The sequence below is a fragment of the Anaerotignum neopropionicum genome (assembly GCF_001571775.1).
Classification (GTDB): Bacteria; Bacillota; Clostridia; order Lachnospirales; family Anaerotignaceae; genus Chakrabartyella; species Chakrabartyella neopropionicum.
Genome location: NZ_LRVM01000009.1, coordinates 57,672 through 100,169, shown reverse-complemented (window position 1 = coordinate 100,169; position 42,498 = coordinate 57,672). Strand labels below are relative to the sequence as shown.

The window sequence follows — 42,498 nt, the reverse complement described above, 5'->3', positions numbered from 1 at the left end:
CATTTATCAAGGAGGGAGCCTGAAATATCATATTCACGTATGATATCGCATTTTCTCTTACCGCTTCGGGAGAGATCAACAATTTGTTGTTTGAATTCGGACGTAAATGTACGACGATTTTTGAGTTGATTGTTTTGAGACATAGGGCATCATCCTTTCTTCATTAAGAATATCATATATGCCCTTAAAAATTCTGTCTAGTTAATTATAGCCGATCCATACATTTGTTACAAACATACCCGGTATACTCTTCTCATAAGAGGTTTGCCGCATTTACACGTTATCCCTACATTCCCCATTATATTATCTTCTTCACAGAAACCAACAGCTACATTACCATGTAAAAAAGCAACTTGAGGAGTATTATTTGTGTATCTCATTGCTCTTCCAATTGCCTGCACTAAAAATGGATCCCAGTTAAAGGTTACAATCAAATCTTTTGAAGTTAAGCTCATGACTAGAAAATCATATACTGCTGGATTGTCCGGAAGCTGGTAATTGCTCATATATTCCCAGATTATTCTTTCTAACTCTTCTTTCACTTCCTTGCAATCCTGTTCATCTTTGCTACGCTCATCAAGTTCCATATAAATATCTTCAAGGTTATCTGATGAAGTATTAATCTTAACCCTCGATATTATATTTGACAAACCAAGTTTATCAATAAACCCACTCATTGCCGAAATCTTTTTTCCGTATTTATCACCATTTGGAATAGCCGCACAACTTGCTCCAGCACCAAGGACAACAACGTGCGGTCTATTCTTCATATATAATTCATATGCTTTATAATCATTATCCATTTTTACCGCTCCGATCGATGTTTCTATTAATGTGCCTTTCATAACGCATATTCCAATAATTCTTTATCTAAATGAGCCACATCAAACTACTTTAGGGTGAATTCAATATGTCATCTATATTTTTGCCCTTTTTTCGGGGTCAAAAAACGTCATTTTTTCGCTGTTTTTCGGCTCCAAAAGCGCCTCTAAACCACTACATGTTGTGTTCGAACTCTACTTTTTCGTATCCGAACCACTACGCGTCATCAGAATTATCTCTTCTACGTGGGGTCAGAGTAACCACCAGCTATAATTTTACCCTAGATATTTTCTTCCATTTAGCCTACTAATAATACTTTTATAAATCAATTGACTTCTAAGTCATAAGCTATCAACGCACCAGATTTTCAGCTATAGCACATATATCTTCATACCATTTTTTAAAAGTCTCATGGCTCGCTATCCTTTGAGGATGATAAAACGAAACTACTGGTGTTTTATTTTCTTTACCATGAAACTGAGTATAAAAAAAGTTAAATCCATTGATTGGTGACTGCCACTGCGACAAAGTATCTTTCCCCAGTATTTCATCATACAATAAATCAGCATTTTTTCCAGTCCCACGACCACAGCAAATTATAATATCCGGGCGATATATTGTAAGTTGCTCTAAAAGGTATTTAGAGTCATTTATTGCATATTTACGTATTTCGCTATCATTAGCTCTACTATTTCCACCGACCTTTTTCAGATTTATAAAGCTAATTCTGCTGAGCCAATCAGTTTTGTCTTTTTTAGAAACATGAACAGGATACTCTCCACCTTCTAAAATTCCTTTCGTCCATCTTGAGATATTGTTCCATGTTTTCCAATATGTAGGACTTGATTCGGATAAAATCCACTCTTTCATATCAATGCTTTCATTCATCCAATTTGCTTCCTTTAGTACAAATGTAATCTTAATCTTTTGCTTTTCCCATATCTGTGGATTAACCACTCCATCTTTTACAAAATATTCATAATTTCGTTCCTCTTTCCATCTGCGAAATAAGTGATTTTCCAAATACAGTATATTATTATTGTTTAATTTTTCCATAATTTTTCTTCCCCCATATTTAAAAAGCTTTGACAACAACTTCTATCATTTCGTATCATTGCTTCGCACTATATAGACCTGAATTATTTCTCCATCACCACTTACTCCACACCCAATTTTCATCTGTACTTCTGCTTTCACATGTTGCTTTATTTGATATGTGATTTTATTAATAACCTGTATCAATTACCATTTCCACAAGATCATATAAACTAATCATAACTAAAGTATAAATGTCTGCGCCCTTATAAATATAATCAGTCTAAATAAAAATGGTTGACTGTATGTTATACAAAATTTTTGTATTAAAATTACTTCCCCCCTCCCCAAAAAGGATTTTCACCATCATATATTTTTTATATAATCACTTCAACATCTATGCATTTGCAAAATTTAACCATATTCTAAATTTGAGTACCTTTATTTGTACTGTTTCATCAGGTTCTCAAGGTGAATCCTATTTTCATTTACTACCGAATCAGGTGCAATTAATTTCACCCCTACTCCAAGACCTGTTAACCAACCATAGAACTGATTGCTTACCACAACTTTAACCTTTGCAACAAAATGCTCCTCATCTTGTTTTTTAATCGTCACATCCTTACCAAACCGATCTATTACCACGCCAACAAACCTATTTTCAAATAAAATATCTACAGCAGTTGTATGCCCACCAAACATTCCAAAAGTTTTTTGAGTATAGCTAGCTGTATCAAAATTTTCAAAAAACTCTTTCCCAGTCCGTAGATCATTCAACAAATCAATATTAAGCATCTTATCAACTCTATAATGCTTGATGATTGCATCTTCTTCATCAAATCCAATCAAATAATAATTCTCATCATCCCAAGTTAATGCCCACGGACTAATCCTATATTTATCACCGTTTTTTTTGATATGTATCTCCTTAGTAATTGACCACTCATAATACTGAAAACTAATTTTTACATTTGCCGATATCGCATTATGTATTTTGTCAACATTGTAATAAATACTTTCATTCATTGTTTTAACTCGATTTGTAACGAAAACCTGCCTTTGCAACTGCTGTGCTTCTGACTTGCTTGTAAGGCTTTCAATCTTTTTGATTAATTCTCTTGATTTTTTATATGTTATAAATTTAGAAGCCTGCACAGCATCCACAAGAAGCTTTAATTCCGGCAGTTCAAATTGTCTGCTTGCAATATAATATCCTGCTGGATACCCTTTTCGGTTAATGATATCTAAACCAAAAAGACGTAATGCTTCCATATCATCATAGATACTTTTTCTTTCCGCCTTAATGCCTATATTTTCTAATTCCAGTATTATTTTTGGCATTGTGATTACATGGTTTTCATCCGTTTTTTCTAACAGGATTTTCATTATGTAAAGGATTTTCATTTTCTGATTGTATGACTTTGACATTTTCCCTCACCTCATTGGCAAAATTTACTATTTAAATTCTACCACTGTACAACTTAAAGGACAACATTAATCCCAAAATTCTTTATCCTCATTTGATTGCTTCATCTGAACCTGAAGTTCCTTTTCAAACAGTTCCGGCTCATATTTTTCCAGCCTACAAATTATTTTACTGGCAGTAGTGAACATAACTCTTACATAGAATTTTTTTCTGACGTGATCATAAATACGTCCTGCACTCAGTGTGCCCCCTGCAACTGTATAAGGACTATTGGCAACATAACCAACCGTTCCAATATAAGGCAAAACAGTCTTAATCGCTTCCGTGTCATATTGATTTGACTCATCCTTAATACATTTAATGATATTACCTATGGAAAACGGCTGCTTTCCATAATAATGATTAAATCCTGTGATAGTAATATATTTATCCTTCATTTTTCCCCTCTCCTCTATCAGATACTCTGCAAATTATGTCCTTACTAGCTGACAAACACCTTCAATAAAAAACTCGCTCCATGCACCCGTCATTCTTCCACATTTCATATATCAATGGCTACATTCTTTTCAATTCTTTCCTGCTCCAACATATCAAATAATAAGTCAATCCTATTTTGATTATATTTCTTTTTCGTAAAGAAGTTTTCATCATGTTTATGTATATAATTGATTGCATCATATAAATTTCTACATTTTATATTTTGAACGTGGTAACCATCATTAAACTTTATTTTTTTTCTGACTTTCTCACTTTTCCTATAATTTTCATGAAAAATATTAATTATTTTTTCCTCATCATGATAAATCCTCCAATTTGAAATATTTGTACGTATAAAAATCACCTTATTAGAAAAATTACATTCCATTTCAAACTTCTCACAAAGCTTAGCTATTTTCTCTTCTGAAAATTTATAGGATTCATATATTTTTTGAACGTCAAATTTCTTTGGCATTACAATATGCTTTCTAGTATTCACACAATGTTTACATAATTTATATCCACAAAATATATCTTCGTACCCAGATGCCTGTATACTATTTTTTCCTACTATGTAATGACATTTTAAACTATGGATAATATCTGAATTTTTTAACCCAACTGGTTTGTTTTTCCAATCTCCCTGACATTGATGTTTGTATAGAAATTTCATAGTGCAGAATAACTCCTTAAGGTAATATGCATCATATTTGGAACAATGCAGTACCTTTGGATTATATTTAACATTGTACCTTTTCATGGCCTTTTCAAATCCCATAAAATAGTCAATAATAGTAAGAAGTTCCTGCAAAACAATAACTTTATGCTGGGGCAAAATTATCCCATTTTGCCCTATTGCATTTATAAATAAGTCATATGTATGTCTATTCCAAACAACCAGTATATTAAATTCCGGAAATGTCTTATTGAATTTATTTAATACTTCATAAATTGGCAATGCACAAGCTAAAACATTTTCCCCAAGTTTTAGGAAAGTAAGTATTCTTTTATTCACATCTTTAATATGCTCTGGCTTCACAATTTTATAAAAAGTTTTTTCATTTTTAAAATCTTCGCCTGCACATATGGCTGATATTTCCAGAATTTCATCTTCTGATGCATTGAACTGATTATTTAGCTGATTCCATTCCATATCCAGAAATAAATATTTCATTTAATCACATTCCATTCTCTTAAAACATCCCTATAGTTATTTTTTTTCTTTGTTTAGGTAATTGTATTTATTTTCAGATTATCCTTATTAATATTATTTTTACCAGTAATAATAAAATTTTTGACATCCATTTTTACCTATGAAAACACTTTACGAGGTTAAACATTCTTGATTTTTGCTAACCACCTATATTCTTCTCAATTTAATCCAGATTTTCATAAAGATCATCACCTCTAGTGGGCAATTTCATAGTTACATTTGATTCTCCCATAATTCCCCAATTCCATTAATAATACTTGTCTGGTGTTTTTTACCTTGAATTTATTTTTATATTTTAATAATATTACATTTGATGTCCGATAATTGGTACTTTGCCTTCATCTGGAAAAAAATAAGGCTATAGCGAGAATCCCCACTAGCTACAGCCTTAGCCTGTAACCTATACTACGCCATGATTGCGGAGGGAAAAGTGTATGGGACAAGGACGAAAAAAACGGCTATACCTTCCATAATTGCACCTTTGTAGGTTATAACGAAACAGGAAAGCCTCGGTACTGTGCACTCAGAGCACCCAGCGCTGACAGTAAGTTTCGTCAGGATGTAGAAAACTCTGATAAGACCTATGGTTTTATGGTTTCTGCATGGAGGGGCGTTCCAACCGTGTATATGAATTTGAAGCCCCCATTGATGCTATGAGCCATGCCACTCGCTGCAAGCTGCATGGATTGGTTGGCGGGAAGATCACAGAGTTGCCGAGGGCTGTATGTCAGACAAGGATCTTTACCGCTATTTGCAGCACCACCTAGAGATAGACGAGATTGTGTTTTGCTACGATAATGATGTAAACGGCAAAGATGCCAAGGGTCAGCCCCATAAAGTGACGGCACTTTCAAAACGTAGAATAGCGGCTTCGGATACATGGAAAACCTCCTATCCCGAAGCCACTGTATTACCATTAGGATCAAAGCTGTTGTATTACACCCTCTACAAGTTGTCTTTTAGTAATTCAACAGCGGCTTCGACTATTATATAACCGCCTTCAGGTTTTGCAGGCTATATTGTCGCAAAAAGTTTCTTTCCATAATCGCGGTCTTATGCTCTCGTTATATATGGAGGAATAGCTTTGCTTTGACCATTTATCGTGAGATTTGAACGCTCCAACTTCATATACCAAACTTGAATTTTACTAATCTCAAATACAGTAACTTTCATCATATGCTGAAAATAATTGAAAAATATTATATTTCATCAGGATTAAATGTCATGCGTTCTTTCAGCGGGGTATTCATGATTTTTTTCTTGGATGAAATCCACAAAATTACGCCAACGATACAGGCGACTATTTCAGAGGCTGTCATAGACCATATTACCCCGTTTAATTGAAACAGATTGTTTCCAATAATAATAATCGGGATTAGGGCAACCCCTCTAGCGGCGGACATAATATTAGACTGAACGCCTTTTCCAAATGCCTGATACATACTGGTAAAAAAACCTGATATGCCTGCAAACAAGGTGGAGAACAATAAAGCTGCAAGAATTGTAGCGCCAACAGTTATAACGTCTTCATCAGTGCTGAACATTTCAAGAACCTGAGTGCGAAATACAAATAAGACAGCTGCAATGACCAAAATAATACTGATTAGATATAGCACCGTTGTTTTCAAGACTTTGTTCAATCGTTCCGTATTGTTGGAAGCGTAAGAAAACGCAATCAGCGGAATAACTCCCATATATATACCCATACCAATAAAATCTGATATTTGACATACACGGTTTGCCACTCCAAAAGCCGCAACAACATAGTCGCCATATAGAACTGCATAATTGTTGAACATCAGGCTTGACACAATTAAAAAGCTAGACAGCAGGAAAGCGGACATACCAATCTTAAAAATGCTAAAAATTATTTCTATAGTAGGTTTAAAATCTATAACGCTAACACTCTGAACAGGGCTTTTCATTTTGAGATAGTAAATATAATATGCAACGGCACAGGCATTGCCGATAACAGTTGCTACGGCGGCCCCCATCACATCCATATGAAAAAGGAATATAAATATAGGATCAAGAATTATGTTGACAATTACACTGATAATCATTCCGATCATGGATTCTGTTGAAGCGCCTTCACTCCTGACCGTTTGCGCCAATGTAAAATTGACGGTTACAAATGGACTTCCGATTGCGAAAGCAAGAATATAGTCTTTTGTGTGGAACAACGTTTCTCCCGTAGCTCCTAACACATTCAATACAGGAGATAAGACTGGCAGACAAATTAACATAAATACTATTCCTGAAAGTAGAGAAAGATAAAAGTTTACTGAGGAAGCTTTTTTAATACCCTCAATGTTTTTCTCGCCTAACAATCTGGAAATATATGTGCTCCCACCCGTTCCAAAAATTTCTCCAATCGCCATGAGAATGGTCGTAAACGGCAAAGCAAGGGTAACGGATGCTAGCATGGATGTACTCTCCAGCCTTCCAATAAAGTAAGCGTCTGTAATGTTATAAATCATATTAACAACCATGCCTAAAATCATGGGTATTGCCATGTGGGCGATTGCTTTCGGCACAGGTGCCTTTTCAAGATAATATATTGAGTCTTTTTTTGTGTTTTCCATTCTAAATATCCTCCTTGAATTATAGGTTTAATTCTACCTATCCTCCGATTTTTGTTTCAATATTTGGATAATGCGTCGGTATAATTTAGGTAGAATTCTACTTATTTTATCAAAAAATAAATACTTTTTATATATGTGATTCTATTCCTAAATTATCATAAGTTCGTTTTAGAAATATTAGGTAGATAACTTTCTCCTCCTCTGAAAATCCGGCCAGTAGCTCATCCGTTATTGCATTGAGAATACCGGACATTTCATTAAAAAGCACCTTCGCCTTTTCGGTAAGCTCTATCAGTATAGTCCTACCATCCTCATTACCCGAACGGCGTATAATAAATCCATTCTTTTCAAGACTGTTAAGCAAGCTTGTTACAGATGGGCCGGAAATCTGCATGGCTCTACTCAAGTATCTGCGGCTAATCTCCTGCCCAGATCTTTGTGCTCCATCAATGTGCCCCAAAAGACGTGCTTGTGGCTCAGTAATATCATATGCCGCTAGCTTTTGATCGTTTTTATAACGTAACACATGAGCTATATTTTTAATGTAAAAGTCGTGGGGAATCATATCATCACGCTTCATTGCATTCACTCCTTTCAAAATAAGTTGACTCCTATCTTTATTATATAAGTAGAACTCTACCTTGTCAATGCTGAATGTTTAATATTATTCTTCAATTTAAAATTAGAGTAAATACCGGATACGCTAAACGGTAACCTGGCAAGTAGGGCAAGGTGGTATACACCTTGCAATTTTGCTCAAAATTCCCTTACGGGGTTTTTGGCAAATCTGCTTGTTGGGGAGTTTCCCAAATCCCCATTGAACACACAATAAATTGTGTGGCTATCCTTCTACCGTACAAGTGCTATCCTTGAGGCAACTATCCACATCTTCAACCCTCTGACTATCGAGAAACTCTTGGATGCGTACATCCTCCTGAGGTGGTGCTTTGGGGTTTATTTTTCTTTACATGGATTTTCTTCCTTATCTGCGTTTAATTTGGGACATAAAAATAGCCTCCACATTTGTGACGGCGATAACGCTTATTGGTAAATTTAAGCAAAATTTCAATATTTTTTAAATTTCGCTTGACAAAGCTAAAACACAGTACTACAATTTATACATACTGTTAGTATGTATAAGAGAAGGAGGTGTATTATGGCACGGAACAAATATCCTGAGGAGACCATCCGGTTGATACTGGACGTAGCGCAGCGGCTGTTTCTGAAAAAGGGCTATGAGGACACTTCCATTCAGGACATTATTGATGGTCTTGGCGGTCTTTCCAAAGGTGCCGTCTACCACCACTTCAAATCCAAGGAAGAGATATTCAACGCAGTGGGCGACCGGTATAATGAACAAATCATCAGAGGATTAAAGGCTGTTCGGGATGATCCTGTACTCACAGGTCATGCAAAACTGAAAAAAATGTTTAGTTTGTCTCTTTCCAGCTCCGACCGCGACATTGTTTTTACGATGGCTCCAAATATGCTGGAAAATCCAAAACTGCTGGCCATGCAAATGCGCGAGATCTTTTCGGATGTTGTGCCGCATTATATGCAACCAGTCATCGAGCAGGGCGTAGCGGACGGTTCCATTCATACCGAGTATCCCAAGGAACTTTCCGAGGCCATCACTATGCTGACGAACCTATGGCTCAATCCGTTGGTGATTGAAACGGACGTGGACAGCATGGAAAAGCGAGTGCGCTTTTTCAATTTGATGCTAAAGAACATGGGCATCGAGTTATTGGACGAGCAGATGCTGGAATCCTACCGGCGGTACTGCACTCTCGCAAATCAAAAAAACGTATAAAATAATTGCCCAGCAAAGGGCTCTTATTTTTATGCATATACATACCAACGGTTGGTATCTAACTAGGAGGAAATTATATGAAAACAAAACTGTTTCAAAGAGATTTTTTAATGGTTGTAATCGGGCAGATCATCTCTCTGTTCGGCAACAACGTTCTACGCTTCTCGCTACCACTCTACCTACTCAACAAGACTCATTCGGCGATGTTATACGGCACGGTGATGGCACTGTCGTTTCTTCCGATGCTGCTGCTCTCGCCGGTGGGCGGTATCGTGGCCGACCGGGTAAACAAGCGGAACGTGATGGTGTGCCTGGATTTCTTTACCGCTGTATTGATGCTCTTTTACGCACTAAGCTTTGAGACCCTCCCGCTGGTGCCCCTGCTCATCGCTGTGCTGATGATGCTCTACGGCATTCAGGGAGCTTATCAGCCCACAGTGCAATCGTCGCTGCCGGTGCTGACGCCACCTGACAAGCTGATGGTAGGGAACGCCGTTATTAACATGGTAAACTCTCTGGCCGGAGTGATAGGTCCAGTGTTAGGCGGACTAATCTTCGGATTTTATGGAATAAAGCCGATTTTGTATCTCAGCATTGTCTGCTTTTTCCTCTCAGCCGTCATGGAGATTTTTATTCACATTCCCTTTGAAAAACGGAATTTTGAAGGGAGTGTGCTCTCTCTCGCCGCTTCCGACCTGCGTGAAAGCTGGCAGTTTATTCGGCACGACCACCCAGAGATTGGACGGGTAGGGCTACTGCTCACCGCGGTCAATTTGGTCTTTTCTGCACTGGTTATTGTGGGCTTGCCCATCGTTGTCACCAGCCATCTGGGGTTTGACCAAGCCATAGGCAACCGACTTTACGGGTATGCGGAGGGTGCGCTGGCGGCTGGCGGGCTATTAGGCGGGCTGCTCTCAGGTGTTATCGGCAATAAGCTAAAAGTTAGCCGTGGAGCAAGGTTGATTTTCTGGTGTACGGCGACTCTGCTCCCAATGGGACTTGCACTGAGGTTACCAATAGGATCCATGACGGCATATTTGCTTATTGTCGGCTTCTGCGTAGTAATGATGACTATTTCAACGCTTTTAAGCGTGGAAATGATCACCTATGTTCAGAAGATTACCCCTGTCACCCTCACCGCCAAGGTCATGGCTTTGCTCTTGTGCCTTGTCATGTGCGGTAATCCTATCGGGCAGGCAATCTACGGTGTGCTGTTCGAATGGCTATCGGCCAGCGTTGATTGGATTTATTTTGGCGCATTCACGATCTGTCTCGGTTTGTGTATGGTTTCCCATGTAGTGTTCCGTCAACTGAGCGACAATGTGATTGCATCTTGAAAAATCATGAACTGAGTTACATAATCGATTAGACTGCAGTAGAATAGACGCAAAGAGCACACTGGGAAGCGAATGCACTATGATTGCTTCTCAGTGTTATTCCCTCGTCTATAACTTAGGTAAGTAGTTTTTTTTCCTCCTGCTTTAATTGTCTTCTGTTCCTCAAATTCTCTTAAAAAGTCTTCATTTTCATCGCTGGTATACTCCACTTTCCACCTAAGTGCATTCTTCGTCTTATACTTGTTGATATGTAATACTTATTGTATTAAACTTTTGTAAAATTGTTATAAATTTACACATACGTAATAAAAAAAATAGTAACAGAATCTATTTTCAGATTTCTGTTACTATTTTCTTTCATTCATTGGTATATAATTATAGTAAATGTAGATTTTCACCTTTGATTTCATTGGGTTGCCAGCTAATTACTGCAAAATTTCCGTTTGAATGCTCATCAACCTTATTGATCCATTCAATTTCATTACTCGCTTTCGCTGCCAGCAATTTATTCGTAGTTCCCGTACTGTAAAGTGAAGAATTTATTACCCACCACTTTGTTGCTATATCCGCTCTTTTTAAATCTTCCTCAAGACGTAATGCTTCATAAACCGGAGTGGCTTCAGCCAATGTTACAATAATAACCTCTGTTTCTTCTTTATTTCGCAGTCTTGGCAACAGCTTTTTTGCGGATTCAGGAATATCTCCCCCCGAACGTTTGATTTCCTGATTATAACTCTGTGTAGAATCCAACAACAACAACGTATGCCCTGTAGGTGCAGTGTCAATTACAACAATTTGGTCTTCTGCCTTTTCAACAATATCTGCAAATGCCCTGAATACAGCAATTTCCTGGGTACAGGGAGATCTTAAATCCTCTTCTACATATGCAATATCTTCTTCCGACATGGTTTCCCTTGCTTTTGAAAGCACCTCTTGTTGATACTTCTTTAATTCTTCCTTTTCATCAATATGGCTCATGGTAATACCTTCTGTCTCATTGATGACAAATTTAAGATGAGCTGCAGGGTCGGTTGTAGTTATGTGTACCTTCTCCCCTTTTGATGCCAATCCTAGAGCAATAGAAGCTGCTATTGTTGTTTTACCAACACCGCCTTTACCCATAGTAAAGATGACTTTTTTGTTTGTATGATATAAATCATCAATCACATCTTTAAGACTTGGAATCACTTCTGCCTTTATTTTTTCTTCCCTAATGGTATAATTATCCTTTTCCAGTAACGCCCTTACATTTTCTATGCCAGTTATATTATAAGCTCTAAGTGGTATGGAATGAATTTTTAATTTCTTTAATTCTTCCGGCATGCCAGTAAGTGCCGTTTGTTGCTTTTTATATAAGCTTTCCGAAATAGTATCATCATAAGATATTAGTATTCCATTTAATATAACAATTTGATTTTTTACACCAATATCTGCAAGTTCATTAGAAGCTCTTGCTGCTTCTTTTAAAGGGGTTACCTCTGGCCTTGAAACTAATAGTAACGTTGTACGAGTTCCATCAGCTAGTGTTTCTACAGCTTTTTTATAAATTGCTCTTTTGCTTTCCAGCCCAGACAATTGACCCAAACAGGAAGCTCCATGGGTGTTTTCGCTGATAAAATTACTCCATGCAGATGGAAGTTGAAGCATCCTTAAGGTATGCCCAGTTGGGGCTGTATCGAATATAATGTAATCGTACTCATTTTGAACTTTTTCATCCGTTATAAATTTAGAAAATTCATTAAAGGACGCAATCTCAACAGTGCAGGAACCAGAAAGCTGTTCTTCCATATTTTTTAACACTACGTCAGGCAACTGTCCACGAAATGGGTTGATTACGCTTTCACGATATTCTGCAGCTGCTTCTATGGGGTCTAGGTTTACCACCACAAGATTAGGAACTTCACGAATAGGAACTCCTTTATTGTTTAATTCTGTCTGAAATACATCCTGCAAATTTGATGCCGGATCGGTGCTGATCAGCATGACTTTTTTCCCTGAATCAGCAAGGGATACCGCTGTGGCACAGGCCGTTGATGTTTTTCCCACGCCCCCTTTTCCTGTAAAAAAAAGATATTGGGTGAGTTCTATTTTTTTTAAGTTAAAGTTTTCCATTATAAATTCGTTTCACTCCTTTCAAAACATTTTTTCTCTTAACACGAAACTATTATAATTAAAACATTCTACGTCTATTTATTCTATTTCCGTTATCACCTTCATAAGTGATTGCTTTTTCAGAACATAAGTTGCCGCAGCCATGACACCCTTGTATACAGCCTTGGGGATATATAACGATAGGTTTTGGCATTTTCGATTTATCATAAACACCCTGTCTACATTTATTGACACACTTACCACATTCACAACATTTATTGTAATCAATAATGGGATACCAGCTTTTTGACATATTTTAATCTCCTTTATAATTATAAAATTTGCTAGTGAACTGTTGACTAATTTTATCTTAAAAAAATCAATTCATCTTTCGTAGCAAAAAAAGGAGCATCAGGGACATTTTATGAAAATATCTGTCCTATGGTAATATATATTTAACAACAACCCTTTCCGCCAGAGCATCCACAACCATTTGTTTTTTTATCCGTGTCTTTCACTGTACTAGGTTTCTCACCAATATAGCTTTTTGGAACATGAATCAATTGAACAAATTCATCATTGGATGGGTATCTTCCAGTAATTACGATTTCATCATCTAAGATTGTTACCGGTAGCTCGTCAACGCCCTTTTCTTTAATAAAATCATTAATCACCTTGTTGGTAATAAACTCCTGGGGGGAGGATGATAGATTAAATCTATCTACCTTAACCCCATTTTTTTCTAACGAATTTAAAACTGTAGAAATTCTTAAAAGCTCGGGGTCTACCCCAACGCCACAAAGTCCTGTGGAGCAACACATGGCAGTTTCAAAAATTTGCATATTTTTCATAATTACTCTCTCCATTCAATTTTTATTGGAACTTTTCAAACATAGGTATTAATCATTAAAAATCACTCTATTTGATAATTCAAAAACTATTTCTTAACAACAGGCTTTGGAAACCAACTTGTAGTTTGATTTGCGATTTTAACTAATATCAGCATAATGGGTACCTCAGTTAATACGCCTACTACAGTAGCCAGAGCCGCCGGTGATTCCATACCGAACAATGCAATTGCGACTGCCACCGCCAGTTCAAAGAAATTGGAAGCTCCTATCATACCAGCCGGAGCTGCTATATTATGGGGTAACTTTAATACTCTTGCTGCAATGTAGGCGATGAAGAAAATCAAAAATGTCTGTATGGTTAAAGGAACTGCAATTAATAAAATGTGGAGCGGATTATTTAATATTACTTCCCCTTGGAAGGAAAATAAAAGAATAAGCATCAGTAACAGCCCTGCTATTGTTGCATGATCAAACTTAGGCAAAAATTGATTTTCAAAATATTCAGTTCCTTTTCTTTTACTAACATACATTCTTGTTAAAACCCCCGCTGTTAATGGGATTACTACAAAGAGGACCACAGAAATAATCAAAGTATCCCATGGAACAGAGACATTGCTTATGCCAAGTAAAAATTTTACAATAGGTACAAATGCCACCAGAATAATTAAATCATTTGTTGCTACCTGCACAACTGTATACGCCGGATTTCCTTTCGTCAACTGGCTCCATACAAAAACCATGGCAGTACAAGGGGCAGCACCTAATAAAACGGCTCCTGCTAAGTATTCTTTTCCTAATTCAGCAGGTATGAATCCTTTAAATACTACAAAGAAAAAGAAGGAAGCAATGCCAAACATAGTAAACGGTTTTATCAGCCAATTGGTAATCCATGTAACATATAGTCCTTTTGGATTCTTACCTACATTTTTAACACTTTGAAAATTCACCTTCATCATCATGGGATAAATCATTACCCAGATGAGAATAGCCGTGGGAATAGATACATTTGCATACTCAAACTTACTAAAAAACGCGGGGACAGCTGGAAGAAGCTTTCCAATGAAAACGCCGGCAATCATGCATAGCGCTACCCAAATTGTTAAATATCTTTGAAAAAAACTTATTTCTGTTGCTTTTTCTTTATCCATAGGTTTCTCTCCTTTAATGAGGTTTATTTGTATTTTGACAAACATTTATCGTCTTGTACTTTTCACATTGTTTATGGTCTGCTTGATAGGTTGGTAATTCAACGATCTGATGTTGCAAATACTGCCACAGGTCTTTGTGTTCTACGATAAAGCTTTCGCTTATTCTGTAATATGCCCATTGAGCCTTCTTATAACAATTTAAAATCCCACAGTTTTTAAGTACAGTCAAATGTCTGGAGGCGTTTGACTGCGTCATATCCAAACAAACTTCAATCTCACATACACACATTTCCCTTTCCATCAGTAAAGTCAGAATTCTTAACCTACTTTCTTCTGATAGCGCTTTAAAAATATCAACCACCATTTTTCCCTCCCTGTATAAATACTTATATGAGCATATATGCATGTTCTATGTATGAAGAAATCATATGTTAAAATGATTTCTTGTTTTTACTATAATTTTTATGACCGCCAGATAAGTTATAGACTTCTTTAAACCCATGGTTTAACAAAATATTTTGTGCTGCATTCCCAGTAACGCCTTTGTTGCAATAGGTTATGGTCATCGTCTCTTTATTTAAATCATCTAGCGCGTCTCTTAATTTTGCATGAGGTATACTCATGGCTGTTTCCACATGATTTTCTTCATATTGTGAAGCCTCTCTTGCATCAATTAATTGATAATTCTTACTAGAGCTTATTAACGTTTCCAGGTCATCAGCAGATATCAGTTTTCTGTCGGAGTGAATGGCATTATCTAAAATCATGCCTGTATACAAAACTGGATCTTTTGTTGTGGAAAATGGTGGTGCATATGCCAAATCCAGATGAAACAGGTCTTCCACTTTTGCTTTATAACTAATGGCTGTAGCAAATACATCAACCCTTTTATCAACGCCTTCAAACCCTACAATTTGTACACCTAATAATCTTCCAGTATCTTTATCCGCAATACCTTTGATAACCATTTCCTTGCCACCCATATATTCAGGCTTATTGGGCTTAGTATTATGGCAGAACACAACATTGTAGCCTTCTTTCGTGGCTTCTCTCTCTGATAACCCTGTAAGCGCTACTGTCATATCAAACACCTTAAAAATACCAGTACCAAGAATACCTCTAAAAGATAAATCTCCTCCGGTGGCAACATCCCCAGCGATTCTTCCTGTTTTATTGGCAGTAGAGCCCATGGGGCGATATACTGGTTTCCCAGTAACCACATGAAACTGCTCCGAGCAATCACCGCATGAATAGATGTCTTTAACATTTGTCATCATTCTATTATCGACTTTAATTGCTCTTGTTGCCCCAAGCTCAATACCAGCTTTTACAGCAAGGTCTGTATTCGGCCTTACTCCCGTGGAAAGAAGTACAAAATCAGCCGCTACTTCTCTTCCGTTATCCAAAATCACCTTATCTTTTTTTATTTCTACTACCGATGCTCCCGTAAAAAGTTTCACTTGGTTTTTCTGTAAATGTTCTTCCACATATACCGCCATGTCCTCATCCAGACCTGGAGTTACCTGTGGAAGTCTCTCTATGAGTGTAACATCCATACCAATTTCTCTTAAACTTTCACATACCTCCAAGCCTATAAATCCAGTACCCACAATCACTGCTGATTTGGGGGAGAATTCATTGATATAACCTTTGATTTGATTCATATCTCCAATATTTCTTAATGTAAAAACATTTTTAAGTTCTGCCCCTTTTACTGGCGGTATCACAGCGGATGCTCCAGTTGCTATAATAAGCTTATCATAATGGTCGGTAAAGATATTTCCAGTTAACAGATTCTTTATCTCCAACGTTTTATTTATATGATTGATGGACAGCACTTCGTGACTTATAAAAATATCTACATTATATTTACTTTTAAAGAATGCTGAATCACGAGGGGTTAGTTTTTGCGCATCCTCTACCTCACCACCAATATAGTAAGGCATTCCGCATCCCGAATAAGAAATAAAGCTATCTTTGTCATAAATTAATATTTCAGCATTTTCGTCGTTTCTTCTCGCTTTTGCCGCTGCCGAAGTACCTGCGGCTACTGCACCAATTATAATTAATCGCATCTATTTTCCCCCTTAACATTTTTGCAGATACAGTTTTCCTGTTCTGTTGTAATATTATTCCAGTAATTTTTTATATTTTCTATTAACTCATTATTATTGCTATACCGAATCCATGATCCTTCTTTCTGACTTCTAACAAGACCGCATTCTATTAATATCTTCATGTGATATGATAATGTGGGCTGTGTAATATCAAAAGATTCTAAAATATCGCATGCACATAGTTTGCCACAGGATAGCATTTCTATAATTTTTAATCTTGTAGAATCTCCTAATGCTTTAAATACAAGTGCATAATCTATATTTAAATCCATCTTCTATTATCCTCCGTTCCCGTTTCTTTTATTATTTCACCAAGATATAGATAAATATCTATATTATTTATTATAATCATCATATAGATAAATGTCAATGTGCTTAAGGTAATCTTTCTGTAATATCTATGTAAACGCTGATTTTAATGTACTCAAATGCTTTTCCCTAACCAGACTATTTGCAAGCATAGATTTCAGTAGGTTTAACGAAATATGTAAAATGAGATTCGCACCCTGAACAGGCAAAATATAGCCCACAATGAACCTTCGTTTCAACGTATGTCAAAGTAGAAATGCTTGAATTCGTAAACTTTTGCTCTTACTAAAATAAACTACGATTTTCCTATTAGAAATTTTTTTGAAATTTGATGAGGAGTCCGAAAATTTTCTTAAGTTGACGACATTATACGTTAGACACGTGGTTTTCTTTACTGAAAGAGCCTGCCCTTATTTAGAAAGGACAGGCTCTTTGTCGTATAATTGTGGCCAGACTATTCTAGCACACATTTATTCTTTAGACATTCAGCTTTGTGTACTCATTTTAATGAGTTTAGCTTAACTTTTTTGAAATCTTCAAACCATTTATTTCGCCACATTTTGGCAAAAACGCATGAGTATCGCTGCAACCTGTGCACGCTCAGCAGTACCACTTGGCAAGAGCTTGTTGGAATCTCCCTTCAGAAGTTGGGAATTGCAAGCCCATTGAACAGCGGAAATTGCGTACTTGCTTACTTCGGCTGCGTCGCTATAGTTAAGCGTATTATCGCCAACAGTAACATTATAGCCCTTATATTCGCTATAACGATACAGGATCGCCGCCAGCTGTTCTCGGGTAATAATGCCTTTCGGATTGGAACCATCGGAAATTTTGTTTTCCACTGCCCATGTGCGAGCCCCATCCATATTTCCAGGAGCCTTATCATCCATTCGCGCAAGCACCATCCAAATCATCTCACGGGTCATGGCAGTATCAGGTCCGAAGGTAGTCTTAGAAGTACCTGAAAATAGACCGTTCGTGTAGGCGTAAGCTACACTGCCGTAATACCATGAATTCTCGTTTACATCCGCAAATGGGAAATTCACAATTAGATACTGAGATAGATGGTCTGTTGTAAATACTACCTTTCCGTCTTTATATGTTCCATTTTTCGGCTCAATTGTTCCGTCATCCTTAACAAACCAAACAGTGATGCTGTCAGCATTTTCTCCAGCTTTTAACGTATAAGGTACGCAAACCTCAATTTTTCCATCACCGAAGGTGCTGGTTTTGATACCATTTACATAGACATTCACATCTACAACGGTGGCACTGTTCGCCTGTTTACCAAGCACCGCCTTTTGTGCATCGGAAAGGGCAGAATTAGCAACCGTTTCCACAGAAATCTTAATATCACCCTTGTTTACAATGGCTGATACTGCCGTTTTATCAAGTGCCACCGTTCCGCTGGAAAGTACTGCCTCAAGACCCACGGAGCCTGAAGTGCTGTTCATTGCAGCAATCACCTTAGACGGCACAACAACCGTATCTACCTTCAACCCAGAAACATCAATTTTAACTGGGTCACCAGTTTCCTTGTCAGATACAATTTCCTTAATCTGCGCATCCGTAGCGGAAACCGTCGCTGTGTTTCCCGTAACGGATGCAGAAGCGCTAATGCTATCTGTACCGCTGGAAATCTGTGCTGTGTTCGTGTTACTTGTTGGTGCAACACCAGTTGAACCACCTGTGGAACCGCCTGTGGTGCCTCCTGCGGAATCATCTGAGGAAGGCTTTTTCACTGTCAGCGTACCATTCACGGTAGTACCTACAATATAATTTTTTTCCATTTCAGATTTTAAAACAGGTGCAGTTACTGTAATTGGATAACTACCTGTTGTCTTTCCATCTGCCGTAGTGCTTGCGGTTGCAGGTGTTTCAAAGATACTTTCTGGTGTATCACCACTTGCAATACCCGTATAGCTTACGGTAAATTGTGGAAGCGCACTGCCCTTTTTCATACTCTTATTATCAACATTTGCAATTACAGTTGCCTTGCCAATGGTAAACGTAATATCGGCATAGCCCACATAAGTAGTGTCGTCATCTGGAATAGAAATGCGTAGAGTGTAGGTACCTGCATCCTTGGGTGCTTCACTCAAGGGAGAACCACTTACGCTATTGCCGTTGTAATAGGTATAAATTGGTGTTCCATTCCACAACGGCGCATAGGTGGGAATTCCAAAATCCATGCTTGCAACTGCCATACCGTTATAAACGCGGTCGGTAGGTGCAGAAAGTCCGGAAATTATCACGCCGATTTTATCTGTCAAATTAACCTTAACCGTAATCGTTGTGTCATCATAGTTCTCCATGGTTACCTTGATTGTAATCGTATCAGTAAGGACACTGGGAGCCACTTTCGTATCGTAAGACAGTATCCCATCCGTAGAAACCGATACATTTTCAAGACCAGTATAGCTGCTGCTCGTCACCTCATAGGCTGGTACGCCACCATTTTGGGGAAGCAACGCCGCCAATAAAACTGTATCCTTAGTTGCAATGGTGCATATGTGGTTTTTACTCTGCTCCGCAACATTAGGTGCACTTGCTTTTATAATGCTCCAAGTAACGGTCAGCGGGTTTGTTCCTACAATTTCATAGTTATCAGCGCTGTAACCCTCTGCTAATACAAAATCAGCCTGTGCATCATAATCACCTACATTCGTCCCAGTATCTTGGGATTTGGAAACGATAACACCAGTTGGCAACGTTCCCTCTAGGGTTATGCCCTGTTCACTACCATTAAAAGTATAGTCGTCAGCTTGCACATTCCAACTCATGCCTGAAACATTCAGCTGTTTTTTTGCAACTGAAATGCCGCTGACTGTGCAGCTTTTGGTTACACCGTCCTCTGTATAATTCAGTGTTGCAGTGGTGTTGCCCACTGCCAATGCATTTGCTGTAACCGAAGGCGTAACATCCTTCTGTGCACCACTAAGATAGGTTGCTGTAACAGTCAATCCATCGGTGTCAAAGGTATCACCGTATTGATAAGCGGTTTTGCTTGGCTTAGTAGAGCCAATGGAAATTTCATTCAGCGTATCCGCCGTTACGGTAAGGCTAACTGTGCCAGTAACCGTATCGTAATTATCGGTATCCGTGGGTGTAAATTTCCATGGATAATCATTCGTTCCAGCGGTGAGGGCTGTCACACCATCCAGGGCAAAGTTACCCTCACAGGAGTCGTCATCTCGAGTCAGCACTACCGCCGAGGGAGCTGCGCTGGTATAAAGCGTACCACTTCCCCCGTAGAAAACCTTACCCAAATGGGGTGTTGCTTTGTTAATCGTCACCTTTAAGGTAGTGCTTCCAGCAGCTACATTGTCGCTTTCCTCAAATTCCACCTTTAAGGTATACTCCCCTGCATTAGCAGGTGCCACATTGGGGGTAAGCTGTGTCAAATTCGAAACGCTACCGTCGGTATTTTGCCCCGCATACCAAGTATACACTAAATTCGATTGTGCGTTGGTTTCAAAATTGCTGTCGTTTGGAGCAATAGCAGTATTTGGGTAGGTTTGGGTGGTAGGGTAGGCGGAGTCTTCAGTTTCCTTATTTGTAATATACCCCGTCGCCCTATTTACCGTCACTGTAGCAGACTTACTGTTTACCGTGCAGCCATCACAGGTAACAGCGCAGTAATAGGTATAACTACCCGCTGCATAAGTGGTAGGAAAGGATAAGCTTGCACTCGTACCTTGGAGCTTTTCGTCCAAGAACCACTGGTATGTAATATCCCCTTCAGGAACAAGCCTTTGCGTTATCACGCTTAACGTAGGCGAGGTGGTATGGCCATAGGTGACTGTTACATCCTGGGGCTGTGCGGTGATTTTTACAGGTGCCGCCTGTACGGAAACATCAGTTAAACTACCCACACGTGCATCAAACCAAGCATTGCCTTCCAGGGTACTTCGGTAAGCATAGCCATCTGCTAGAAAACCATCAAGGTTCCCTATGACATTACTCACATTCTCATTCACCCATACTTTCAATGAGTCAAACGAACCACCACTTAGTTCCACATATTTACTATCAATAATCCAACTTTCTCCTTCAAAGCTACCACCTGTAATGGTTACTTTTTTCCCTTCACTAACTACATCTAAAATTTCCAGTATACGACCCGCACCGTTAGTGGTATTATAGATGCCGCCTTCTATTGTGGCAGAAACACCAGCGATACGCACAGTTGAGCAGCCATTGGCAGGATAGCTTGTAAACGTACCCCCAGAAGCACTATCCTTTAAAGTAATATTCGAAGTGCCTGTCAGTACCAATGCATACTCATTTTCTGCATTATCTCCCACAATACTTTCCCATGTTTTTCCGTTTAAGTCTATTTGGAACGTGCCAGAAGCAACCTCTATCGTTTTTTCTGTCGTCACATTAGTTATCAGCTTCACAGTGCTGCCGCTTAAACCTTTTGCCGCTGTAATTGCTTCCTCAAGGGTTGCATAAGGTTCCACTGTGCCGCTCGAAGGGGTCACGACAGCTTCTGCAGTTTGGGTAATCCCTGTATGCAAATCTGTGCGTATGTAACCGCCATCCGTCTGCGGTTCCCACGAGGTAAAGGTATGGGTTTCCTGCTGGGCATAATTAGCCGTCAACGAGGGGATGGCATCTGTCGTCCATGCAACATAGCAAACTTCACCTTCATTCTCCACGGCTATATCCACTTGCCGATTCACCCAATATTTCATGGCATTGGATAGCGTCGCTCCATACCCAAGGGTTATTTCGGTTATTGGGGTCAAATTACCGCTTGTGTCATAGGTACCCACAGAAGTAAATCTTGGAGAAGCTTCATCGCTGTCCGCAATTTTCGTTCCCACTGGGGTATAGCAGTTTTCCATAGAACCATCAGCATCGCCAAGCTTGCCAATCAATTTGCCAGAGGTATCTTCTTGTAAGATGCAATTTTTAATGTATCCACTATTCCATCCCGTAAGACCGCCAGTATAGACAGCTTGACTTCCAGTAGCCATCACTGTTACACCTGAAACACAGTTGTAAATAGATCCATACTCACTAACAAAGCCCGCAATGCCCCCTGCATAAATATCACTATCACTGCTGACATGCACACTGCCGCCGATATACAAGTTTCGTACCTTGCCAGCCAATGATGCAAAAAAACCGCTCTGGTCATAAGCACCCTCTACCGTCATACCCGTAATGCTATGCCCTGCGCCATCAAAGGTACCACCAAACCCTTTCATTGGAGTCCAATTTTCTCCCGAGAGGTCTATATTTGTATCCAGCTTCACGGTAGCCCCATAGAAATAGCCACGGTCAAAGTCTTTATCTGGCATTTGGGGGTCGGTCTGAAAGGTGTCTGCCGTTATAGTGCCGCTTGCCACAGCTGAAACCCAATCCAAGCCATCGGCAGAAAGCACCGTATAGGTGCCATCATTATAGGCAATTGCACTGTCCCAATCACATTCACCAACGGTAACGGTTTCGGATATATTAGTTGTATCGCCGTCCACCACAGCTCCTGTGGTATCATTGCCCTGATAATAGCAATAGCCGTTGGGAAGCAAAGCGTTTGCTTTCAAGCCCCCTTGTGTTTCTATTGTGGCAAATGTGCCACCCTTTAGTGTCACACCCGCTCCGCTTACCAATAGACCACTGTTGCAAAAGCTGCCCCCATCAATCATCAGGTTACCGCCTGAAAAGGTAACATCCTTGCCTGTACCGATAAAGGTACCCCCATGAATAACCACATTGGAGCCCTCAACGCATGTAAGAGCATCACTTCCCGTAGCCGTTGTTTGAATTGTACCGCTTTTGACGGTCAATCCACCCAAAGCGGTCAACGTAACCCCATCACTTGTAATCACACCGCCCCCGACGCTATCCTGCACCGTCAAGTTGCCTGTACTATCAATAGTAAGGCATTTTCCATTTTCAAACGCCAGCTGATGGCCATTCAACTCCAGTGTCATAGTGTTTGAAAGATAAACATTACTATCGTAGCTCACATCCTTCAGCAACGTCAACGTACTGGCATTGCCACTCTGCGCCGCCGTCAGTGCATCGCTAATGCCACCATAGTAGCTAGTCGTACTATCTGTAGCCACGCTCACAACGGCAGGGCTAAGCGTACCCGTTACTCCAGATGTTACACTGCCGCAGTAGTGCGTGTCGTTGCCTGTTGCATCAGTGACGGTTGCATCAGTAACGGTTACATCACTGGGCAGCCAGAGGTATAACTCGCCGTTTTCCAGTGTTCTTGTGGTGGAGCCATAATCATATGTACTGTTACCTATATCCTTGATGGTTAAGTTGCTGACCTCTACACCTGCATCCGTTATATCCTCCAGCGTGACCACGGTGGGCGTGCGAAGAAGGCCAATACCGGGCAAACCTTTTAGTGTACCATTAGTGTCATCGCTTCCACATCCAATCGCTACCGCATCACCACCTCCAACGGCGTTTACATTACCGCCGCCAATGTTGATGATACCGCAGTCATACGAAGCATTTCCGCCGATGCCTGCGCCGCCACTGCCACCCACGGCAGTTAAGGTACCAGTGCTGTCATCAGTGATGTTCAGCGTGCAGCGTTTCGGCACCAGCAGACCAGGCAAACCGCTGCCAGATTTCAAAACATTGTCACCAATCAGCGTCAGGTTCACCGTCATAGTGGCATTATCAAATGCATTAATCTCAAACGCAGCAAAACCATTATTATTAGCGATGGCATTAGAGCTAGCGTCAAGGTTGACATTATTTAAGATAATATTAACTTCACTATCTGACTGGATATTAACGCAAATGATATCCTCGGTGCTACTTCCAGAAATCGTATAGGTATCATTTCCAGTGATATCCAAGCTTTTGTAGGAATCATCATAAGTATAATCCATACCAGACGTGCCACCACTAATGGATAAGCCACTAGGCGTGGTATATTTTTCTTCCGCCCATGCCATGGTTGGCAGCAGCCCCAGTACCATGCACAAGCATAGTAAAATACTAAAAAATCGTTTTTTCATTTCTTTCCTCCTTGAAACTCTCTAAGAATTGTTTAGGGTAATACCGCATTATTTTATGTGTCCAGATGTGCAGGCAAACGTGAATTGTGCGGTGTTGCCTTAGAATAAGGGGAATCATCCATTCCAAAGCTGGCGGGCCTGTGCCGTAAAAATTTACACCAAGACGCCTTGCTTTTGGCATAAAATCTCTGCGCTTGCACAGCCACGAAATGGGCAGTGTGATGTTTTCGTTTGGCAGATAATGGCAAGGGGTAAGCCCCTCAGCAACAGAATAGCCCACAACGGCAAAGTTCACTGATGGATCGTTCCCCAAATAATACGCCAGCTTTTCATGGCTCCATCGTTTCCGCTTATCAAAAAAGTGAAAAATATAATTTCCGCCATATTGTTCCAGCTTGGGGATTGTTTTTTTGCAAACCCTACATAATGCAATTTTTTTCATTTTCCACTCCCTCCTTTCCCATTGGTAAGCAGCTTGTGATTGCTTCTCGCAGCTCCATATCGGATACTGGTCTGCGTAAAAAACGATTCACATGATATTGATAGCCAAATAGACTGTAATCCTCATCAGAAATCCAAAGAATCGGCACATCCGGCGCTTTTTGGCGAAGCTGGCGCACCGCCTCCAGTCCTGCCACACCGTTTAATACAATAACCAGAAGAGAGAATGGCTTCAATTCCAGCATAGACAGAAGTCCTCGTGGGCTGTTACACTCCGTAATTTCAAACTTTTGTGGAAAAGTAGCCGCCAGCAGACGGCTTTCCCATATATCTTCTTCCAGAAACGCAGCGCATAATGCAATATTCACACGACCTCCTCCTCTCAAAAATTGGTAGGTTTCGTCATGATTAACATAGCACCTTCTCAATTAATTTTCTAGGTGTTATGCACAAGCGGTCTAAAATCTGCACAAGCGGTCTTTTTTTCCAAATTTCCGGAGTAAAATGAAATAAAATTTTATGTTGAGGAAGGAATTTTAAGTAATTGGGCAATTGTTAAACAATATGGCTACTGCGTATGAGCTACTCCACAGCCTTTTGAGGCAATATAAAATCAACCAATCCATCAAACCCAAGACCTGGGATATGCTGCACATCGGAAGATTTCAAAATAACAGTATTACCTTTTATCGTTGGCGCTTCATCCTTACTAGATTGGTACTGATAATATATCTCCTGCTTGGCTCCTACACATGAAAGGAGCCAACCATGAAAAAACAGCAACATCATAAGGAATATGAAGAACGCCATATTGGCGACCACAACAAAAATATCACTTACACCTGCTGGCACTGGAACGAGGAAGCCAAAAAGACCCTCCCTAAGGCTGATGAACTCGTTAATGCTGAGAAATATGAACGCTCAGGTAAATATAAGGGATATCGCTCCGGTCATTTACAACCGAAACTTTCAAACCACATCCGGCGAGGTAACCTTAAAAATGACGAAGTTACACAGAACCACTGCTTTTAGAAGTCCAAAGACTTATCGCTCGTACCCTTTGATGTTATCTTTTTTACAAGGTGAAACGCCTTGCAGTGGGTCTTGACGGTCTTACTTCAGTGCTCACACAAGTAAAGCAAAAACTTCTATACCGATATTCAATTTTCAAGCTACAACGAGAGAACAAACCTTAGTAAATTTACCCCTCTACTATATAGGACAGAAGTAGACCAAAAACGTAGGCAATTTTTTTATTTTTTCTAATTTTTAAAACTTTATTTATCGAAAGACGAACAGCACCCTCGGAACAACGCTCTTTTCTTGCAATTTCAGTAAAGGAATAGCCTAAAATACGATTGAGATAAAATCTTCTTTGCTGAACAGGTGTGCAGCTTTTAATTACATCAACAGCGGATTTCAATTCTTGCCTTTGCATAGCTCTTTCTTCCAAGGATGTTGTGCGAAGGCTATGTAAATATCCAGCAATATCACTTTCCACATCTTCATCAGATGAATGTCTTTCTTTCTCTTTGCGTAAACGCGCAATCTCTTTTCGTTCTTCTTGAAAAAGTTCAAATATTTCAACAGAAACCTCAACCCTGATTTCTTTCCCCTAGGAGTTTGTTATCGTTACATAAAATAACATATCTTTTCCTCCATTATTTTGAATTTATACTTCAGCAAAAATTAAAAACAGGAGGGGAACGACAGCACAAGAATGGCTCTACCAACCAAATAAAAAAAGACGCTAAAACTTTTCATAGAAAGTCATGGCGTCTTGTATAAACATATCAAGTTGTGTTTTAATATAATTTATGTGTAACATAAGAATACCTCCTGAAAGGAGCTATTCCTGCCGATGGCGGTCATCCTAAGATGGCTGTCATAATTCTTCATATCATCCATAAATCGCAATAAAAAAGCAGTGCCAACAACTTGAATTATTTCAAGTACCGGAACTGCATTTTCATATAAGAAATATAAGGAATTATAATTTACACTATGAAAAGCTAAGATAAATATATGTATATACAAAAAAGTAAAAAAAGTAATCTCCACCTTGTTATTTTCGAAATATCAATGCGCTGTATTAAATTGCCGTAAATGCTTCATAATTGCATCGATCCAAAATTCCATTCATATTTTTTCACTTCTTCCTCTTGTATTGTAATGCCCGCCTTCACCTTGGCAATCAAAGAATCAGCATCTACGGTCTCAAGTTGCATGCTTTTTAACTCTTGTAAATTGGGTATCAGTATGTCCACCATATCTCCATCCCTTCCAATATAAGGTTATTTTATCTTATTTAGACAAGTTCTGTTATATGACTCAAAACGCAAAGGCACAAGGATGTAGTAGCACAAAAAACCACTACATAGTTTCTGCCTTTGAAGTAACATCTTTTCTCTTAAAATATTTTTTAAATTTTGCATGAAGCGTCTTATTTTTTTTGTCCCCGACAAGGGACTTATCTCAAACCACTGTAGGCACAGTGTCATAGTGCCAAAACACCGATTTTAACAAGTGCTCCAGCATCTCCACCCCGTTCTGAGGCGGCTGTCCAATGCGGTGATGCGTTCAAGGCAGAAGTATCATTATTTCGTTTATGGGTAATGGCAATCAAACCGTGCCAATCGGTTTGTTTAAACACAATGCAAATCGCTCACACAAAAATTTAAGAGGACACAGCGGCATCTGTTAAGTTGCTTTCCCTTTCGAGCCATAAACGGAAAGTATTTGAGATAAGGATATTTAGTTGCCAAAGACCAAATTTAGGGATAGAAAAACCCCCTCACTACTTAGTCGAAAAAGTAAGGGGGGTGGGCAATTTATTTTATCAATTTAATAGGTTTTGGATCGGCTACACTAAACTGGACAGAAATAATAAGGTCATGTAAAATAAAAGGAATAAGAAAAAGAGGTAAAATCACATGACTGAAAAACGAACAAAGAGAGAATTCACCGATGAATTCAAGCACCAAATGGTACAATTGTACAACAATGGTAAAGGTCGTATGGAAATAGCAAGGGAATACGATTTGACGCCATCAGCTTTAAATAATTGTATTAAAAGATTTGACGCTACAGGTTCACCAAGAGAAAGTGATAACCGAACCTCAGAAGAAAATGAGCTCATTAGAGTACGTAAAGAAAATCAGCAATTAAGAATGGAAAATGATATTTTAAAGCAAGCGGCGCTGATACTGGGACGAAAGTAATTGTGATACGTCAAAACGCCCACAAATACTCGGTATCAGCGATGTGCAAATGCCTAGAAATAGCGAGAAGCACTTACTATTACCAGGCAGAGACCAAATCAGATGAATCAGAAATAGATAAGTTAATCTCAGAGATATTCCATAATAATCGTGATGCATATGGTAGTCGTAAAATAAAGAAAGAGCTTAAGAAGCTTAATAAAACAGTATCCCGCCGTAAAATATGTAAAATCATGAAAAGGTTGGGTTTGGTATCAAAGTATACAGTAGCCCAATTCAAGCCTCATAAAGACAAATGTAATGAAGCTCCAATTAAAAATGAGTTGAACAGACAATTTAACAATCAACCAGCCTATAACGTTGTTGTCAGTGATTTGACCTATGTCAGAGTAAACTACAAGTGGAATTATATCTGTATCTCAATTATTTTTTCCTCAACACAAAAGCAATAAAGTTCAAATATTTTCCGCCACCTGCACCCATTGTCTTGCGGTCGTTAACGGCAACCTCATTTTCCTGATCCAACCAATCTGCCCAAAGCTCATCGTTGTTTCCCTTCATCTCAAAAATTGAAATAACCTCCGCATCCCTACTATGATTTAATATTTCTTCCCAATAATTAATATCACGCAGATAGGCAAGCTGCTCCGGTGTCCATGAAAGTAGCAATTCTTTTGGAAGATTGTCATGGCAATCCTTTTTCATACCGGGAACACAGACGTAAAGATATCCGCCGCTTTTTACAAAGGGCAATAGCTTTGCATCTAAATATTCTGGGTCACGCCCCCAATAGTTATAGGAATCCGTGCTAACCACTGCATCGAAAAATTCTTTCTCGAAAGGCAAGTTGGCAGCATCCGTTTTAACTGGAGTAATTTGTTCAGGTGTTAGCCCCATTTCATAAAAGAACCTGCAATTTGCATGGGGTTCACTCCATAAATCGGCGGCGTAAACCTTGAAGCCATAATCTTTTGCCAGCATAACGCTTGTTAGCCCTTGCCCACTTCCAAGGTCGCAAACAATACTGCCAGCAGGAATTTTATGATTTTGAAGCATTTCTTCCTGCAATTTAAAGGGGTTAGGTCCCATTATTTTGGCCATTAATTCTGGGGTGTTGTACTTTTGACTTTTTGGATATTCCATTGTAATTCTCCTTTCGCTATTTGCTTTAAACATTTATACAGTCATTATACTCCAAAACTTTTATGAAAGCTTCCTACAAAACAGTACAGAAATAAAAAAGCGACATGGCGGTTTTAATCCATGTCACTTTCTATGATTCACTTATTATTTTTCATACTAGACAATATCTTATATACAGTTTTTGGAGATAAAAAATATTTGTTGGACAGTTCCATCACAGTCATACCACAATGATATTCTTCAAAAATAACAGCATTTCGCTGGGCATATATTTGTTTGCTGTTTTTAAGCTCCCCCCATGCCTTTTTATTCTCGTTTTTCCGTGGAATATAAAGATATTCTCCATCTATATGTTGCTGTATCGCCGTAATTAAACTGTCTGGCAATACGCAAACTGCATTCTTATAGTCCATTGTGCACCTCCTAAATATTCAAAAAATAGGATTATGCAAGGACTATCTTCATATTTTAATTATGCGATAGCCCTTGCTACGCACAATACCGACTCCAATGAACCTTTTTTGATAAGACAATGCCCCTTTCCTATTAAGCTATGGTTTTCCTTTGATATGCCGCAATAGGCTTTTTATATCTTTCACTTTTAGTATATCCATAGCATGATACACTGTCAAGGTGACATCTCTGTTTTTCTGTCTGCCCATATGGACAAAACCCTTGTGCAGTGGGCTACGAGAAATTTTTCATGCAATATTCACTCTGATGATCAATAAAAACTCACTTCTTGTTACCCAAATTTTCCTTATTATCTGCCACCAGCCTTCCCAAACAAATTTTCTTTGTATATCGGGGCATGTACCATAAGGTTATATCTCTCGTTACCGCATTTATACAAACATATACCACGCTGAGGGAATTTAATAAGATTGTATTCGCTTTCTTCAAGCTGTAAGGTATCCATATAAAACTTCGCATCAACCGCACCTGCATTGAATAAAAATTGATGGGTAGGGATGGAGAACAACGGCTTTGTCATCTCCTGAATGCCCTCAATAGGCAACGGATTTAAAACACTCATAACATATAGATCCTCCTAATGGTTTCTTTTGGAAACCTTATTACAATATTGTTCCTACTTTACAGTTTAACCCTATGGCTACAATATAAACTTAAAGGCTGAAATTTGCAAGCCTAGTATATTTATTTATTAAAGGAGGATAACAAAATGCAAGAAGTAGTTAAATTTTTGTCTGAAAACCCAGTACAATTTTTGCAACCGTTGAGTGCTACGGCAAGGCGAAATGTCACCCATTTATGTTTTGTTTTGAAAAAGAAGGAAAGCTGTGGTTTGGGACAAATAATAAAAAAGAAGTCTATGCAGAAATGCAACATAATCCTTATGTTGAGATCTATATTTTAAGCCCAAGTTATGCATGACTAAGACTAGGTGGTAAAGCTATTTTTAAGAATAACATGTCTGTCAAAGAAGCAGAAGCTAACTTCTTTGCCAAGTACAGTATCGCGCCACCCCCATTAATAAATTATCTTCCGGCTTTTCATAATGCACCGGACAATACACAAGGTAGTTGCTGGTGGTGTCATCCACTGCAAGGAGCTTTTTTGCAGCAAAATTATTTGTGCCGGTCAGGGCCAGAACGGACGCAGTGTCCAGTTCCAGCTCGTCCAGCTTATCCTCAAACTCCCGGTCTTCATCATACCAGAAGATAATGCGTCGCTTATAAAACTCCAGCAGAGGCGCAGCAAACCGGCGATTCAAGTCTTGTGTAATTGTCTGTAAATCCATGCTGGCCATTCTGCCACCTCCTTATTTAATCTTTGCCAGAACGTCTTGGAACTTGGCAAAGTTCACTTTCACGCCATCATCCAGGTCAATCGAAATATACTGGTCAGCCAAGTGATGAATCTTCTTTTCGTACTCGTGAATTTCCGCCGACTGGTCTTGCAACTTCTTCAACTGCTTGTTCAGCTTCACACGTTCACTGCTACCATGACTCGATTTTGCCTGCCGTCGTGAATTGCGACGGCAGCCTTATCTTCCTTTTCCACATGTTTAGAAAGGCAGTCTCTGGTATTGGAATATCCTAATATTTTGCCGCATCCTTTCCCACAAACCAAGGTTCTCCCTCAATTAATAAGGTTCTTATTTTACCGAATTCCTCTTTTTCAAAAATCATATTTTCATGCATTTCTCTACTCCTTCCCAAACAAAAAGACCGACAGATTGATATTTTCCACTCATACTGTCGGCTGTTTTATATTTTTCTTTTTCAATTCTTGATGGTCTCTTATGAAGTTCCTTCTTTTTCTGTCTTATTCATACTATGAATCCGCTCATCAAATGGATTTTGGGTTAAGATGTTGAATTTTGCATAAATATAGTTTTTATAAGTTATAACTTATAAAAACGCCATATATGACTTGAATTCAGTCCGTATCTGTGGTAATATGTCTCAAATATGACAAAGGAGGTCTTTCATTTATGATTAGTCGAGAGTTATATATGAGCCGCATCCGTCCTTTTATCGGAAATGAGCTTATTAAAGTTTTAACTGGCATACGCCGCAGCGGAAAGTCCGTCATGCTGGATTTGATTCAGCGAGAGCTGGTAGCCTCCGGCGTGAATGAGGAGCAGTTTATTTCTATTAACTTTGAAAATATGAGCAACGCACACCTTTGTTTTGCCGTGGCTCTGCACGAGGAGGTCACTCGGAGGGTAAATTGCATTCATGGGAAGGCATATCTTTTTTTTGATGAAATTCAGGAAGTCGTTGGCTGGGAAAAGTGCATCAATTCCCTTCGAGTTGAATTTAATTGTGATATCTATATCACCGGCTCAAACGCCAAACTACTTTCAGGAGAGCTGGCCACATACCTTGCAGGGAGATATGTTGAATTTGTTGTTTATCCCTTTTCCTTTGAAGAGTTCTCGGAGCTGTATCATACCGTTTTTCCCAACTCTGATTCGAGAGAGATGTTTACCCAATACCTTACCAATGGTGGGATGCCATACCTGAGCAACCTCCGCTATGCTGAACAGCCGAGCCATCAGTATCTGCAAGACCTATATAACTCTGTTGTCTTAAAAGACATCGTAAAACGCAACAGCATTCGTGATGTTGACTTGTTGGAGCGTATCATCGCATACATTACGGCAAACGTCGGGACGACTTTCTCTGCTACGGCGATTTCAAAATATCTAAAAAGCGAGGGACGTGCTGTTGCGCCGGAAACCATCTTAAACTACATTAAGGCTTGCGAAGATGCCTTTCTGTTTTACCGTGTCCGCAGGCAAGACTTGCAGGGTAAGAAGATTCTCACAGTCAACGAAAAATACTATATTGCCGATCACGGAATCAGAGAAGCTGTTTTCGGCGGTAATATGAAGGATATCAACCTGATTTTTGAGAACATCGTATTTATGGAACTCCTGCGTCGAGGCTACAAGGTCACTGTTGGAAAAGCAGGAGAAAAAGAGATTGATTTTATTGCTGAAAAACAAACACATAAGCTCTACGTTCAGGTAGCTTATCTGCTGGCATCAGAGGAAACCATCCGGCATGAATTCGGAGCATATGATACCATCAGGGACAACTTTCCAAAATATGTTGTGTCCTATGATGAATTCGATATGAGCAGGGACGGATTGAAGCATATGAATATCCGTGAGTTCCTGCTGTCTGAGCAATGGAATTGAATCTCTTCTATTTCCCTTTGAATAAAAAAATGCCCGTCATGGTTTGCATGCCAAAACGGGCATTTCTTCAATTTTACTTCCTTATATTATTTTATACTCCGTATACAGATTGAAGTTCACATCATTAGCTTGAGCTTCTCCAGTTCTGCGGATGGAGGCTGATGTAGGACAGCAGATCGATGGGGCCTCAAATGCAAACAAGGTATGGAGATATGAATTTTTTGAAATGTAATGAAAACTATATGCTGGATCACCGCCCTCCACATTACCCCGAAATCCATCTCCAACCGTTAAAGTATTTTTCTTATAAGCATGACGGGGAATGCCATTTTCATCTACACCGACAAATACCGCATTATGATAATCCTTATCCTGTACTGCCGTGGCAAACGGACGGCCTTCTGCAGTGTACTCTGGGCATTCTTCAAAATCCGGAAAGACCGGATAACTTTCATCCAGCTGACTGTCATATTCCCGATACACAGGAAAGCTATGGTCTTCCACCTGATAGACCTTATGCAAATGCTTTTCTTTCTCCTTCATCCCAGTGTACTCCTTTCAGGATGGGCATAAAAAAGCCCTTACGATAGTTTTTCATTACTATCATAAGGGCAAATCTGTATATTAGGTAGTGACTTTTCACACTTAAAAAGTCACGTTTTTTGTTGCTAAAATGTATTTCGCAAGCTTATCCCGTCCGGATATATGCAACTTTTCGTATATCTCTAACATAATGTTCTTGAGTCTTCCGACGGAAATACAATGCTGCTTTGCAATTTCTGCATAAGGGACCCGTCGTGCCACGAGCAAAGCCAGATGGCATTCTCGCAGGGAGAGTATAAGCGTGATATTATCCTTGGTAAATTGGTTGTGAAAGGAAATCCAGTTTTTTGCAGTGTTCTTCCATTGCAGTATGACCGCATCACAATAATCAGGAAACTCTTGCTCCAGACACTCTTCCACCAACCCGCCAAGCTCTGAAATAAGCTCCGCAAACGGTGTGATAAAGCCGTGAGGCAGAGCGAGGTGCATGGCCGAAAGCAGCCAGCGCTTAGCCTCCTCCTTCCGCTCTAACGCATAGCATGCAATGGCACAGGTTAAGCGCAGATAGAGGTCAGTCATAGTGATTCCCAACTCGGGGGAACTCAGCGTCAGCGCAGTCTGCGCCAAAGCCAGCGCAATGTCGAACTCACCGATACAATAGAAATACTTTGCACGTAGATATAGGGCATTGGGCCTTGCCTGGGGCAGTATGGCGCTTAGATCCCCCGCTTTCAGCCAGTCGGGAACCATGTTCGGGGCAAGCACGCTTACATCGGTTGTGGCGAGGGAAAACTCTGCAGTAACTCTTAGTTGGCTGTCCGTATCAGCCTTTATATATCGTTTCAGATAGATATCAATCTGGGTGTAGGCGTGGTAATTCCCCGTACTGATGGCCGCCGCAATGGCGATTGGACAGGTACGCAGCCGCGCCGCATCGTCTCCCAAGGTCTTATCAAAGTAGGTCATGACCCGCCCAAAATCCCCCCGCAGGTAAGCGAGCTCCGCTTCATAGATCAGCCGTATCCTATCCTCGTCCACAATATCCAGAATCGCATCCGGATTATGCATCGGCATGGGTTTGGTGCTGGTTGATGAGACATAGGAGAGGTCAGCCAGTAAATCTGAGTCTGTTTCCGACAGCGTCTGATCTGCCCGCCTTTTATCAGCCGGACGCTCCGCATCCACAGGGATTAGCCATAGCTTTCCTTTTTTGACTGCTCCGGGGATGCGTCCGACCTTCAAATGATAAGCTATCGCCCTTCTGCTAACACCCCATTTTTGAGCAGCCTCTTTGGCTGTTATGTAATCCATAGCACTCCCTCCTGTCTCCATTCATCAGAAATATTATACTTCCCACGTTGGAAGAATGCAAATAAAAAATTTTATAAAATTTGGGAGGAAAGCATCGCCATAGACGCTAATAAATGTGTGAACGAAGTTTACGATATTGCAGAGGAACACCTGAAGATATGCTTTGTTTAAACTGGCTCTAATGTCAAGGACAATTCTCTGACAATGTAATCTATAAAAATTGTACTTATTTTACTGAAAAAAGGCATAAACACAGCAATGCCGCCGCATATGCCCAGACCATGCTGTATTTATAGTTAGGGGGGGAGTCCACTATCTCAATAAATTTGCTGCGAGAAATCAACCCTCAAGGATCAGGGTTCAACATACTCCTCAAATGAATGTCAATGAAATAGCCATTATCCTTTTGTGCGTGAGCTTTTCTTCATCAAAAAAGCTCTCGCATATCATAAATATATCCTGTGAGTTGCCTCTCCCTGAAACAGACTGAATAACGGTAAGATTGTATATTTTAAACAGGATTACAAATAATAATAAAAGCTTTTCTGCTGCACTATGATGGAGCATGAAAAACAGTGCAAATGAACTTATAAGCTTAAGGGATGTGAAATATGGAATATTTAAAAATTTTCGTTAGAATAATTACAATTCTACCTTTGTTTCTGTTTATTACACTACTGACCGGAAGGCGGAAAATCGGAGAATTGCCGGTATTTGATTTCTTAACAGTCCTGATACTAGGATCTGTAGTAGGTGCGGACATAGCCGATCCAAAGATTGAACATTTGCCGACTGCATTTGCGGTTATGGTAATCATGTTTTTGCACTACATTTACAGTATTGTTATTATAAAGAACAGAAAATTGGGTAAATGGCTTACTTTCGAGCCCGTTGTAGTTATTGAGAACGGTCAGTTTGTGAAAGGGAATATGAGAAGACTTAAGTATAGTATCGATAATATTCTGACCTTATTGAGAGAAAAAGATGTTTTCGATATCAGTGAGGTAGAGTTTGCTGTCATTGAATCTACCGGTCAGCTAAGTGTTCAGAAAAAATCCCAGTTCCACCCAGTAACACCGAATGATGTAAACCTTGATACGGAATACAAAGGTTTATCTCTTCCTTTGATTGTGGAAGGAGAAGTATATAAAAACAATCTGCATAAGCTCGGGCTGAACGAAGACTGGTTGAGGAAGCAATTGAGTGAAAATGATATAAATTCAGTTAAAGAGATTTTTTTTGCATCGATCAATTCTCAAGGTAAGCTTTATATTTCCAAAGGTTTGGAAAAGCCTCTAAAAATAGCGGTTTTGCGTCATTAAGGTATTTGTAGAATATCTCACCCAAGAGTATTTTCCAGAGATAGTTTCAGACTTTCGAAAATACCTAAAATAAAATTATTAGGATGGTTGAAATGAAATATTTAGAGATACTTTTCAGAGTTGTTACAATCTTGCCCATGTTTCTTGCTATTACCTTACTTACCGGCAGGAGAAAGATTGGAGAACTTCCTGTTTTTGATTTTCTTTCACTGATAGCTGTTGGTGCTGTCGTTGGCGCAGACATAGCAGATCCGGATATCGAGCATTTACCGACCGCTTATGCAGTTGTATTAATTATGCTGCTGCATTATATTTACTCCATTGTATTAATAAAAAGCAGAAAGGTAGCCAAGCTTCTCACATTCGGGCCTGTTGTTCTAATAGAAAACGGACAATTTGTGAAAGGAAATATGAAAAATTCAAAGTATAGCATAGACAATATATTAACGCTTTTAAGAGAAAAGGATGTTTTTGACTTGAATGAGGTTGAGTTTGCAATCTTAGAGTCGACTGGACAACTTAGCGTACTGAAAAAGTCTCAATACAAGCCTATAACCCCGCGTGAAATCAAAATAAATACGGATTACGTGGGTTTGTCGATTCCTCTTATAGTGGAAGGTAAAATTTATAAGGAAAATTTGGAAAGGCTTAACCATGATGAGAAATGGCTGTCCAGCCAGCTTAAAAATAGCAATATCGCTTCAGAAAAAGAAGTTTTCTATGCGGCAGTCAACACAAAGGGAGAGCTTTATATTTCCGTAGGTAAGGAAAAATCAAGTAGCCTTCATGAACTAAGGCACTGATAAAGCAGTTCTGCATCAGGTACATGCGAAGCATGGTTTCTACGATTTTCGGCGGGTGGCTACGTTTACCGCATGGATAATAAGGGCTGATAACATCCACCCAATGCTGCCACGGAATCATTTGGTCCATGGCAACAAGAAATTCTTCTCGTTTGATTTTCTTCCTGCGATTAGAATACTCAATGTCACTTATAAATGGAGATTTTTAGGTAGTAGAAATGCCTATTAAATCAGCGCTTCCTTAGGTCTATTGTTTGCCATTAATAACAAACGAAGTAGTGTTATTTTCCATAGTTTTACCTTCTTCCTGCAATTTCATAACTTGATAAGTATCGCCTTTTTGCACCAAAAAAGTATCTTCAGTATCCGTTGATATAATACTGTCCCATTCATTTTTCAATAATATATTTCCTGATATATCTAGCAATCCCACCTTTTTATTCTTTGTCGTTAGTACAAATGCCTGCTTTTCGTTGCGCATTGTTTGCAACCAATCATATTCAGAATCTACAACATTATTATCCGCATCTATCAGTAACCACTTATAGTTCTTTTCTGCAAATATAAGTCCATCTCCAGCACTCATCATGGAATCCCAAGTAGGCTCTATCACCATATTTCCATATAAATCAATAATTCCCTTTTGTAAATTGTTTTTTTCGATTATTGCAAGTGTATCATTATATTTCCATACATCTTTAAAGTCAAAACCTGTAATAAAATCACCATTAGCATGAACCAGTGCCAATTGATTGCTATATCGCAGTACAAAACAGTCTGCACTAAGCCCATTCACAATTTCTCCAGGTAGGCTTTTTATAACTTTACCATTATCATTCATAATCTTAGAAATTCCATTTTCAACAATTATATTGTTAATACCGTAGTCAAAAAATGCAGTGTTCCCAATACTTGAATAATAAATAATAGTCCCATTCACATCACCATATCCCTGTCCCCCTCCAGATGTTTTAAACGAAAATATTCCTTGTTCAAAATTATTTAATTTCGAAATTTCCAATTTTTCTTTAATGCCATAATAATTGGTATATTCTGGATTCACCTCCAAGGCTAACGCTCCCTTCTTATCAATAAATCCATACAAATTATTCTTTGTGTTGATGACATGTGCTAAGCCATTTTGAAAATATCCTACCTTATCCCATTCACCTTTAAATATAATTTTTCCTGATTCATCAATACAATAAGATGTGCTCCCTTTTTTAACAAAAGCCAATCCTTCATAAAAAACAAAAGTATTATCCCATTGTAAATCAATAATAACTTTTCCTTTAATATCAATGCAGCCGTATTTTCCATTCTTAGACACCAAAAGTACCTGATTGTTCATCCATCGCATACTATTATATATAGTATCTACAATAATATCGCCATCTAAATTAAGAAGCCCATATTTTCTGTCCTTGCAAATAATCGCTACGCCTTCCCGAAAGTCATCCGCTTCATCCCACTGCACAGCACTAATAATAGTCCCGTCTATTTTCATAAATCCATAACGGTCTCCATCCGTAGTTTTGAGCATATTATCTGAAAAATCAACAATTTGAAACTTAGATTGAAAAGTTTCAATGGTTAACCAACTGGCGTCCACCCGAACTATGTTTGTAAAAAAACAAGAAACAACTACTAAGACCGCAACAAATTTTTTTATATTGAATTGTTTTATCTTCATATGGCACCTCCACAATAATTTAAAAACTTAAGTAATATTCTATTGTTGAATTTGAAATAATGATAACACTTCTTTAGTGCTTGGGCAAATAATTTCTAGTATTTGGCCCAACTTAGCATCAAATATATATATTACATACAATATTCGCATAGCCTCCTAGGCTTATAGGGGGCTATATCAAAAGCTTATGTTTATGATGATTAGAACTATTTAGTTCTTGCCAATTATTATAACAAGATAATTAAAGCTTTTCTAAGAAATTCTGAAATTCATCATAAGTATATACTTCTCCGAATTTCATTTCGTCAGAATAGTCTGTATTTTCAACAGCTACGAATAATACATCCTGATTTTCTAATATAACTACCCCAAATGTTAGACCAACAAATTTAACAGGTATATTTATAAAAGAAATATTCCTTATATCCTCCAGCTCCTTCATCGCCGCACAAATACTGTCAACGCCGTCTTTGCAGATGGCGGCAAGCCCCTTTGTTGTATAATCCCAGCTTTCCGGTAGGGATAGCATGAGGGACAGCAAACCTTTTGCTTTTAGAGATAATGCTGTATTTCGCAAATGATGATTTGCCATAACGGTATAATCCCTCGTTTTCTCTATCCGAAAAACTGCCTTGCAGATCACTTCCTTTCCAGCGTGGGTACAGTGCTTTTTAGAGCATAAAAAAAGCCGCAGTACAAAACCACGGCTGCATTAGCGTATTTCCTGTTTAAGTTTGTCATAAAAGAGGTATTCGTTTAACACCTTTGCGTGTCGTTTGACTTTGATTTCATCTCGTTTTTTGCTTTCCAAAACTTTTTGGTAGCCGTTGTCGGCGAGGAACAGCCGCATACGCTCGCCCTTGAAGTCAACAGGCGATGAAGCCTCAACAATCATGTGACGGGTATCCTCTCCAAAGCGTTCCAATGCCATAATATCGTGTCCCTCCAACTTCGGCTCACCCGATTTTATGCGTGCTTCCAAGTGTATCATTGACTTCGCAGCCAACGACGCATCACCATTTTTTTCGCAAAAGCATTCTCTGCTTTTGACTCTATAATAAATGTTGAAATGGTCTATTCACCCCAAAATTATTATTGGGCCAACAAAATAAGGGTTCCAAAGCGTGTCCCTACGGTGTAAGGAGCTTTAAAAGCTCTAGAACCAGAATTCCCCATAGATAAGCTGTCGGCAACTAAATTTGAAAAGGTACAAATTTAAAAGGTTAATTTCTCCACAACCATTAACATAGTGTCTATTTATGAAGGAATGGTCTCCATCGGCATGTGTTATATCTCAGGAGACCATTGATATCACTAAGGCAATCCTATACGATTATACAGGAACTATCGCAAAGCATCTTGCCGGATAACCCGTACCGTCTTTGAGCTTCGGGAAGGCACATACGATCACTGCCCCGGTTGCCGGTACCTGATCAAGGTTTGCAAGCAGCTCAAACTGAATTCTATCTTGATCCAGAATGTATTTCTCCCCAGGATATGGGTAAATATTCTCGCTGCTAGTGATAAATCCGGGGTCAGTGTCTGCTGTTTCATGCCCAATGGTTCCGACGTTTCTTTCTTCTACCAGCCATTTGATTGCATCTAAATCCCAGCCCGGATAATGAGGGATTCCCTTGTCATCATAATTGTCAAAATTTTCAGCCGGACGCTTATACCAGTCTGATCGGAAAGCCACAAAGCTCCCTTGGGGGATTCTGCCGTTTTCGGCTTCCCAAGCCTTTAAATCATCCACAGTCAGAACATAATCTTTGTTTTTCTCAACTTCCTTTGATTTGTCAATAACAACCAGCGGATACACCATTTCATCCGGACGGATTTCAGCTTGTGCTCTGCCATTTGGATTGAAGTGAAGCGGAACATCTACGTGGGTTCCGTACTGGCCGGGATTTGAATACTGATATACTCTCATCGGTGCTTCCGGATAATCATACAGCTTTTCAATTCCCAGAGGCTTAAATCCGAACCAGTGAGGCGTTTCAGGACTCAATTCATGAGTCAGATCCACCCATTTGTAGCTTGCCGTTTTTAATTCTTTTACTGCATCCCATAGTTTTGTGTTTGCCATAGTAATTCCTCCTTAGAAAAATCGAAATAAGTTAGCATTGTCAGCATTTTCACTATCATTTCATGCTACCGAACTGAATAAAAGAATTTTTTAAGAGTTAAGCTGGCATTTATCCCATACCAAGCATCGGTGTTGGTCTCTTGAAGCCTTTCGTAACAACACCCAACCAGATAACGCCGATTATCATCCATGTGATACCGACAACCCAAGTTAATGAGCTATTGTGAGCAAAGATATAAAGACATTTCCGCCGGTTTTATGTTCCGCTTTGTTTCATTTTTTGAATACCGCGGATAAATCCCATCCCGGCTCATTGAAAACATCTTCTAGACCAACACATTTTATACGACTTTTACAAAGGTTGCAGAGGATTGACCTCCCCCTCAGGAGGTACGATACATAAAAATGTAAAATCCTTATCTTCAGAATGATTTACAAAATAATGGGGCACATCCGGCGGTATGTACGCCCATACACCTTGCTCAACGTCAACAACATCATCACCAACAACAAATTGCCCTTGGCCGTAAAGACATATCATCAAATGCGACCACTTATGAGAATGCACTACCGATTTTACCATCGGATGCAGCGTAAAGGAACGCATTACATTATTATCCCAGAATCGTCCGTTTGGCCCGAATACGATACGTTTCTCTGAATTTTCAATAAAGTTATTCTCGGTGTCCAATGGCAAATCCAAAATTTTCCCCGCATATTTGTACATTGTCTCCTCCTTTTGCTTGTCGCCTTAGATACGCAGTTCTTGCCAGCTTAGGCGTTAAATACACTTGCCTTGGTGTATCCGTCCAGCATTGCGTTATAAATCCTTCCGCCTTTTACTGCATTTCCTATTACGCTGACTTCGCAGCCTAAATTATTTTCAAATTTTTCAACAAATTGTTTATCCGGCACTACGCCCAAGGCGAGAACAACATAATCAACCGCAACGGTAACTTTAGAATTATCTTTCATATTCTCCAGCTCTATTCCATCTTCCGTTACCTTGATTAATTTGTGGCTCGTCAACAATTTAGGTGAAAATTTATTGATTCTGTTCATAATTTCTTTTAAGATTACTGCAAATATTCCAGGACCAGCATTGTCCAGCATTTCCACCATCGTCAGTTCGCAGCCCATCTCGCCCAGCATCTCGGCAGTTTCCAGTCCGGTCAACCCTGTTCCGATAACGGCAACCTTCCCCTTGGGCTTCACTTCTTTGTTGATCACTTCTTCATCAAGACAGACATTGGCACCACCTATACCTTCCATTTTTGGAACAATAGGCTTGGCACCGCTGGCAATAAATACGCCCACCGGCTTCAGGGATTTCACTAATTCCACCGTTGCCTCTGTATTCAGCATCACCTTCACTCCGGCCACTTCCATCTGTCTCTTCATAGATACGACAAAATCATGAATCAGTTCCTTGTGGGGCGGCTTGCTTGCCAAATTCAGGGTACCCCCAACTTTGTCATTTTTTTCAATTAAGGTCACCTGAAAGCCACGCTTTGCCAGCACCACAGAAGCTTCCATTCCGCCCGGCCCTGCGCCAATCACCACAACAGGCCTTCCCTGTCCGTTCTCCTTCAGATCACCGAGAATATATTCTCTGCCCATCCGTGGATTGACGGCACAGGCTACTGAATTACGGTGGAGCAACAGTCTTTCACGGCAAAACATGCAGCCAATACAGTTTCTTATTTCATCCTCTTTGCCTTCCCTTGCTTTCTTCATAAACTGTGGATCCGCCATCTGAGAGCGTCCCAGCCCTACAAAGTCACATACGCCTTCTTCCAGCAGCTCTTCGGCAAATGCAGGTGATTTAATTGTATTCGTGGCAATAATCGGTATGCTCAGCCTTTCCTTGAAAGCTTTGGCAACATGTTTTTTCCAGCCGGGAGTATAGGAATATGAATCACAGTTGGCATTGCCGTTTAAGGCACTGCCGTTGCTGACATTCAAAACGTCTATCCCTTTTGCTTCCAGATGCATACCAATTTGCAAACCATCTTCTAGGTTCATCGTTTCCGGCAC

The 42,498-nt window shown here is 39.4% G+C and carries 37 protein-coding genes and 4 pseudogenes (1 of these 41 cut by a window edge); 8 read left to right on the top strand and 33 right to left on the bottom strand.

Annotation, left to right across the window (positions count from 1 at the left end):
• Positions 1-227: 227 nt before the first annotated feature.
• The 5 genes from CLNEO_RS12390 to CLNEO_RS12370 form a co-directional block, all read right to left on the bottom strand.
• Positions 228-845: a hypothetical protein gene (locus CLNEO_RS12390; protein WP_066089555.1), complete on the bottom strand. Its 618-nt coding sequence runs from the start codon at positions 843-845 to the stop codon at positions 228-230.
• A 328-nt stretch (positions 846-1,173) separates the two neighbouring features.
• Complete coding sequence (locus CLNEO_RS12385) at positions 1,174-1,878, bottom strand: uracil-DNA glycosylase family protein (protein ID WP_066089552.1); 705 nt, start codon at positions 1,876-1,878, stop codon at positions 1,174-1,176.
• A gap of 420 nt (positions 1,879-2,298) precedes the next feature.
• Entirely contained in the window at positions 2,299-3,285 is a 987-nt protein-coding gene (locus tag CLNEO_RS12380; protein ID WP_066089549.1) for a helix-turn-helix transcriptional regulator, read from the bottom strand.
• A gap of 66 nt (positions 3,286-3,351) precedes the next feature.
• Positions 3,352-3,720, bottom strand: a complete 369-nt coding sequence (locus CLNEO_RS12375; protein ID WP_066089546.1) for a hypothetical protein — start codon at positions 3,718-3,720, stop codon at positions 3,352-3,354.
• Positions 3,721-3,824: 104 nt separating this feature from the next.
• Entirely contained in the window at positions 3,825-4,934 is a 1,110-nt protein-coding gene (locus CLNEO_RS12370; RefSeq protein WP_066089543.1) for an exonuclease domain-containing protein, read from the bottom strand.
• A 763-nt stretch (positions 4,935-5,697) separates the two neighbouring features.
• On the opposite strand from CLNEO_RS12370, the gene CLNEO_RS15930 reads away from it, so the two are divergent.
• A complete protein-coding gene (locus CLNEO_RS15930) occupies positions 5,698-5,967 on the top strand; it encodes a hypothetical protein (protein WP_157723568.1) in 270 nt (89 codons plus the stop codon).
• Between the two features lie 205 nt (positions 5,968-6,172).
• Here CLNEO_RS15930 and CLNEO_RS12360 read toward each other — a convergent pair whose 3' ends face one another.
• Entirely contained in the window at positions 6,173-7,558 is a 1,386-nt protein-coding gene (locus tag CLNEO_RS12360) for an MATE family efflux transporter (protein ID WP_066089537.1), read from the bottom strand.
• Positions 7,559-7,685: 127 nt separating this feature from the next.
• The gene (locus CLNEO_RS12355; protein ID WP_066089534.1) at positions 7,686-8,138 is read right to left on the bottom strand and encodes a MarR family winged helix-turn-helix transcriptional regulator; all 453 of its coding nucleotides are present in this window, start codon (positions 8,136-8,138) and stop codon (positions 7,686-7,688) included.
• A 576-nt stretch (positions 8,139-8,714) separates the two neighbouring features.
• Here CLNEO_RS12355 and CLNEO_RS12350 point away from each other — a divergent pair.
• Together CLNEO_RS12350 and CLNEO_RS12345 are read left to right on the top strand one after the other, a co-directional pair.
• The gene (locus CLNEO_RS12350) at positions 8,715-9,371 is read left to right on the top strand and encodes a TetR/AcrR family transcriptional regulator (protein WP_066089531.1); all 657 of its coding nucleotides are present in this window, start codon (positions 8,715-8,717) and stop codon (positions 9,369-9,371) included.
• Positions 9,372-9,448: 77 nt separating this feature from the next.
• The gene (locus CLNEO_RS12345) at positions 9,449-10,708 is read left to right on the top strand and encodes an MFS transporter (protein WP_066089529.1); all 1,260 of its coding nucleotides are present in this window, start codon (positions 9,449-9,451) and stop codon (positions 10,706-10,708) included.
• Between the two features lie 375 nt (positions 10,709-11,083).
• On the opposite strand, the gene arsA is transcribed toward CLNEO_RS12345, so the two are convergent.
• The 10 genes from arsA to CLNEO_RS12295 form a co-directional block, all read right to left on the bottom strand.
• Entirely contained in the window at positions 11,084-12,820 is a 1,737-nt protein-coding gene (gene arsA / locus CLNEO_RS12340; protein WP_066089526.1) for an arsenical pump-driving ATPase, read from the bottom strand.
• A gap of 58 nt (positions 12,821-12,878) precedes the next feature.
• Positions 12,879-13,112: a 4Fe-4S dicluster domain-containing protein gene (locus CLNEO_RS12335; RefSeq protein ID WP_066089523.1), complete on the bottom strand. Its 234-nt coding sequence runs from the start codon at positions 13,110-13,112 to the stop codon at positions 12,879-12,881.
• Positions 13,113-13,254: 142 nt separating this feature from the next.
• A complete protein-coding gene (gene arsD / locus CLNEO_RS12330; RefSeq protein ID WP_066089520.1) occupies positions 13,255-13,650 on the bottom strand; it encodes an arsenite efflux transporter metallochaperone ArsD in 396 nt (131 codons plus the stop codon).
• 86 nt (positions 13,651-13,736) lie between these two features.
• The gene (arsB, locus tag CLNEO_RS12325) at positions 13,737-14,798 is read right to left on the bottom strand and encodes an ACR3 family arsenite efflux transporter (RefSeq protein ID WP_066089517.1); all 1,062 of its coding nucleotides are present in this window, start codon (positions 14,796-14,798) and stop codon (positions 13,737-13,739) included.
• A 13-nt stretch (positions 14,799-14,811) separates the two neighbouring features.
• Entirely contained in the window at positions 14,812-15,162 is a 351-nt protein-coding gene (locus tag CLNEO_RS12320) for an ArsR/SmtB family transcription factor (protein ID WP_066089514.1), read from the bottom strand.
• A 67-nt stretch (positions 15,163-15,229) separates the two neighbouring features.
• Positions 15,230-16,873 (bottom strand): FAD-dependent oxidoreductase, encoded by a 1,644-nt coding sequence (locus CLNEO_RS12315; protein ID WP_066089511.1) that lies wholly within the window; start codon positions 16,871-16,873, stop codon positions 15,230-15,232.
• Positions 16,864-17,187, bottom strand: coding sequence for an ArsR/SmtB family transcription factor (locus tag CLNEO_RS12310; protein WP_066089508.1), 324 nt, complete (start codon positions 17,185-17,187; stop codon positions 16,864-16,866). The genes CLNEO_RS12315 and CLNEO_RS12310 overlap by 10 nt, the downstream gene beginning before the upstream one ends.
• 582 nt (positions 17,188-17,769) lie before the next feature.
• Positions 17,770-24,225 carry an S-layer homology domain-containing protein gene (locus CLNEO_RS12305; RefSeq protein WP_066089505.1) on the bottom strand — a complete coding sequence of 2,152 codons (6,456 nt, stop codon included), beginning with the start codon at positions 24,223-24,225 and terminating at the stop codon, positions 17,770-17,772.
• Positions 24,206-24,667 carry a hypothetical protein gene (locus CLNEO_RS12300; RefSeq protein ID WP_066089502.1) on the bottom strand — a complete coding sequence of 154 codons (462 nt, stop codon included), beginning with the start codon at positions 24,665-24,667 and terminating at the stop codon, positions 24,206-24,208. The genes CLNEO_RS12305 and CLNEO_RS12300 overlap by 20 nt, the downstream gene beginning before the upstream one ends.
• Positions 24,645-25,034, bottom strand: coding sequence for a response regulator (locus CLNEO_RS12295; RefSeq protein WP_066089499.1), 390 nt, complete (start codon positions 25,032-25,034; stop codon positions 24,645-24,647). Before CLNEO_RS12295 ends, CLNEO_RS12300 begins: the two co-directional genes overlap by 23 nt.
• Positions 25,035-25,548: 514 nt before the next feature.
• Between CLNEO_RS12295 and CLNEO_RS16875 the strand changes: the two are divergent.
• A pseudogene (locus CLNEO_RS16875) lies at positions 25,549-25,678 on the top strand (transposase); the annotation flags it as partial.
• Positions 25,679-25,867: 189 nt separating this feature from the next.
• Here CLNEO_RS16875 and CLNEO_RS12285 read toward each other — a convergent pair.
• From CLNEO_RS12285 to CLNEO_RS15915, 3 genes are all read right to left on the bottom strand, one after another.
• Complete coding sequence (locus tag CLNEO_RS12285; RefSeq protein ID WP_066089493.1) at positions 25,868-26,104, bottom strand: RNA polymerase sigma factor; 237 nt, start codon at positions 26,102-26,104, stop codon at positions 25,868-25,870.
• Between the two features lie 673 nt (positions 26,105-26,777).
• The gene (locus tag CLNEO_RS15920; RefSeq protein WP_157723566.1) at positions 26,778-26,936 is read right to left on the bottom strand and encodes a hypothetical protein; all 159 of its coding nucleotides are present in this window, start codon (positions 26,934-26,936) and stop codon (positions 26,778-26,780) included.
• A gap of 227 nt (positions 26,937-27,163) precedes the next feature.
• Positions 27,164-27,319: a hypothetical protein gene (locus CLNEO_RS15915; protein WP_157723565.1), complete on the bottom strand. Its 156-nt coding sequence runs from the start codon at positions 27,317-27,319 to the stop codon at positions 27,164-27,166.
• 280 nt (positions 27,320-27,599) lie between these two features.
• Between CLNEO_RS15915 and CLNEO_RS16330 the strand changes: the two are divergent.
• Positions 27,600-28,312 (top strand): annotated as a pseudogene (locus CLNEO_RS16330) (IS3 family transposase); the annotation flags it as partial.
• Here CLNEO_RS16330 and CLNEO_RS12265 read toward each other — a convergent pair.
• The 5 genes and pseudogenes from CLNEO_RS12265 to CLNEO_RS15475 all read right to left on the bottom strand — a co-directional run bounded on the left by CLNEO_RS12265 (position 28,311) and on the right by CLNEO_RS15475 (position 30,981).
• A complete protein-coding gene (locus tag CLNEO_RS12265; protein ID WP_066089481.1) occupies positions 28,311-29,030 on the bottom strand; it encodes an SAM-dependent methyltransferase in 720 nt (239 codons plus the stop codon). The pseudogene CLNEO_RS16330 and the gene CLNEO_RS12265 overlap by 2 nt on opposite strands.
• Positions 29,031-29,167: 137 nt before the next feature.
• Complete coding sequence (locus CLNEO_RS12260) at positions 29,168-29,443, bottom strand: CD3324 family protein (protein ID WP_066089478.1); 276 nt, start codon at positions 29,441-29,443, stop codon at positions 29,168-29,170.
• 350 nt (positions 29,444-29,793) lie between these two features.
• A pseudogene (locus tag CLNEO_RS12255) lies at positions 29,794-30,042 on the bottom strand (type VI secretion protein); the annotation flags it as partial.
• A 441-nt stretch (positions 30,043-30,483) separates the two neighbouring features.
• On the bottom strand, positions 30,484-30,801 hold the full coding sequence (locus CLNEO_RS12245; protein WP_066089469.1) for a hypothetical protein: 318 nt from the start codon (positions 30,799-30,801) through the stop codon (positions 30,484-30,486).
• Between the two features lie 12 nt (positions 30,802-30,813).
• A complete protein-coding gene (locus CLNEO_RS15475; RefSeq protein WP_242864204.1) occupies positions 30,814-30,981 on the bottom strand; it encodes a BREX-1 system adenine-specific DNA-methyltransferase PglX in 168 nt (55 codons plus the stop codon).
• Positions 30,982-31,488: 507 nt separating this feature from the next.
• Here CLNEO_RS15475 and CLNEO_RS12240 point away from each other — a divergent pair.
• Positions 31,489-32,703: an ATP-binding protein gene (locus CLNEO_RS12240; RefSeq protein WP_066089466.1), complete on the top strand. Its 1,215-nt coding sequence runs from the start codon at positions 31,489-31,491 to the stop codon at positions 32,701-32,703.
• Between the two features lie 81 nt (positions 32,704-32,784).
• On the opposite strand, the gene CLNEO_RS12235 is transcribed toward CLNEO_RS12240, so the two are convergent.
• On the bottom strand, positions 32,785-33,246 hold the full coding sequence (locus CLNEO_RS12235) for a DUF3991 domain-containing protein (RefSeq protein WP_066089463.1): 462 nt from the start codon (positions 33,244-33,246) through the stop codon (positions 32,785-32,787).
• Positions 33,247-33,348: 102 nt separating this feature from the next.
• Positions 33,349-34,557, bottom strand: coding sequence for a hypothetical protein (locus CLNEO_RS16780; protein WP_066089460.1), 1,209 nt, complete (start codon positions 34,555-34,557; stop codon positions 33,349-33,351).
• A gap of 611 nt (positions 34,558-35,168) precedes the next feature.
• On the opposite strand from CLNEO_RS16780, the gene CLNEO_RS12225 reads away from it, so the two are divergent.
• Together CLNEO_RS12225 and CLNEO_RS12220 are read left to right on the top strand one after the other, a co-directional pair.
• Positions 35,169-35,879 (top strand): DUF421 domain-containing protein, encoded by a 711-nt coding sequence (locus CLNEO_RS12225; RefSeq protein WP_066089457.1) that lies wholly within the window; start codon positions 35,169-35,171, stop codon positions 35,877-35,879.
• Positions 35,880-35,971: 92 nt separating this feature from the next.
• Positions 35,972-36,682, top strand: coding sequence for a DUF421 domain-containing protein (locus CLNEO_RS12220; RefSeq protein WP_066089454.1), 711 nt, complete (start codon positions 35,972-35,974; stop codon positions 36,680-36,682).
• Between the two features lie 247 nt (positions 36,683-36,929).
• Here the strand turns inward: CLNEO_RS12220 and CLNEO_RS12215 are convergent, their stop codons facing one another.
• From CLNEO_RS12215 to CLNEO_RS12190, 6 genes and pseudogenes are all read right to left on the bottom strand, one after another.
• Positions 36,930-38,375 carry a WG repeat-containing protein gene (locus CLNEO_RS12215; RefSeq protein ID WP_066089451.1) on the bottom strand — a complete coding sequence of 482 codons (1,446 nt, stop codon included), beginning with the start codon at positions 38,373-38,375 and terminating at the stop codon, positions 36,930-36,932.
• A gap of 427 nt (positions 38,376-38,802) precedes the next feature.
• Positions 38,803-38,967: pseudogene (locus tag CLNEO_RS15465) on the bottom strand (helix-turn-helix domain-containing protein); the annotation flags it as partial.
• 120 nt (positions 38,968-39,087) lie between these two features.
• Positions 39,088-39,366: a DUF5720 family protein gene (locus tag CLNEO_RS12205; protein WP_066089567.1), complete on the bottom strand. Its 279-nt coding sequence runs from the start codon at positions 39,364-39,366 to the stop codon at positions 39,088-39,090.
• A gap of 342 nt (positions 39,367-39,708) precedes the next feature.
• Positions 39,709-40,461 (bottom strand): cyclase family protein, encoded by a 753-nt coding sequence (locus tag CLNEO_RS12200; protein WP_066089445.1) that lies wholly within the window; start codon positions 40,459-40,461, stop codon positions 39,709-39,711.
• Positions 40,462-40,813: 352 nt separating this feature from the next.
• Positions 40,814-41,188: a cupin domain-containing protein gene (locus tag CLNEO_RS12195; RefSeq protein ID WP_066089442.1), complete on the bottom strand. Its 375-nt coding sequence runs from the start codon at positions 41,186-41,188 to the stop codon at positions 40,814-40,816.
• A gap of 47 nt (positions 41,189-41,235) precedes the next feature.
• Positions 41,236-42,498, bottom strand: the 3' portion of a protein-coding gene (locus CLNEO_RS12190; protein WP_066089440.1) for an oxidoreductase. Its footprint extends 696 nt past the window's final position; the window shows 1,263 of its 1,959 coding nt (coding positions 697-1,959); the start codon falls outside the window, past its right edge — the gene reads right to left on this strand; its stop codon occupies positions 41,236-41,238.

Bases quoted from the DNA above. Each gene is read 5' to 3' on its own strand.
- CLNEO_RS12390 (WP_066089555.1), bottom strand. From the start codon at position 845: ATGAAAGGCACATTAATAGAAACATCGATCGGAGCGGTAAAAATGGAT.
- CLNEO_RS12385 (WP_066089552.1), bottom strand. From the start codon at position 1,878: ATGGAAAAATTAAACAATAATAATATACTGTATTTGGAAAATCACTTA.
- CLNEO_RS12380 (WP_066089549.1), bottom strand. From the start codon at position 3,285: ATGTCAAAGTCATACAATCAGAAAATGAAAATCCTTTACATAATGAAA.
- CLNEO_RS12375 (WP_066089546.1), bottom strand. From the start codon at position 3,720: ATGAAGGATAAATATATTACTATCACAGGATTTAATCATTATTATGGA.
- CLNEO_RS12370 (WP_066089543.1), bottom strand. From the start codon at position 4,934: ATGAAATATTTATTTCTGGATATGGAATGGAATCAGCTAAATAATCAG.
- CLNEO_RS15930 (WP_157723568.1), top strand. From the start codon at position 5,698: ATGTCAGACAAGGATCTTTACCGCTATTTGCAGCACCACCTAGAGATA.
- CLNEO_RS12360 (WP_066089537.1), bottom strand. From the start codon at position 7,558: ATGGAAAACACAAAAAAAGACTCAATATATTATCTTGAAAAGGCACCT.
- CLNEO_RS12355 (WP_066089534.1), bottom strand. From the start codon at position 8,138: ATGAAGCGTGATGATATGATTCCCCACGACTTTTACATTAAAAATATA.
- CLNEO_RS12350 (WP_066089531.1), top strand. From the start codon at position 8,715: ATGGCACGGAACAAATATCCTGAGGAGACCATCCGGTTGATACTGGAC.
- CLNEO_RS12345 (WP_066089529.1), top strand. From the start codon at position 9,449: ATGAAAACAAAACTGTTTCAAAGAGATTTTTTAATGGTTGTAATCGGG.
- arsA (WP_066089526.1), bottom strand. From the start codon at position 12,820: ATGGAAAACTTTAACTTAAAAAAAATAGAACTCACCCAATATCTTTTT.
- CLNEO_RS12335 (WP_066089523.1), bottom strand. From the start codon at position 13,112: ATGTCAAAAAGCTGGTATCCCATTATTGATTACAATAAATGTTGTGAA.
- arsD (WP_066089520.1), bottom strand. From the start codon at position 13,650: ATGAAAAATATGCAAATTTTTGAAACTGCCATGTGTTGCTCCACAGGA.
- arsB (WP_066089517.1), bottom strand. From the start codon at position 14,798: ATGGATAAAGAAAAAGCAACAGAAATAAGTTTTTTTCAAAGATATTTA.
- CLNEO_RS12320 (WP_066089514.1), bottom strand. From the start codon at position 15,162: ATGGTGGTTGATATTTTTAAAGCGCTATCAGAAGAAAGTAGGTTAAGA.
- CLNEO_RS12315 (WP_066089511.1), bottom strand. From the start codon at position 16,873: ATGCGATTAATTATAATTGGTGCAGTAGCCGCAGGTACTTCGGCAGCG.
- CLNEO_RS12310 (WP_066089508.1), bottom strand. From the start codon at position 17,187: ATGGATTTAAATATAGATTATGCACTTGTATTTAAAGCATTAGGAGAT.
- CLNEO_RS12305 (WP_066089505.1), bottom strand. From the start codon at position 24,225: ATGAAAAAACGATTTTTTAGTATTTTACTATGCTTGTGCATGGTACTG.
- CLNEO_RS12300 (WP_066089502.1), bottom strand. From the start codon at position 24,667: ATGAAAAAAATTGCATTATGTAGGGTTTGCAAAAAAACAATCCCCAAG.
- CLNEO_RS12285 (WP_066089493.1), bottom strand. From the start codon at position 26,104: ATGCAAAGGCAAGAATTGAAATCCGCTGTTGATGTAATTAAAAGCTGC.
- CLNEO_RS15920 (WP_157723566.1), bottom strand. From the start codon at position 26,936: ATGGTGGACATACTGATACCCAATTTACAAGAGTTAAAAAGCATGCAA.
- CLNEO_RS12265 (WP_066089481.1), bottom strand. From the start codon at position 29,030: ATGGAATATCCAAAAAGTCAAAAGTACAACACCCCAGAATTAATGGCC.
- CLNEO_RS12260 (WP_066089478.1), bottom strand. From the start codon at position 29,443: ATGGACTATAAGAATGCAGTTTGCGTATTGCCAGACAGTTTAATTACG.
- CLNEO_RS12245 (WP_066089469.1), bottom strand. From the start codon at position 30,801: ATGGCCAGCATGGATTTACAGACAATTACACAAGACTTGAATCGCCGG.
- CLNEO_RS12240 (WP_066089466.1), top strand. From the start codon at position 31,489: ATGATTAGTCGAGAGTTATATATGAGCCGCATCCGTCCTTTTATCGGA.
- CLNEO_RS12235 (WP_066089463.1), bottom strand. From the start codon at position 33,246: ATGAAGGAGAAAGAAAAGCATTTGCATAAGGTCTATCAGGTGGAAGAC.
- CLNEO_RS16780 (WP_066089460.1), bottom strand. From the start codon at position 34,557: ATGGATTACATAACAGCCAAAGAGGCTGCTCAAAAATGGGGTGTTAGC.
- CLNEO_RS12225 (WP_066089457.1), top strand. From the start codon at position 35,169: ATGGAATATTTAAAAATTTTCGTTAGAATAATTACAATTCTACCTTTG.
- CLNEO_RS12220 (WP_066089454.1), top strand. From the start codon at position 35,972: ATGAAATATTTAGAGATACTTTTCAGAGTTGTTACAATCTTGCCCATG.
- CLNEO_RS12215 (WP_066089451.1), bottom strand. From the start codon at position 38,375: ATGAAGATAAAACAATTCAATATAAAAAAATTTGTTGCGGTCTTAGTA.
- CLNEO_RS12205 (WP_066089567.1), bottom strand. From the start codon at position 39,366: ATGATACACTTGGAAGCACGCATAAAATCGGGTGAGCCGAAGTTGGAG.
- CLNEO_RS12200 (WP_066089445.1), bottom strand. From the start codon at position 40,461: ATGGCAAACACAAAACTATGGGATGCAGTAAAAGAATTAAAAACGGCA.
- CLNEO_RS12195 (WP_066089442.1), bottom strand. From the start codon at position 41,188: ATGTACAAATATGCGGGGAAAATTTTGGATTTGCCATTGGACACCGAG.